This window comes from Sphingopyxis sp. J-6 (assembly GCF_046603995.1).
Lineage (GTDB): Bacteria > Pseudomonadota > Alphaproteobacteria > Sphingomonadales > Sphingomonadaceae > Sphingopyxis.
On record NZ_CP145810.1, the window covers coordinates 955,446 to 1,010,127 of the forward strand.

Below are 54,682 nucleotides of genomic sequence, written 5' to 3' on the forward strand. Positions count from 1 at the left end.
GACGGGCAGGCCATGTTCCTCGGCCCAGACCTGCACCGGGCTCTTCTGCAATTTCTTGCCGCGCTGCGCGGGGCGCGGCGGCTGGGTGTAGACCGCGACGATATCGTGCCCCGCCGCGTGGAGCGCGGCGAGCGTCGGCACCGCAAAGGGCGGCGTTCCCATGAAGGCGATGCGCATTGTCATTTCTCGCGCGCCGCTTAAGACCATCCGTCATGGCATCGCAAGAGATTGAAGCGCTCGTCCAGCAACTCGCCCGCCTGCCGGGGCTCGGCCCGCGGTCGGCGCGCCGCGCGGTGCTGCATCTGATGAAGAAGCGTGAAAGCAGCTTCGCACCGCTGCTCGCGGCGCTCCAGACCGTCTCCGAACGGCTCGTCACCTGCGGCATTTGCGGCAATGTCGACACGCAGGACCCGTGCGCAATCTGCGCCGACCCGCGCCGCGATGCGCGCAGCCTGTGCGTCGTCGAGGAGGTGTCCGACCTCTGGGCGCTCGACAAGTCGCGGCTGTTCCCCGGTAAATATCATGTCCTCGGCGGCCGCCTGTCGGCGCTGGAAGGCGTGCGCCCTCAGGACCTCAGCATCGACGCCCTCGTCGCGCGCGTCGCCGCGGGCGGCATCGACGAGGTCGTGCTGGCGATGAACGCGACGCTGGAAGGGCAGACGACGGCGCATTATCTCGCCGAGCGGCTCGAGGGCTATCCGGTCCGGCTGACCCAACTCGCGCATGGCCTGCCGGTGGGCGGGGAGCTCGATTATCTCGACGAAGGGACGCTGGCGCAGGCGCTTCGGGCGCGGAGGCCGGTAGGCTAGAGCAGACTGTAAACAACTGACACTTGACGTGGCCCGGATTGTGGCGCATTAAATAGATGTTCGCAGTGCTGCGAGCGCTGGTCGCGAAAGCGGCCTTTTTTGTTGCCACGACGTGGCATCTCCATGAGCGACAAAGGAACGGCGCAACCGTGCAAGAACTTGCATGGGTGCTGGCCCGCTCTTTGGCATATGTCGTCAGCTCGATTATTGAAGCAATTGCCTCGCGCAACTGCGTGCGCCGGAAGAGCGCACTGCACCTGCGTGTGGGCGATTGGTTCGAGCTGAAATCGACAAAAGCCGAAGAGTTCGACCGCATCCGCTAACCTCGGATAATCGCATCCTGTTTACGCGATTCCGAGAGAGATGACGCGTGCCCAAAAAGTTGGCTCATCTGCGACGCTAACTCCACCCCTTGACCCCGCGCGCCCGCGATCATACCTCGCACCCATGGCCATCCTACCCATCATAGAGACCCCCGATCCGCGGCTGCGCGTCATTTCGAAGCCTGTCGAGACGTTCGACGCCGAATTGAAGACGCTGGTCGCCGACATGTTCGAGACGATGTACGACGCCCCCGGTATCGGGCTCGCCGCGATCCAGGTCGCGGTGCCGAAGCGTATCCTCGTTATCGACCTGCAGGAACTCGATCCCGAGGATGAAGAGGGCAAGCGGATCATCCGCACCCCGCGCGTCTTCATCAATCCCGTCTTTTCGGACGAGAGCGAGGAGCATAGCGTCTATTCGGAAGGCTGCCTGTCGGTGCCCGAGCAATATGCCGATGTGACGCGTCCGGCCGAGGTCACCGTCGACTGGCAGGACGAGGACGGAAAGCCGCACCGCGAACGCATGACCGGCCTGATGGCGACGTGCATCCAGCACGAGCACGATCATCTGGAGGGCATCCTCTTCATCGATCATCTGTCGCGGCTGAAGCGCGATATGATGCTGAAGAAATTGGCGAAGATGCGGAAAGCGGCCTGAGGTTACGCGCACCCCGGCGAAAGCCGGGGCCCAAGGCCTTTACATTCGACGTTTGATCAAATCGTCATGGACCACGGATTTCGCCGGGGCTCACGAGAGGCGGATTACCCCGCCTTCGCCACCCCGACCATCGCCGGGCGCAGCAGGCGGTCCTTCATCATATAACCCGCCTGCATTTCCTGCACGATCGTGCCGGGTGCCTTGTCGCTCGGGATTTCGAGCATCGCCTGATGCTGGTTGGGGTCGAGCGGCAGGCCGACCGCGGCGATGCGCGTGATGCCGTTGCGTTCGAAGACGCTCAGCAATTCGCGCTCGGTCGCTTCGAGGCCGGTGATCAGCGGCTTGATCGCCTCGTCGGCGCGCTGCTCTTCGCTGAGCGCGGCGAGCGCGCGGCCGAGGTTGTCGGCGACCGAGAGGATGTCACGCGCGAACTTGGTCGACGCATAGGCGTGCGCGTCGGCGATTTCCTTGTCCTTGCGGCGCGTGACATTCTGCGTCTCGGCGCGAGCATAGAGCAGGTCCTGCTGCAGCGCGGCGACCTGTTCGGCGAGCTTCGCCACCTCGTCGTTTTCGCCCGCGACGGCCTCGGTCGCATCGGCTTCGGCCGCGACATTTTCGGGGGTCAGCGCGTCGTCCTGGACGGGCGTGTCGTTTTCGTTGTTCGTCATAAACCTATCGTATCAGTCTGGAGAGCGATTGGGCGGTGAAATCCACCATGGGAACGATGCGCGCATAGTTCAAGCGTGTCGGGCCGATTACCCCCACCACGCCGACCACGCGCCCGTCGCTGCCGCGATAGGGCGCGGCGATAACCGACGATCCCGACAGCGAGAAGAGCTTATTCTCCGACCCGATGAAAATACGCGTCGCGCTGCCCTCGCGCGCGCTGTCGAGCAGCCCGGCGATATCCTGCTTGGTTTCGAGTTCGTCGAGCAACTGCCGCACCCGGTCGAGGTCGCCGAGCGCGCTTTCGTCGAGCAAATTGGCCTGCCCGCGCACGATCAGCACTGGCCGGTCGGCGCCGTCGGAGGACCAGATGGCGAGGCCGCGCGACACAAGGTCCTGCGCCGCGCGGTCGATCGCGATGCGTTCGGCCTCGATCTCGTGCCGCACGCGCGCCATCGCTTCGGCGAGCGTCAGCCCCGACAGGGTCGCGCTGATGTAATTTCCGGCCTCGGTCAGCGCCGACTGGCTCAGCCCCGGCGGGACATCGATGACGCGATTCTCGACCGCGCCGTCGCCCGCGACGAGGACGACGAGCGACTGGGTCGCCGACAGCGGCACGAACGCCACCTGTTTCAGCACCCGCTCATGCTTGGGGACGAGGACAAGACCGGCGCACGCCGACAGCCCCGACAATGCCGACGTCGCCTGCGCCAGCGCGCTTTCGATCGGGCCCGCATCGGACAGGCTCGCCTCGATCTGCGCGCGGTCCTCGGCGCTCGGTTCGGCGACCTGCATCATGCCATCGACGAACAGCCGCAGCCCTTGTTCGGTCGGCAGGCGCCCGGCGCTGGTGTGCGGGCTGGCGAGCAGGCCATATTCCTCGAGATCCTGCATGACGTTGCGGATCGACGCGGGCGACAGGTTCAAGGTCGCGAGCTTCGACAGCGTGCGCGATCCGACCGGCTGGCCGGTCTCGAGATAAGCGTCGACGACCAGCCGGAACACGTCGCGCGCGCGCGTGGTGAGTTCGGTGATCGGCGGGGTGGTCATGGCATGGATTTAGGGACGGGGAGGGCCGGGGGCAAGCTATGCTCTGGCCAACCGCCCTCCGCGCCGCTAAGCGCGCCCCCACACAGGACAGGAGAAACCCCATGCGCCCTTCCGGCCGCGCCCCCGACCAGATGCGTTCCATCGGCATCGAAACCGCCTTCACCATCCATGCCGAGGGCAGCGTGCTCGTCAGCTTCGGCAACACCAAGGTGCTGGTCACCGCGAGCGTCGACGAAAAGGTGCCGCCCTTCCTGCGCGGCAAGGGTTCGGGCTGGGTCACCGCCGAATATGGGATGCTGCCTCGCGCGACGCACACGCGCGGCAGCCGCGAGGCGGCGAAGGGCAAGCAGTCGGGGCGGACGCAGGAAATCCAGCGGCTTATCGGCCGCAGCTTGCGCGCCGTCGTCGACATGAAGAAGCTCGGCGAGCGTCAGATCGTTATCGATTGCGACGTTTTGCAGGCCGATGGCGGCACGCGCACGGCGTCGATTTCGGGGGCGTGGGTCGCGCTGCGCCTTGCGGTCGACAAGCTGCTCACCGACAAGGTGATCGCCGACGATCCGATCGAGGACAAGGTCGGTGCGATTTCGTGCGGCATCTACAAGGGTACGCCGGTGCTCGACCTCGATTATGACGAGGATTCGGTTGCCGAAGCCGACGGCAATTTCGTCCTGACCGGCAGCGGCCGCATCGTCGAGGTGCAGGCGAGCGCCGAAGGCGCGACCTATGACGAGGAAGGCCTGCTACGCCTGCTCCGCCTCGCGCGCATCGGCTGCGGCGAGATTTTTGCGGCGCAGGACCGGGCGGTCGGGCGCTGACCTTCCTTTCGTCACCCCGGACTTGATCCGGGGTCCATCGACGGTGAGGTTATGGATGCCGGATCAAGTCCGGCATGACGAAGATTTGGAGACGCTTGTGACCCACCGCAAACTCGAACCCGGCAAGCTCGTCATCGCCAGCCATAACGCCGGCAAGGTGCGCGAGATCCGGGCGCTGCTCGAACCCTTCGGGATCGATCCGGTGTCGGCGGGCGATCTCGGGCTCCCCGAGCCCGAGGAGACGGGCAAGACCTTCCGCGAGAATGCCCTGCTGAAGGCGCATGCCAGTGCGTCGGCGGCCGGCCTGCCGGCGCTCGCCGACGATAGCGGGCTGGAAGTCGCGGCGCTGGGCGGGCGCCCCGGCGTCTACACCGCCGACTGGGCCGAGCGCCAATGGTTCGAAGGCAGTCCGGGCCGCGCCTGGTATATGGCGATGGGCAAGGTCGAGGGGCTGCTCGCCGAGCAGGGGCCCGATGTCGACCGCAGCGCGGCTTTCATCTGCACCCTCGCGCTCGCCTGGCCCGACGGCCATGCCGAGGTTTTCGAGGGCCGGGCCGCAGGCCATCTCGCCTGGCCGCCGCGCGGCAAGCTGGGCTTCGGTTACGATCCGGTGTTCGTTCCGGTCGGCAAGTCCTTGACCTATGCCGAAATCGATCCGGCCGAAAAGCACGCGATCAGCCACCGGGCCGACGCCTTTGCCAAGCTCGTCGAAGGCGTTTTCTGAATCGCGCATAATTTACCCGGGTAATATTGACGGACGTTTTATCCGGGTATAATATCCCGGGATGACTCAGGATCATCTCAGCGTCACCGCCTTCCTTGGCGACATGCGTCTGGCAACGGGACCGCGCGACGCCGTCACCCGGACGATCGAGGAACGCTATCCGGGCGACATCGGGGCGATCCTCGTCTTCGACGACATAAGCGGCAAGCTGACCGATCTCGATTATTGGGACGCCGCCGCATCGACGCCCGCGCCGTCGGCGGGACGCCCGCGGCTTGGCGTCAAGGCGCGCGAAGTGACGTTGCTGCCGCGCCACTGGGACTGGCTGGCGGCGCAGCCGGGTGGCGCGTCCGCGGCGCTGCGCCGGCTGGTCGAGGCGGCGAGCAAGGGCGCCCCCGATGCGAAGCAGCGGCGCGATGCGGCCTATAATTTCATGAGCCACCTCTGCGGCGACCGCATCGGCTACGAGGAAGCGTTGCGCGCGCTCTATCGCGACGACGAAGAGGCTTTCGCCGGGCAGATCGCCGGCTGGCCCGACGATATCCGCGGCCATATCGCACGCCTGCTCGGCAAAGGCTGACATCGGCGGCGAAGCGCCTATATCGGCCGGCATGGCCGAACCGCTCGCCCTTTATGTCCACTGGCCGTTTTGCGTGTCGAAATGCCCCTATTGCGACTTCAACAGCCATGTCCGCGAGACGGTCGATCAGGCGGTCTGGCGCGACGCGCTGCTTGCCGACCTGCGGCACGAGGCGGCGCTGTTGCCGGGGCGTTCGGTCGGGTCGATCTTCTTCGGCGGCGGCACGCCCAGCCTGATGCCGCCCGCCACGGTCGCGGCGGTGATCGCGGCGGCGGATCGCGCGTGGGGGCTCGCGGACGATGTCGAGATCACGCTGGAGGCCAATCCCAATTCGGTCGAGGTCGCCAACTTCGCCGATCTTGCCGCGGCGGGGGTCAATCGCGTTTCGATCGGCGTCCAGAGCTTCGATTCGGAAGTGCTTGAATTTCTTGGCCGCGCGCACAGCGGCAATGAAGCCCGGCGCGCGATTGCCGCGGCGCAGGCGCAGTTTGCGCGAGTCAGCTTTGACCTGATTTACGCGCGGCCGGGTCAATCGCTTGCCGCATGGGAAGCCGAACTGCAGGATGCACTCGCCTTCGGTACCGGCCATCTGTCGCTCTATCAGCTCACCATCGAACCGGGCACGCGTTTTGCGACCCTCGCCGCGAAAGGCGCGCTCGTCATCCCCGACGGGGATGCTGCCGCCGACCTGTTCGACGCGACGCAGGCGATGACGCGCGCCGCCGGCCTGCCGCGCTACGAAGTGTCGAACCATGCGCGTCCGGGCGAGGAGAGCCGCCACAATCTCGCCTATTGGCGCTACGCCGATTATGCGGGCATCGGGCCGGGCGCGCACGGGCGCCGGCTGGGGCAGGCAACCGAGCGGCACAAGAAGCCCGAGAATTTCATCGCGGCGATCGAGCGGAACGGCGACGGCCTGAAAGTCGAGAGCGACCTGCCTGCGCACGAGCGCGCCACAGAGGCGTTGCTGATGGGGCTGCGCCTCACCGAGGGTGTCGATCTCGCCCGGATCGAAGCACGAAGCGGTTTGCCGCGCACCGCATTCGTCGATGCGGAGGCGACGGCGCGGCTCATGAAACAAGGGTTGATGCGGCAGGCGGGCGACCGCCTGTCGGTGACCGACGACGGGATATTGCTCCTCGACTCGATCCTTTCCGAGGTGGTCAAAACCCATTAGCTTGTTCCCGGCGTCGCTCGATGCGAACGGGAATGAGGATATGGTTTGCCGCAGCATTTGATCCGCGACTGGGATGCCCATCTGGCGCATGAAAAACGCCGGTCGGAGCATACGCGCCGCGCCTATATCGCGACGGCCGAGCGGTTCTGCGCCTTTCTTGCCGTGCATCGCGGCGGCGCGGTCGATGCGCACACGCTGGCATCGCTGACCGCGAACGATTTGCGCGCCTATCTCGCGGAACGCCGGGCCGCGGGGCTCGGCAACAGTTCGGCGGCGCGCGAATTGTCGGCGCTGCGCGGCTTCCTGCGCTTTACCGGCGGTTCGCAGGCAGCGGTGCCGCAATTGCGCGGCCCGCGGGTCAAGAAAGGCCTGCCGCGCCCGGTCGCGCCCGCCGAAGCGCTCCAACTCGCGCAGGACGTCGAGGATAACGCTCGGCAAGGCTGGACCGGCGCGCGCGATTTTGCGCTGCTGCTGCTGCTTTACGGCGCGGGGCTGCGGATCGGCGAAGCGCTGGGATTGACCGGCGCGGTGCTGCCATTGGGCGACACGCTGCGCGTCACCGGCAAGCGGAACAAGACGCGCATCGTGCCGATCCTGCCCGCCGTGGCGGGCGCGGTGGCGCGTTATGTCGCGGCCTGCCCGTGGCCGATCGGCAAGGATGAGGCGCTGTTTCTCGGCGCGCGCGGCGGGCCGCTCCAGCCCGGCGTGGTGCGAGCCAGCGTCCGCGCCGCGCGCCGCGCGCTCGGGCTGCCCGAACGCACCACGCCGCATGCACTGCGCCACAGCTTCGCGACGCATCTGCTGGCGGGGGGAGCGGACCTCAGGAGCCTACAGGAATTGCTCGGCCATGCGAGCCTTGCCTCGACGCAGGTCTATACTGCGGTCGACGCGGCGCATCTGCTCGACATCTACCGCAGCGCACATCCGCGCGCCTAGCTGTCGTCATCCCGGAACGCCGGGATCGCGACGGTGCTGGAGAACTCCACCAGTCTTTCTAAAGCTGAGACCGGAAATTTCTGCCGCTTGTTTAAGCGCTACATTCAAATGATACAGAACGCATCCTGATCTTCAGGAGCCACGATGCGCCTGTTCCTCACGTCAGTCTCGGTCGCCGCTCGATGCTCGCTGGGGCAGCCACTCGCGTCACGCATACAGGAGAGTAAGGCATGAACCGGAGAGAGGCTCTCTTTTCTTCCTTGGGCATTGCGACGACAATGTCGGTTTCCACCGCGTTCGCCGGTCAGCCGTCCGGTCGCTCCGCCACTTTGACAGATGCAAGGCGGCTCCAGGATTCTACGCTCTTGGTCGATCAGCTGGACGGGTCCGCGATGACCGACGAGTATCTGGACATGCTGGAATCGGCGGGGGTCGATATCTGGCAAGGTCATGGCATGTCCAGCTTCAGCAACGCGACGACGATGCTGAACTTCTTCGACAAACATTCAAAGCGCCTGGTTCTGGTAAAGAGCGTGCGCGATATCCGGCAAGCGCATAATGACGGCAAGATCGGTTACCTCGTCGGTTGGCAATCAGCCACCTACCTGACCAATGAAACCGATTCGTGGGGCCTTCCCCCGATCGAGAATTTACGAACCTTTTGGGAGCTGGGTCTTCGGATCTGCGGCCTGATTTACAACAATACCACAGTGTTCGGCGGCGGCTCGCTCGATCCTACGCTCGGACTCAGCCGTAGCGGCCGGCGGCTGGTGGAACAGATTCACAAGCAGCGGATCGTGCTCGACGTCGGCGGACACACCGGAGATCAGACATCCTATGACGCGATCGCCATGTCGAAAGGCGTGCCGATCATCTGTTCGCATACCAATTTGCGCGCGATCACCGACAACCCGCGCAACATGCCCGACAAGATGATCGAACAGATCGCCGCCAGCGGGGGCGTCGTCGGCCTGACCGCCGTCAACGATTTTCACGCACGAAGCCGAAAGGACGAGAAAACGCGACTCACGCCCCAGGTCGGCCTGGAAAAGCATCTCGATCAATATGATTATCTGAAGCGCCTGGTCGGTGTCGATCACATCGGCCTGGGAGGCGATTTCATGTATGGCCGGACGGATTTGACCCAAACCAACCCGCTGCTCTGGCCACCCGACGCCTATAGCGCCGTGCCGCCGGCGGAAATGTTCATGGTCAAGGGCTATGAGAAAATCACCGAGTTGCCGAACGTGACCCAAGGGCTGATGCAACGCGGCTGGACAGACGACGAGATCCGCAAGGTGCTGGGTGGCAACTGGATGCGGGTTTATGAGCAGGTGTGGGGCGCCTGACAGTCTGATCGGCGACCAGATGTCCGCTTCTCGCGATTTGCGATCAAAAGCCGAAGAACTGAAATCAGCCAAAAATTGCCGTCATTATCGTCCCTGAGTTCGCCGGAACGACGGAAGAGGTTAGTCGGTTTTCGGTTTCCACGTGATGATCCGCCAGATATAGATCAGCACCAGCGATCCGATCGCGATCAGCGCCACCGGGCCGATAAACGCGTCGAGATTGGCGAACTGCTTGCCGAACCAGTTGCCCGCCCCGGCGAGCGCGCTGATCCAGATCGTCGATCCGGCGGCGGTCCACAGCAGGAACTTGGCCTGATTCATCTTCACCATGCCGGCGGGCAGTGACACCATCGTGCGCGCGACGGGCATGAAGCGCGCGAAAAAGACGATCGCGGGGCCATATTTCAGGAAAAAGGCGTGCAGTCGCTCGACCTCGTCCCAGTCGAGCGTCAGCCAGCGGCCATGGCGGTCGATGAACGGCTTCAATCGCTCGTAACCGATCCAGCGCCCGATCCCGTACCAGACCCAGTTGCCGGCGGTCGTGCCCGCGACCGCGACCGCGACGAGGGCCCAGAAATCGAAGCACCCCTGCGCAACGGCGATGCCGCCGAGCCCCATGATCACTTCCGACGGGATCGGCGGAAAGACGTTTTCGATGAACATGAGGATGAAAATCCCCACATATCCCCAGCCCTGGATCAGATCGAGAATGAAACCGGTCATGGCTTGCTTAACGCGCCGGACGCGTCAGCCGATCCGTCGCAGGATCGCGTCCCAGATCATTCCCGCCGTATCGCTGTTGTTGAAGCGGTCGATCGCGACGATTCCCGTGGGCGAGGTGACGTTGATTTCGGTCAGCCATTCGCCGCCGATCACGTCGATGCCGACGAACACCAGTCCGCGTTCCTTGAGGCGCGGTCCCAGCACGTCGCAGATTTCCTGCTCGCGCGGGGTCAGTTCGGCGGCCTCGGCATAGCCGCCGACCGCGAGGTTCGACCGGAACTCGCCTTCGCCGGGCTTGCGGTTGATCGCGCCCGCGACCTCGCCATCGACGAGGACGATGCGCTTGTCGCCCTTGGCGACGCTCGGCAGGAATTGCTGGACCATGAAGGGTTCGGGCCACACCTGTCCGAACAATTCGACGAGCGCACCGAGATTGCTGCCGTCGGCGTCGATGCGGAACACCGCCTTGCCGCCGTTGCCGTGCAGCGGCTTGACGACGACAGCGCCGTGGCGCGCCTGAAAGTCCTTCACCGCGTCGAGATCGCGCGTGACCATCGTCGGCGGCATATATTCGGGGAAGTCGAGCACGAAGACTTTTTCGGGCGCGTTGCGCACCGATACCGGGTCGTTGACGACCAGCGTCTCGCCCGCGATGCGTTCGAGCAGCCAGGTGCCGGTGAGATAGCCGAGGTCGAAGGGCGGATCCTGCCGCATCAGCACGACGTCGATATCGCGGCCAAGGTCGAGCGTGACCGGGTCGCCGAAGCGGTAGTGATCGCCAGCTTCGCGCTTTGCCTCGACGATGCGGTGCGCCCTGGTGGTCAGCCTTCCGGCCTCCCAGGTCAGGCCGCGGACGTCATAGTGATAGAGTTCGTACCCGCGCTCGAGCGCTTTCAGGATCAGGTGGAAACTGCTGTCGCCATCGATGTTGATGCCGGCCATCGGGTCCATTTGCACGGCTGCGCGCAGGGTCATCTTTTTCTCCTTGGGCGCCGTCAGGGCTGCCAGACGTGGACCAGATGGCGAGGCAATCGCTTCGGTGCAAGCAGCATCACGTCGATCCGTATGTCATCATCGGGTCGGGCGAGGCGATGGCGGAGGATTTCGGCGGCCGCCGCGACGCGGCGCAGGCGATATTGGTCGATCGCGAAATCGAGGTCTTCGGCGCGGTCGCGCCACTTCACCTCGATGAAGGCAAGGATGCGGCCGCGCCGTGCGACAAGGTCGACCTCGCCCACCGGAACGCGCAGCCGTTCGCCGACGATGCGCCAGCCATGCAGCCGCAGCCACCATGCGGCGCGGCGTTCGGCCTTGCGGCCGCGCGCTTCGGCGGCGGCGCGGTTCAAGCCTGCTCCCGAAGCGCCAGCGCGCGGGCATAAACGTCATGCCGGTCGAGCCCGAAGCGTTTCGCGACCGCCTTTGCCGCTTGCGCGACGGGCCTGTCGGCCATTGCTTCGACGAGCGCGGCGTCGAGCGTCGCTTCGTCGGCTTCCTCGGCCGGCTGTTCGCCCGGCGGGCCGACGACGACGACGATCTCGCCCTTCGGCGGCGCTTCGGCATAGCGCGCGGCGAGCTCGGTCAGCGTCCCGGTGACGCATTGCTCATAGAGCTTGCTGATCTCGCGCGCGACGGCCGCCTCGCGGTTACCGAGTACTTCGGCCATTGCAGCAAGCGACGCGGCGAGGCGCGGTCCGCTTTCGTAGAAGACCAGCGTAGCGCGAAGCGCGGCAAATTCGGCGAGCGTGTCGGCGCGCGCCTTCGCCTTGTTCGGCAGGAAGCCCGCGAACAGGAAACGGTCGCTCGGCAGGCCCGACAGGGTGATTGCGGCGATCGCGGCGCAGGGGCCGGGCAGGGTGGTGACATGCCGCCCCGCCGCGCGCGCGTCGCGAACGAGCTTGTAGCCCGGGTCCGAAATCAGCGGGGTGCCGGCGTCCGACACCAAAATGACAACTTCATGCCCCATCCGCGCAACCAGCGCGGCGCGGGTGCGTTCGTCGCTATGATCATGATAGGGGGTCATCGGCACACGCAAACCCAGATGGGCGAGAAGCTTCGCGGTCACGCGCGTATCCTCGGCCGCGATTACGTCGGCGGCGGCGAGGGTGGCCGCCGCCCGCGCGCCGATGTCGCCGAGGTTGCCGATGGGCGTCGCAACGATATAGAGTCCGGGCAAGGGAGAATCTGAGATGGTCGAATCCGGCATGACGCCGAAAATGGCAGAAACTGCCACCAAGCGCCAAGATAATGCATCGCCGCGGCGGCAAATGCTCCGCACGATGGCGACGCTGGCAATGGCAGGGGTGCTGGCGGCTTGTCAGGTCGTGCCCAAGTCCAATGGTCCGGCGACCCCGCCGCCGCCCGACCGCCCGGCGGACGATATCGGTCCCGGCCTGCCGACCGACACCGATCGCCACCGCGTCGCGCTGCTGGTCCCCGAAACCGGCCCCAATGCCGATGTCGGCACCGCGATCGCCAATGCAACGACGATGGCGTTGCTCGATTCGCGCACCGAAAAGGTCCGCATCACCACCTATGATACCGCGCTCGGCGCTGCGGCGGCGGCGCGGCAGGCGGTCGCCGACGGCAACAAGCTGATCCTCGGCCCGCTGCTTAGCGAGGACGTCGCCGCGGTCGCGCCGATCGCGCGCGCCGCGAAGGTTCCGGTATTGAGCTTCTCGAACGACAGCAGCGTTGCGGGCAATGGTGTCTTCATCATGGGCTTCGTCCCCGGCCAGTCGGTCGAACGCGTCGTCGCCTATGCGCGCGGCAAGGGGCATGTGCGCTTCGGGGCGCTGGTGCCCAAGAATGTCTACGGTGACCGTTCGGCCGCCGCCTTCCGCACCGCGGTGACCGAAGCCGGCGGCACGCTCGTCGCGGTCGAAAGCTATGACCGCAGCGCGACCGCGCTCTCGGGCGCGGCGCGGCGGCTGGCCAGCGGCGGCGCGATGGATGCGGTGCTGATCGCCGACAGCGGCGGTACCGCGATCCGCGCCGTGCCGCTGATCAAGAGCAGCGGCAACAAGCAGATCCTCGGCACCGAGCTCTGGAACACCGAGGCGTCGCTCGGCAGCAATGCCGCGATGCGCGGGGCGTGGTTCGCCAGCGTGTCGGACGGGCTCTATGGCCAGCTCGCGGGCAAATATCGCACCCGTTTCGGCAAGGCGCCGTACCGGCTCGCCAGCCTCGGCTATGACTCGGTGCTGCTGACCGTCCGCATAGCGCGCGACTGGAAACCGGGGACCAGCTTCCCGGCAAGCCGGTTGCTTGCCGCGGACGGGTTCGGCGGCATTGACGGCATTTTCCGCTTCAACAACCGCGGCATAGCGCTTCGCGCGCTCGAGGTCAGCGAAGTGGGGGCCGGCGGTTTCCGCGTCGTCGACCCTGCGCCGACCAAATGGTGAAGCGCGGTTCGATGCTGCGGGGCGTGGCATAGCCGCCACAGTGCGGTAAAAAAGCGGCGGGCGCCCCTGCGGCGCAGCCTTTACGACGGCCGCGCGTTCACTATATGGACAGTGCGCGCGCCTCGTGCCGATTCCGCGCGCCCCGACAACGACCAGGAGATACAGCTATACCACCGCCCATGACTCGCCGCCCGATGGACCGAATGCCGCCCAAGAATGGCCCGCGATACAATGAATTCATCGCTTCCCCCAAGGTCCGCGTGATCGACGAGGAAGGCGAAAATCTGGGCGTCATGCTGACCGCCGAAGCGATCGAACAGGCGGCCTCCGTCGGTCTGGACCTTGTCGAAGTGTCCCCGAATGCCGATCCGCCGGTGTGCAAGTTCCTCGACGTGGGCAAGTTCAAATACGAAGCCCAGAAGAAGGCGAACCTCGCGCGCAAGAGCCAGAAGACGCAGGAAATCAAAGAGATCAAGATGCGTCCGAATATCGACGATCATGATTTCGACGTGAAGATGCGCAAGGTGTTCGACTTCCTCGAGGAAGGCGACAAGGTCAAGATGACGATGCGCTTCCGCGGCCGCGAGATGAGCCACACCCAGCTCGGCCTCAACGTGCTCCAGCGCGTCGCCGAGATGACGGCGGAAGTCGCGAAGGTCGAGGCGCATCCGCGCACCGAAGGCCGCCAGATGCTGATGGTGCTGGCGCCGAAATAAGCTTCGCCGGCTCAGCCGATCCGGAGATTCAGGGCGGTCGTTCCGATGGAGCGGCCGCCCGCTTCATATCGGCGCTCGGCCATGCGAACGCTGCCGTCGGCGGCGATCAGCACGAGAGTCGAAGCGCGGGTGCCATAGACGTCGCCGCGCAGGAACAGCGCGGGATCGTCTTCCGCAGTCAGCGTATCGAGCAGGCCTTCGGGATCGCCGTCCTCACGGGTGACCTCTTCTAGTGCCAGCCGCAGCCGCTCGGCGCGCGGGCAGGGCTCGTCGACCGGTTCGTTGGCGAGCGCGTGCACGCCGGCTTCCAGCGGCATGATCAGCGGCACCGGCCGGTTGGTCAGCAACCGCGTCGCGCCGCCCGCGATGGTGAACAGGTTGAAGGCGTTGAAGCGCGGCAGGTCTTCGGCCGCCGGGTCGGCAAAACGTCCGTTGCCGCGCAACAGGTCGGTCACCAGCGCGCCGCGCGATTCCTTTGCGGGATCGGGCATCGCGCCGCGGACATTGGTCACCACGACGACGCGCCCGCTCGGCCGATGTACCCCCAGCCAGGTGCCGCCCGCCTGCAGGTCGCGCCCGGCGACGATCCCGCTGCCGTCGTCCCACTCGTGGAGCGGCGCGGCGGGGCGCGCGTGAAATTCGTCGCGGTTCCCGATCAGGATCAGCGGCCAGTCGCGATGGACTTGCCGGGCGAGAGCAACGACGCACATAGCGCGCCTATCGCGCGGCGCGGCGCGCTTGCCAAGGGCCTTGACAATTTGCTTGGTTGAATGTTCAATCAACTCATCGGAACGAAGGAGGTGGCGATGGCCGACGAATTCGAAAAGATGGGCGAGAATCTCCGTGCCAAGACGGGCAAGGGGCTCGACGAATGGGTGGCAACCGCGCGCGCTGCCGGGATCGCCGGGCATATGGCGCTGGTGAATCACCTGAAATCGCAGCACGGGCTGGGGCATGGCTATGCGAATATGATCGTCCATGCGGCGAACGCATCGGCGGCGGTGTCGCAGGACGGCGACGATCTGGTCGAAGCCGCTTTCGCGGGGCCGCGCGCGCATTGGCGGCCGCTGTACGACCGGCTTGTCGCACTGGTCCAAGGCTTCGGCGGCGATGCCGAACTCGCGCCCAAGAAGGGCTATGTCAGCCTGCGCCGCAAGAAGCAGTTCGCATTGCTCCAGCCGTCGACGAAGGATCGCTTCGATATCGGCCTCGCGCTCAAGGGGGAAGAACCTGCGGGTAAGCTTGAGCTTGCCGGGAGCTGGAATGCGATGGTGTCGCACCGCGTCAGGATTGCGGCGGACGAGGAGGCGGGCGACGATGTCGCGGACTGGCTGCGCGCCGCCTATGACCGGGCCGGTTGAAGGGCAGGCCGATGAACGCCGTCGATACCCGTCACCGCATCCTGATGACCGCGATGGAGCTGTTCTGGGAGAAGGGCTATGGCTCGACCTCGATCGCCGACATATTGTCGCGCAGCCAGGTCCATTCGGGCAGCCTCTATCATTTCTTCCCCGGCAAGCAGGACGTGCTCGTCGGGGTGCTCGAAATGTATCGCGACGGGATCGATGAAATGCTGCTCGCGCCGAACTGGGAGGGGGTCGACGATCCGATCGACCGGATTTTCGCGCTGCTCGCCGGTTACCGCACCCATTTGATTGTCACCGACTGTACCTATGGCTGCCCGATCGGCAGCCTCGCGCTCGAGATTCACGAGCCCGACCCGGTGGTGCGGGAGCTGATGGCGGTAAATTTTACGGGCTGGTCCAAGGCGATCGCAGGATGTTTCCAAGCTGCCGCCGATCGCCTGCCGCGCGACGCCGACTGTGCGGCGCTCGGTGAGTTCGTGCTGACGGTGATGGAAGGCGCGGTGATGCAGGCGCGCACCTATCGCGACATCGGCTATTTCGACCGCAATATCGCTGTATTGCGCGACTACATCACCACATTGCTGGCAGCGGCAAAGCGTGATAGCTTCGCCTGATCTTTCTGGAGGGGGAGATGAATATGACTACAGTCGGAAAAACGCCGGTGCACCTGTGGATCGTCGGGGGCGTGTCGCTGCTCTGGAATGCTTTCGGGGCGTTCGATTACACGATGACCAAGATGGCCAACGTCGATTATCTGGCGGGCTTCACGCCCGAACAGCAGGCGTGGTTCGCCAGCTTCCCGGTCTGGGCGAATATCGGCTGGGCGCTCGGCGTCTGGGGCTCGGTGCTCGGTTCGATCCTGCTGCTGGCGCGGAGCCGCCATGCCGTCGCGGCGTTCGCGGTGTCGCTGGTCGGTCTCGCGATAAGCTGCGTCTACCAGTTCGGCATGCACTATGCTGACTTGACGCGCATGTTCGGCAGCTTCCCGGCGGTGTTCACGCTGGTGATCTGGGCGATCCTGATAGCGCTTTTCGTCTATGCGCGGCGACAGGCGGCGGCGGGTGTGTTGCGCTGATATTGTGATGTCGGCTTTGAGGTCGAGAGCTGCCGTTCGCTCTTTGGTGTACCCCGGCGAAAGCCGGGGCCCAGGGCGTTAGAAGGCCAAGGTTGCGCAATGGCGCTCTGGGCCCCGGCTTTCGCCGGGGTACACAGCATTGATGGCAACTATCGGCCGAAACCGGACGATGGTGGAGCTAGTCAGCGCCCGCGAATGAAGGCGCGGATATCGGCCGACAATTTATGGCGGTCCTCGTCGCGGATATACATCATGTGGCCCGCGCCATAATATTGATACTCGACGCGATCCTGCGGGATGCCGGTGCGTGACAGCGCATATTCGGCGGCGAAGAAGGGCGTCGCGAAATCATAATAGCCCTGGCCGACGAAGACACGCAGCCCGCTGTTTTCGCGCAGCGCCTGCCCGATATAGGGCGCGACGTTGAGATAGGCATTGCTGTCGCGGCCGCCGATGCGCCAGTCCCACTGGCCGCCGATACGGCCGATCGACTGATATTCGCGGTCGGTCTTGAACCCCAAAGTATCGCGGCTCCAGCTATTGATCGCGGCGGTATAGCTCGCGTCGATGCCATAGAAGCTGGGATCGTTGTCGGGCCCCTCGCCGGCATTGTCATAATCCTTGCCGGTGTAGCGGCTGTCGAGGCGGCCGACGGTCAGCCCGCGGTCGCGCAGCAATTCCTTGTAGAAGCGGTTCGGGGTGACGCGCAGGTCGGCGCTTTCGAGATAGGTTTCGGAAAGCCCGGTAAAGCGCGCGAGGTCGCGGCGGATCGCGGCGCGTTCCTCGCCCTGCAATTTCTGGCCCTTGAGCAGTGCCGAGGCATAGGGGCCGATCGCCCATTGCCGCGCTTCCTCGACGAAGGCCTCGACCGACGCGCCGCCGCCGGCCTTGCCGTGGAATTGCGCGGTCGCGGCCATCGAGGGCAGGTTGGTGATATAGCTGAGTTCGTTGCCCGGCGTGTCGGCGCCCGCTGCGAAGTCGAGCACGGTCGAAATCAGGATGATGCCATTGAGCGCGACGTCATTGTACGTCTCGTTCATCAACTGGTTCGCGACCGCCGCCGAGCGCGTCGTGCCATAGCTTTCGCCGCCGAGGAACTTCGGGCTGTTCCAGCGGCCATTGTCGTTCAGCCAGCGGCGGATCACTTCGGCGACTGCCTTTGCGTCCTGCGTGACGCCGTAATAATCCTCGGGGTTCGCCTTGCCGATCAGGTGCGAAAAGCCCGTACCCGGCGGGTCGATGAAGACGACATCGGTGACGTCGAGCAGGGCGTCGGGATTGTCGACGATCGGATAGGGCGGGGCGCCGTCGTCGCGCGCGTCGCTGGGGATCGCGACGCGCTTCGGCCCGAACGCCCCCATCATCAGCCAGACGGTTCCCGACCCCGGACCGCCGTTGAACAGGAAGGTCACCGGGCGGCTCGGGTCGCGCGGCTCCTTGACATAGGCGGTGGTAACGATCGCCGCCTCGGCGACGCCATCCTTGTTCTTGAGGATCGTCTCGCCGATCGTCGCGGCATAGTTGACGCGCTGGCCGCCGAAGGTGCCGCTGAGCTTCGTCGTATGCACCTGCGGCTCGTAATCGGCCGCGGGTTTCTCCGCTTTCGCCTTGTCGTCCGGCTTGTCCTGCGCGTGCACGACGGCAGGGGCGGCGGCGGCAAGCGCCAGGGCGATCAGCGACAGACCCGATTTCATGGATATTTCTCCCCGTTGAGGGCGCGGACCCTAAGCAGGCTAAGGGAAAGCGGCAAGGCCGCTCGTCGGCGTAGGGTAAGCGTTTGTCGAAGCATAAATGATCGTCACCCCGGACTTGATCCGGGGTCCCGCTCAGCACCGTCGTCGAGCGGGACCCCGGATCAAGTCCGGGGTGACGAAGATAGGTAATGGAGGCTCAACGCCCCCACTTGGTCTTACTCTGCTTCCCGAAGCGGCCTTTGCGCGTTCCCGGCTTGCCTTCGTTCGAGCGGCCGACGCGCGGGGCGACCTGTTCGTCGGCGGGCAGGCCGAGCTCGTCGGCCTCTAGCCGGCGGATCTCGTCGCGCAGGCGCCCGGCCTCCTCGAACTCGAGGTCGGCGGCGGCGTCGCGCATCTTCTTTTCGAGGTCCTGGATATAGGCGCGAAGGTTGTGGCCGACCATATGCGCCGGCTTGTCGTCGCCGAGGTCGATCGTCACCTGATCCTTCGACGCGACATGCGCGATGATGTCGCCGATGTTGCGCTTGATCGTCGTCGGGGTGATGCCGTGTTCGGCGTTATACGCCTCCTGCTTTTCGCGCCGGCGGTCGGTCTCGCGCATCGCGCGTTCCATGCTGCCGGTGATGCGGTCGGCGTAGAGGATGACGCGCCCGTCGACGTTACGCGCGGCGCGGCCGATCGTCTGGACGAGGCTGGTCTCGCTGCGCAGGAAACCCTCCTTGTCGGCGTCGAGGATCGCGACGAGCCCGCATTCGGGAATATCGAGCCCTTCGCGCAGCAGGTTGATCCCGACGAGCACGTCGAACACGCCGAGCCTGAGGTCGCGGATAATCTCGATGCGTTCGAGCGTCTCGACGTCCGAATGCATATAGCGGACCTTGAGCCCCGCTTCGTGGAGGAATTCGGTCAGATCTTCGGCCATGCGCTTGGTCAGCGTCGTGACGAGGGTGCGATAGCCCGCTGCCGCGGTCGCCTTTGCCTCCATGATCAGGTCGTCGACCTGTTCCTCGACCGGCTTGATGAACACCGGCGGATCGATCAGCCCGGTCGGACGGATCACCTGTTCGGCGAAGACGCCCTGCGTGCGGTCCATCTCCCATGTCCCCGGCGTCGCCGAGACGCTGACCGTCTGCGGGCGCATGACGTCCCATTCGGCGAAGCGCAGCGGCCGGTTGTCGATGCACGACGGCAGGCGGAAGCCATATTCGGCGAGGGTGATCTTGCGGCGATGATCGCCCTTCGACATCGCGCCGATCTGAGGGATCGTCTGGTGGCTTTCATCGACGAAGAGCAGGGCATTGTCGGGCAGATATTCGAACAGCGTCGGCGGCGGCTCGCCGGGGAGGCGGCCGGTCAGGAAGCGGCTGTAATTCTCGATCCCCGCGCAGCTTCCCGTCGCGGCGATCATCTCGAGGTCGAAATTGGTGCGCTGTTCGAGCCGCTGTGCCTCGAGCAACCGGCCTTCGGCCTCAAGCTCCTTGAGGCGTTCGGCGAGTTCGTGGCGGATCGCCTCGGTCGCCTGCTTCAGCGTCGGACCCGGGGTGACATAATGGCTGTTCGCATAGATGCGGACATAGTTGAGGCTGGCGATCTTCTTGCCGGTCAGCGGGTCGAACTCGGTGATCTCCTCGATCTCGTCGCCGAAGAAGCTGACACGCCACGCCATATCCTCATAGTGCGAGGGGAAGATTTCGAGGCTGTCGCCGCGCACGCGGAAATTGCCGCGCGCGAAGGCCTGATCGTTGCGCTTGTACTGGAGCGCGACGAGCTTGCGGATGATCTCGCGATTGTCGGCGACCTGGCCCTTTTTGAGGTCGAAGATCATCGCGGAGTAAGTTTCTACCGAGCCGATACCGTAGAGGCAGGAGACCGAGGCGACGATGATCACGTCGTCGCGTTCGAGCAAGGCGCGCGTCGCCGAATGGCGCATGCGGTCGATCGCCTCGTTTACGCTGCTTTCCTTCTCGATATAGGTGTCCGACCGCGGCACATAGGCCTCGGGCTGGTAATAGTCGTAATAGCTGACGAAATATTCGACCGCATTGTTCGGGAAGAAGCTCTTGAACTCGCCATAGAGCTGCGCCGCGAGGATCTTGTTCGGCGCGAGGATCAGCGCCGGGCGCTGCAGTTCCTCGATGACCTTCGCCATGGTGAAGGTCTTGCCCGATCCGGTGACGCCGAGCAGCACCTGATCGCGCTCACCGTCGAGCGCGGTCGACACCAGTTCGCGGATTGCGGTCGGCTGGTCGCCCGCCGGCTCATAGTCGCTGACCAGCTCGAATCTTTTGCCGCCTTCGACCTTGTCGGGGCGGGCAGGGCGGTGCGGGACATAGTCCGCGGCCGTATCGATTTCATCGAGCGATGTACGAATCTGAATTGCCATCGCTGCCAATATGGTATCGATGGTGCGGGTCCACAATCGCAATCCATCACAAGAAAGCGCGGCAAGCGAGTCACAGGAGACAGGGTATGAAACAGATTATGACGATCGCGGCCCTCGGTGTCGCATTGGCGGTGTCGGGCTGCGGCAAGAGCGAAAATGCCGGGGGCACGGTGAAACGCGAAGCGGGCAACTGGAAGACCGATATCAAGCTGGTGAAGTTCGAAGTTCCCGGCATGCCCGAGGAAATGAAGGCGGGCATGAAGCAGATGATGGAAGGTGCCAGCGGCATGGACCAGTGCTTCACGCAGGAACAGGTCGACAAGGAAGATATCGCGGCCGAACTCGCCAAGGGGCCGGGTAACGGCGGCGAATGCACCTGGTCGAAGAAGGAAGTCGGCGGCGGCAAGATCGACGTCGCGGGCACCTGCAAGGCCAATGGCCAGACCGTCGACATGGCGATGAACGGCACGATCGAAGCGAAGAAGAACGACGTGACGATCACCACCAAGGGCAAGGTCCCGACCGGCGGCGACATGGAAATGGTGCTGCAGATGACGAGCGTCCACACCGGCCCGTGCAAGCCGGCCGGCGCCTCGGCGACCTGATCCGGTCTTTGCGATTACAAGCGAGGGCGTCGGCGAAGGCCGGCGCCCTTTGTCTTTTTGGCGCCGGGATTCACGCAACCATTTGGCGTCGAACGGGTTTTTGCCTTGCCTAACAGGAGGAGGAACCCATGAAAAAGTTCGTTACGGTTGCAGTGCTCGGTGCGTCGCTGGCGGTCGCCGGCTGCGGAAAGTCGGACAGTTCGGCCGATGCCGGCGCGGAAAAGGCCGGCGGCACCAGCACCGCATCGTCGTCCGCTCCGGTCAAGCGCGAAGCCGGCAACTGGAAGACCGACATCAAGCTGGTCAAATTCGACATGCCGGGCGTGCCCGACAATATGAAGGACCAGATGGCGAAGCAGTTCGCATCGGCCAGCGGTACCGAACAGTGCGTGACGCAGGAACAGGTCGATCAGGAAAATCCCGCCGACGCCCTGTCGAAGGGCTTCGGCGAAGGCTGCACCTGGTCGAAGAAGGAGATCGGCGGCAGCACGGTCGACGTCGCCGGCACCTGCACCTCGAACGGCCAGAAGGTCGAACTCGCGATGAACGGCACGATGGCGGCCAAAAAGACCGACGTGCTCGTCACATCGAAGGGGCCCGCTCCGGCCGGCGGCCAGATGGAAATGCAGATGCAGGTCACCAGCACCAACGTCGGCCCCTGCAAAGCCTGACCCGTCCACCATACGGTCAATACCCAAACAGGAGAGCGCGCGGCCGACGGCCGCGCGCTCTTTTTTATTGAGATATAGGCGGAGCGGCGGGGCTGGCGGCGGCCGAAAGCCGCCTTCTCTTTCATCGTCACCCCGGACTTGATCCGGGGTCCCGCTTGACCTCATGAACTGCCGATGCCTCAAAAAAAGCGGGATCCCGGATCAAGTCCGGGATGTCGAAGGTGGATTGAGCAACGTCCCCTCCCCACCCATAACTGACATCAGCGCAGTCGCGCGCCACTGCCTTGCTCGACATGCAAAGGCCCTGCCAGCGACCCGACCGAAAAACGAGATCGATAGCAAGCAAAGTAAGCTTTGTGCTTTTCGTATCGACATAGCGTGATACAAGCTGCCTGTAAGAAAGGTCGCAGGGTCAGTTGTCGGAGACGGACAGAGGCGGACTCGCCGGGTGAAAGCAGGTGGGGCTGCGTCCCACCCGGCGAAGTCTCAGTGCATGAAGCCGGTAGATATTCCGAACGGTGCCAGGGACCAGCTCGCACCTTTCGACCCACCGGCTTCAATCCGTCTAACTGAGAACATGTCTCAGACCAGACCGCGGCTCTGTGGGGGGATGCCGCGACGATTGGAAATTCGCAGAAACCGGTAACAGATTGCAGTTACATGGGGTCACGTAGCGGGGTGTAGCAAGATGATAAGGAGGCATTAACCTTGTTTGGCGGTTTTCCGGGGAGTTTGACGCGATTGTTATTTTTCGCCGGGAATAAAAGGCCGTCTGTTACCGTTACAAGCGAGTAACAATGGCTGGCCGCGACTTGGGAATGCCGTATCACCCGCCCCGTCAGCGGGGGTTTGAGGACTAGCATGGATCACGCGAAAGCGACGGATACACAGACGGCGGCCGAAACCGACCGGATCATCGAGCAGGAATGCGAGCGGCTGCTCGAATCGCCGATGTTCGTTCGCTCGCCGGTGCTGTCGCGCCTGCTTCAATTCCTCGTCGAGCATCGTCTTCGCGGCGGCCGCAGCGCGCCCAAGGCCTATGCGATCGCGACCGAGGCGCTGGGCCGCAGCGCCGATTTCGACCCAGCGGTCGACAGCTATCCGCGCGTGATGGTCGGGCGCCTTCGCAGCCTGCTCGACCGTTATTATGCCGACACGCCGTGGGTTCATCGCCTCCGCGTTCCGCAGGGCAGCTACGAAGTGGTCATCCAGCATCGCAATGCGCCGCCGGGCCGTTCGCCGGTGGAGCCGGACGATGCCGCATCGGCGCCTGCTGCCGATATGCCGGAAGCCGACCGGCTGCGCTCGCCGCCGCCGCCCGGCTCCCACGTTGCACCCCGCCGGCCCCGCTGGGGTCTGGCCTTTGTTTTTGTGGCGCTCGCGCTGTTGGCGAGTTGGTGGTTCACGGCGGGCCAGGGCAAGCTGCTCGCGGCCACGCCCGCGCCGATGCCGCTGCTCGACGTGAGTGCGCCGATCGCCGGGGATAGCGGCCCCTCGAGGGCGCTGGCCCGCGCGCTCGACGGCAAGCTGCGCGACGGGCTGCGGCGCTTCGATCTGGTCGACCTGCGCAGCGCCGGCGTCCCGGGCACCGCCGCAGCCGGCCGCATCGACTACCGCCTCGACACTTCGCTCGTGCGCACGCTCGAGGGCAATGTCGACGTGACGCTCGTGCTCAACCGCGTTGCCGATCAGCGGACGATCTGGTCGGAACAACTCCGGCTGACCGCCGACGAGGTGCCCGAGTTTACCGCGATCGAGCCCGCCATCGCGCAGGTCGCGGGCGATTTCGGGATTATCGTGCGCGACCAGGTCCAACGGCAGCCCGACAATTTCAACCCCGGCTTTCCCTGCCTCGCGCAGTTCAACCGCATGCGCCAGATGCGCAACCGGGCCAGCGTGCGGCAGATCGACGCCTGCCTGCGCGCCGGGCTCAAGGTCAGTCCGAACGATCCGGTGACGCTGACCGCGCTGTCGCTGCTCCGTTTCGGAGACTGGCAGCCGCGGCGGACGACGAAGGAAGGGCAGGAGGCTTTCGCCGAGGCGCGGCTGCTCGCCGAGCAATCCTATCAAAATGGTCCGAACAGCTCGGCCGGGCTGTTCGCAATGGCCCGCGCCAGCTTTTATGCGGGCAATTGCCCGGCGGGCAACGCGATGGGCGACGCCGCGATCAAGCTCAACCCCTATGACCCCGACTTGTCGGGTTTCCTCGGCCTGTTCAAGACGACCTGCGGGCAGATGGACGAGGGCGAAGCGCTGCTGCGGCGTTCGCTCGCGCTCGATTCGTCCTATCCCGGCGTGCCCGCGGTGACGCTGGCCTTCCTGCTCTCGCAACGCGGCAATCAGGACGAAGCCTTGTCGATTCTCGACCAGATGCCGTCGCCGAGCAATATGGAGCCGCAATATCTGATGGTGCGCTCGGTCGTGCTCGCGCGCTCGGGCAACCTCCCCGAGGCGCGCCGGCAGTGGCAGCGCCTGCTTGCCTACACCGGGCAGCCGGCGGGCGCCCCGCCCGAGCGGGTGCTGCAACAATTCGTCATCACCCCGGTGGTGATCGCGCGAGCCTCGACGGCGCTGCGTGAGGCGGGCGTCGTTCCCGCGACGAAGACCCTGCCATGATGCGGGTGCGACGAAGCGAAGAAAGCGGCTGCCGCCAACCATCCGGCGCCAGCCCTCTTGCCAGCCCCGCTGCTGCGCACTAGGGCAAACCCCAACATTCACGGCTTAGTCAGAAAAGGAATAGCGCATGAGCGATTCGGCCGAAAAGGTTAAGAAGATCGTCGTCGAACATCTGGGCGTCGAAGCCGACAAGGTCACCGAAGAAGCGAGCTTCATCGACGATCTGGGCGCCGACAGCCTCGACATCGTTGAACTGGTGATGGCGTTCGAAGAAGAATTCGGCGTCGAAATCCCCGACGATGCGGCGGAAAAGATCGCCACCGTCAAGGATGCGATCGACTATATCGAAGCGAACAAGGGCTAAAGCCCATAGGGTCAGAACCCACCAAAGCCATGACCGAGGTTTGAAGCGATTTTGTTCAGGGCGAGGAGGCAAGGCGCAGGTATATTGGGATATTCCAAGGCTTGTCGACGCGGCCATGGACAAAATCGATCAAATCCCGAAGGGACATCGAAATGGCTTCGATCTCGGGGGAAAATTCCCTTGAAAACAGAACCACTGTTCCCGGCGGGAATTTTCCCCCGATATCTTCGCCATTTCGATGCCTCGATCATGGCTTTGGTGGGTTCTGACCCTTTGTCCGGCCTGGCCGGATGCGGCGGCAAGCCGCCCACGCATTTCCGGCTTCCCGGTCACGAGCGCATGCGCGCAGCGGCCGGGAAGCTTTTTTTATGCGCGCGGCTCCTCTAGAAGCGCGCCGGGTCAAGTGATGCGGGTTTCCCGTGGGGACGGGGACCGACGAAAGGAATGACTATGCGCCGGGTTGTGGTGACGGGTTTGGGTTTGGTGACGCCGCTGGGCGGCGACGTCGAAACCAGCTGGAAAAATCTGATCGCGGGCAAATCGGGCGCCGGTCCGATCACCCATTTCGATGCGTCGGACCAGAAGTGCACGATCGCGTGCGAGGTCAAGGGACCCGACCATGAATATGGTTTCGACCCCGGCAAGCGGGTCGACCACAAGGTCCAGCGTCAGGTCGATCCCTTCATCATCTTCGGCATCGACGCCGCGGGGCAGGCGCTCGAAGACGCCGGCCTCACCGAAATGACCGAGGAGCAGAAGGTGCGTGCCGGCTGTTCGATCGGTTCGGGCATCGGCGGCTTGCCGGGAATCGAGAGCGAAAGCCTGCTGCTCGCCGAAAAAGGTCCCGGCCGCGTTTCGCCGCACTTCGTCCACGGCCGCCTGATCAACCTGATCTCGGGGCAGGTCAGCATCAAATATGGCCTCAAGGGCCCGAATCACGCCGTCGTCACCGCCTGTTCGACCGGCGCGCATTCGATCGGCGACGCGGCGCGCATGATCCGCGACGACGATGCCGACGTCATGCTTGCGGGCGGCGCCGAGGCGACGATTTGTCCGATCGGCATCGCCGGCTTCGCGCAGGCCCGCGCGCTCAACATGAGCTACAACGACCGCCCCGAGCAGGCCAGCCGCCCCTATGACAAGGACCGCGACGGCTTCGTGATGGGCGAGGGCGCGGGCGTCGTCGTGCTCGAGGAATATGAGCATGCAAAGGCGCGCGGCGCCAAGATTTACGCCGAGGTCGTCGGTTACGGCCTGTCGGGCGACGCCTATCACGTCACCGCCCCCGATCCCGAAATGGACGGCGCCTTCCGTTCGATGAGCGCGGCGCTCAAGAAGGCGGGCATGACCCCCGCCGACATCGACTATATCAACGCGCACGGCACCTCGACGATGGCCGACACGATCGAACTGGGCGCGGTGAAGCGCCTGTTCGGCGACGCGATGTCGAACGTGTCGATGAGTTCGACCAAGTCGGCGATCGGCCACCTGCTCGGCGGCGCGGGCGCGGTCGAAACGATCTTCTGCATCCTCGCGATCCGCGACCAGATCGTGCCGCCGACGCTCAACCTCGACAATCCCGACGAGGGTACCGAAGGCGCCGACCTCGTTCCCAAGGTCGCGAAGAAGCGCAAGGTCAAGGCTGCGCTCAACAACAGTTTCGGCTTCGGCGGCACCAACGCCAGCCTGATCGTCAAGGCGGTCGAGGACTAAGCCAAAAAACAACTTCGTCATTCCCCCGAAAGCGGGAACCCAGCGAGCCAGCGTTGCGGGCCGGGTTCCCGCTTTCGCGGGAATGACGACGGTGGCTTTGATCGCGAAACGCTCTTTCCTACATTGCGCGACCATGCTCTATCACCCTGTCGCCAGCCTCGGCTAAGGCGACAAGGGAGACAGTTTCGATGCGCGCATGCGTATCCTTTGTCTCCTTAAGAGCGAATAGGGAGAAACTGGTGCATCCGTTCCGCTGGCTGACGATGGCGATCTTTGCATTGTTGCTCGCCGCCTGCTCGGGCGGCGCGCCGCATGATGCCGAGGTTGTCGTCCCGCCGGGTGCGAGCATCGCGAAGGCGGGGCAGATCCTCGAGGAAAAGGGCCTCGTCTCGGCCTCCGACTTCCGCAATCAGGCGCGCTTCTTCGGCTCGGACGACCCGATCAAACCCGGCGAATACAGGATCGAGAAGGGAATGGACGCGGGCGACATCCTCGCACTTTTCCAGTCGGGCAAGACGATCCAGCGCCTCGTCATGATCCCGCAGGGCATGCCTTCGATCATGGTGTGGGAACGGCTGATGGCCGAAAAGCGGCTCAAGGGCGAAATCCCGGTGCCCGCCGAGGGCAGCATCCTTCCCGACAGCTATGCCTTCACCACCGGCGAAAGCCGCGCCGCGGTCGTCAAACGGATGCAGGGTGCGATGGACAAGGCCTTCGCCGAACTCTGGGCAAAGCGTTCGCCGCGCACCGCGGTCAAGGACCGGAACGAGGCGATGGCGCTCGCGTCGATCGTCGAAAAGGAAACCTCGGTCCCCGCCGAGCGCCGCACCGTCGCGGGCGTCTATACCAACCGTCTCGCGGTCGGCATGAAGCTGCAGGCCGATCCGACGATCATCTATCCTGTCACTAAGGGCAAACCGCTTGGCCGCCGCATCCTGCGCTCCGAGATTCTGGCGGTGAACGATTATAACACCTATTCGATGATCGGCCTGCCCAAGGGACCGATTGCCAATCCCGGCAAGGCGTCGATCGCCGCGGTGCTCGATCCCGAGGCGAACGACTATCTCTTCTTCGTCGCCAAGGGCGACGGCAGCCATATTTTCGCGCGGACGCTGTCGGAGCATAATGCGAACGTCCAGAAATGGTATGCGCTGCGCCGCGAGCGCGGGGAGATGGAATAGCGGTTCCACCTATCGTCATCCCGGCCCTTCGACTGCCTTGGCAGGCGCTCAGGATAAATTTCAGCCTTTGGCTGAAGGCCGGGATCCCGACATCGTGGAGCAACGCTACGATGAGATCCCGGCCTTCGCCGGGATGACAAAAGACGGGGGATCGTTTGACCGCAAAGCTCTTCATCCACGGCGTGCCCGACAGCCCCGCCATCTGGCGTCCGCTGCTCGCCGCGCTCGATCTTGGCGACGCGCCCATCGCGGTTCCGGCGCTGCCGGGCTTTACCGGGCCGCTCCCCGCTGGTTTCCCGGCGACAAAGGAAGCCTATGCCGACTGGGCGGTCGGGCAGGCCGAGGCACTGTTCGCGGAGCACGGTCCGATCGATATCGTCGGACACGACTGGGGGGCGCTGATCGCACAGCGTGTCGCGATGCTGCGACCCGACCTGATCCGCAGTTGGGCGGTCTCGAACGCGGTGATCGACCCCGATTATCGCGGTCACCGGCTGGCCCGCATCTGGAACACCCCGATCCTCGGCGAACTGTTCATGGCGCTGAGCAAGCCGGCAAAACTCGCCGAGGGCCTCGCCGCGCAGGGCATGCCCGCCGACATCGCGGCAGAAGAGGCCGCGCAATGGGCCAGCAAGGACAAGCGGCGTGCGATCCTGAAGCTTTATCGCTCGGCAAAAGGGCTGAGCTTCGAGCATGACTGGGCGCGCGACGTCGGCCGGCTCCCGGCAAACGGTGCGCTGATCTGGGGGGAGGGCGATCCCTATGTCGAACTGTCGGTGGCGCAGCGCTTTTCGTCGAATACCGGCACGTCGCTGACCGTGATCGAAGGGGCGGGGCATTGGGCGATTGCCGAACGGCCGCGCGAGGTGGCGGCCGCGCTCTCGGCATTCTGGAGCGGGCTTTGATCGGTGCAATCGATCACTATGACTGGCACACTCGATTTGACCCCGGTGTCAATCCCTGCTTGAGCGACCCCGCGCGGACTTTCCGTAGAGGCGCGCAATAGCCGGCCCGGACATCCCCCCTCCCGTCCCGGCCGCTGGCGCCGTACCCATCATCGTGACTGCGACGATGGGTGCGGCGGACCAGCATTTTTTCGACGCGATGCGTACCGCCCATTTTCCCCCGGAGCGCAACCATCTTGCGGCGCACATCACGCTTTTCCACCAACTGCCGCCGTCGTGTCTCGACGAACTGACGCGGCTGATCCGCGCCATCGCCGCCGACACGCCGCCTCCGGCCGCGTCGCTGCGCGAAGTCTATTCGCTGGGCGGCGGTGTGGCCTTCCGTATCGACAGTGCCGGCCTGCTGGCGATCCGCGACCGCATCGCCGACCACTTCTTTGGCGCGCTCACCGCGCAAGACCGGGGAACGCCGCGCTTCCATATCACCGTCCAGAACAAGGTGACGGCCAGCGAGGCCAAGGCGCTGCTCGCCCGCCTTGCCGAAGATTTCCGTCCCCGGCCGCTGGCGATCGCCGGACTCGCCGCGCACCATTATCGCGGCGGCCCGTGGGAGACCGCCTTCGCGGCTAATTTCCGCGGACCGCGTACATGATATTGACCGCCGCAATCGCGATGCCTATAGGCGCGGCTCGCCCGATGCGGCGACCCTTCGGGGCGGAGTAGCTCAGCCGGTTAGAGCAGCGGAATCATAATCCGCGTGTCGGGGGTTCGAGTCCCTCCTCCGCTACCATCTTAAGCGGGAAATCTGTTCTCTCGACGTTCGCGGGTGCGCCTGTGGCGAGGGCGACTACGTTTTCGAGGCGGCCGACAAGTTCGATGTCGACGCCGCGGGGAGTCGATGCGGGCGTTACGATGACATGGTCGATCAGCGCGCGCAGGGTGCGCTGTGCGGACGCGTGCTCGCGTTCGTGGTTTTTCAGGAGGTCGGACAGGTTGTCGATCGCTTTGCGATACGCCTTTGCGATTGCTGGCGCGAGGATGATCATATTCTCGGCGTCGCGCTCGCGGCGGTCGCCGTCGATCGCGGCGCGCTCCGCTCGCGCGTTGCGCAGGGCGTCAACCAGTTCGGGAATGTCGCCGCCGCCGGCGACGGCCGTCACCAGATTGGCGATTTGCTTGTCGAGATCCGCGAGGCGCGAGGTCTGGCGACGGTCGAGGTCGGCTGCTTCGCGCGCCAACTGCTTTCGCATGCGCATGTAGGCGGCAACCGCCGCGTCGACCATATCGGCGCTGAGCAAATCCTTGCGCAAGCCAGCGATGACGCGGCGCTCGAGCTTGGCGTTATCGACCTTTCGCTTCGTTGCGCAGGTTCCCTTGGTCCGCGCCGTCGCGCACCCCCACATCGACGAATCGCGGATGACCATCGAACCGCCGCAGACGCCGCAGCGGACTATGCCCGACAGCAGCTTGCGCGGCCGTTTCAGGCGGACGATCGGCAGCCCCTTCGTGCCCGCTTTCCGCGCCTGGACGCGGTCCCAGCTTTCGCGGTCGACGATCGCGAGATCGGGAACAGGCTGGCGCTGCCACTGATCGAACGGGTTGAGGCGGGTCACGCGCCGGCGGGTGTCAGGATCCCGCGACATCGTCGTGCGATTGTAGATCATGACGCCGGCGTAGATCTCGTTGCAGAGGATGCCGTTACCGCGCTTCGCATCGCCATTGATCGCGCTGACCGACCATTCCCCGCCTGCCGGCGACGGCACGCCCTCCGCGTTGACGCGGCGGGCGATCGTGAGCGGGGAATCGTCGGCAAGATATTCGTCATATATGCGGCGGACGACGACCGCCTGATCGGGATCGATTTCCCGCAATCCGCGGATCGGTTCGCCTTTCGCGTCCAATTCATGGACCTTGCGGTAGCCATAGACGATGTTGCCAGCGGCGCGCCCTTCGGCGACGCGACCGCTGAGACCGCGCCGGATCTTGTCGGCGTTGTTCTTGCGAAACATCGACGCTTGCGCGCCGACCATGCCGATATGAAGTTCGCCGACGTCACCCTCCGACAGGGTGAAGATGCGGGCTCCCGCGTGACGGACATGGTCGAACAACCAAGCCATGTCGCCTTGGTGGCGGGAAAGGCGGTCGAGCGCTTCGGCGAGGACCTGATCGGTTTGGCCGGTCTTTACATGCTCGAGCAGCTGGTTGAGGCCGGGGCGATCGCGCACGGCGCCCGAAATTGCCGGGTCTGTGAAGATGCCCGATATCGTCCAGCCTTCACGCTCCGCGCGCTCCATGCAAATCCGCACCTGATCCTCGATCGAGCGAAGATCCTGCAGGGTGGTGCTGAAACGGGCGTAGATCGCGGTGCGCACGAATCGGGGCTCCTTTGCTGGCAGCCGCATGGTCGCGCCTCGCCATCGCTTCCGCAATAGCGACCGCAAGATCGCGCACGTGGTCGAGGCGTGCGCGATATGTCAGGTGGCGGAGCGATTTGCAAAGGCTGCGGAGCGGCGACGGACGGCGGCCAAGCGATCGTGAGCTGCTTTCCAGCGGTCGCGGGCGATTGCGTTTTTGGCATCGATCAGCGTCAGGCCATGGGCCATGGCATATTCGAAGATCTCGCGATGCTCGCGCCATTGTTGGGCAGGGGTAGGCCGCGGCTTTTTCACCGGGGCTGTCCTGATAGCGTGGCTTCGGGGAGCGGGATCGGGGGATGGGATGCGGCGAAGATCGCGTAGGCGGCGCCGCAGCGGCTGTTTCCGCATTCGGCAGTGGTGTTGCGGACCCAGAAATTCGTGCCGCCGCATTCGTGGCAGTGCATTCCGGCGTAATAGAGCGGGGTCGCGGGGCGGGCGGCAGGCATGTCGGGAACGGCCATCGGCATTCTCCTTTCAGGCAAAGTTGGCCGGCGCCCGGCAGGCGTCGGGGTTTTCGAAAATCCAGCAGTGGGAGCCGATGCCGTCGGGCCCGTTGACGTTCTTGTCGGCGACATATTTGCGGCGCTGCGAGCCGCGGAGCAGCTTCTTGACCTCATCCATCCGCAGGGGTGCGAGATTGAGATTGCGGACGCGCTGGTCGAACTGGTTAAGATTGATCGCGATCAGGGCCGGTTTTCGATGCCGGTTGATGCTGTCTTCGGGCTTCGTGCCCGCCCTTGCCTCGGTTGCGAGGATATAGTCGAACTTGTCCCAGAATTCGGCGACCAGCGGATGGTCGCCGCCGGCGGACAATTGGCGATCAAGAGCGAGGCCGTCGATGAAACGGATGGTGCGGCCGATGGCTTCGTCGCCCGCCTGATCGTCGATGGGCAGGATGGCGGCGGTCGCCTCGAGCGCGGCGGCAAGCTGGCTGTGGTTCTTGATGCAACGGGTGTTGAGCAGCCCGTCGACGCGGCCCTTCATATTGTCGCGGTGAAACCGATATTGTTTGAAATAGGTTTCGAGCCAGCGCTTTTCGTTGCGGACGATGTGGACGATGGTCCCCGAGACGTCCTCGACCTGCAGGCCCTCGATGCGCTCGGCGGCGGCGGGGCTGGCAGCGGTCCAGTGTTCCTTGTCGAAGCTGAACGACATCAGGCGTTCGAGGACGGCCGTGATGCTGTCGATCCGCTCATTCTGCATGAGATAGATCGCGCCAAGGAAAGGCGGTTCGACAGTTTCGGTGCCGCCGGTGCGGGCGCCAGTGCCGCGCGGGGAGCGGCCGTTATAGAGGGTCAGCAATTCGGTCCAATCGAACTGGCGCCGGTTGCCGCCGCGATCGTCGCGATTGCCCTCGATCAGACCGACCGGCAGATTCGACACCTTGACCATGCTGCGGCCGAGAAAGGCTATGGTGCCCTTGTTGGGATCGAAGCCTTCGTATCCCGAGCGGCCGAGCAGCTTCCAAAGGAAGGTGATCAGCGTCGTCTTGCCCGATCCGGCGTCGCCGGTGAGCTCGAGGAAGCCGAGGCTTTCCTGTCCCTTGCGGATCTGGACCGCGAACAGCGACATGATGAAGAAGGTGAGGGCCGTCAGGCCGCGTTCGCCCCAGCCAATCCAGAGATCCTTGATCCACCCATAATCCTGCCGGTCGGCGACATAGGTGATCGACAGGATGCGTTCGGTGGTGCGCAGCTTCACCGCGTCCCTACCGAATTCGAAGAATTTTTCGCTGTTTATGTGGATCAGGCGGCCGTCGCGCACGGCGATCTCGCCGAATACCCATGCTTTGTGGGCGTCGGAATAGCCGGTGAAAGGCAAGGGTTCGACGATGCGGATGCGCTGGGTCTGTTGCAGCATCAGCGAGTCCAACTGGTCGCTGGATCCGCGCCACGTCCCGGCAAAGGCCATCAGCCGCTTTTTGAACTCGCCGCTGGCGGCGCAGGCATTGCTGCTGAAACGCGCCTTTACGGTCGGCCGCGCCTCCGGGAAATCGACCTGCAGGAAATAGTTGGTTTCATCGAGCGTTTCGTCGCGCTCCATGTAGAGGATGCGGAACGCGCAATTGGCGATCGGTTCGACCTCGAGCCGTTGGGTCCGGTCGCCGCCTTCGTCCTGATCATAGGTGACCTTTGCCGCGAACATGCGGTTGTCGAAGCGGTAGGTGAAATTCGACAGCAGCCGGTGGCTGTGGATCAGCTTTGCCTTTTCGCGCGGGCTTTCGGCGATGGTGACAGCGCCGTTCCAAAGATATTCGTCGATCAGCGCGTCCGAATAAGGGGCGCGGTCGGCGTCGCCATTCCATCCCTGATGCTTGAGCAGCAGGTCATTCCAGTCCAGCTTGGTCCCTTCGCCATCGGGGCGAACCTGCGCCGCGGTTGCGTCCGGCCAGCCTTCGTTGCGCGCCCTCTTCACGAATTTGCGGGTGTAGCTGACGCCCGCGGCGCCGACGTCGAAGGCGAAGACGAGGCGCGGGCGGGTCTTGCGCTTTTGCGCGTTGATAGCGTTGATCAACTGCGCCAGCGCATGTTCGGGCCAGTTGTTGACGCTCATCAGGCTGACGGCCGTGATGCCGACCTGGTTCAATGCCCAAGCGTCGAAAATCCCTTCGGCGAGCCAGATTTCCTCTTCCCCGGCAAGGATCTCCCACGTCAGGAGCGGCGGCATCCACCAATGGCCACGCCAGTTGCTGTCATATTTGAAATTCGCCTTGCGCGGGAAACGCCCGGGACGGTCGATCAGCCGTTCCCACCAGCTATTGTTGGGCAAGGGAAAGCGCGCGGTGGCGGACACAGCGCCGGTTTCGCGATCGCGATATAATTCCTGCGAATAGGCGCCGCGCATCCCGTGCAGGTCGAGGCCGCGTTCGTGCACCAGATAGGCGTCGACAGTAGCGGTTGGATCGGCGTCGGTTTGCGGCGACCGTTTGGACCAGTCCTCGAACAGTTCGGGGAGGATATCGCGGACCTTTTCCTCCCACCCGCATTTTTCGATACGGCCGCATTTGACCATGCGCGGCTGGTCGGCCGAGCAATAGGCCTCCTTCTTTCCGCAACTGGGGCAGGTGCCGCCCTGAAGCCATTGCCCACGCACAGATTTGAACTGGAAGCGCGCTTTGAGGCTGGTCAGGACTTGGTCGGAAAAGGACATCGGGGACCTGTCGAAAGGGTGCAGTCAGGGGGCCGGCGAAATGCCGGAAAGCAGGGCTGAGCGGGGTAGAAGGGTCAGGCCGCGGCTTGGTCGGGCGGCTCGTTGTCGAACATGTCGATGGTGCGGGTGTCGTAGCCCGGCGGCGGCGGGAAATAGGTTTTGCGCGTGATGCTGTCGGGCGCCATCGGGATGTCGATTTGCGGGTTCGGAATGGCGCTGGGCGACAGGCCATAGACGATCGCGATCTGCGCCTTCCATGTGAAGCCGCAGTCGGTGTTGAGGCAGAGGTAGAACAGGTCCTTGCTGGTCGGCGTCACCATTTCGGATGTGCGGATATAGCTGGGGGCGCCGCAATGGGGGCAGGGGATCAGCGAATGGCGCCGCGTCAGATTGGGATCGTCGCCCGTGACGACGTTGCGCTTTTTACGGTTGCGGATAACGGGCGCGTTCACTGGCGGGCCTCCCGCTGGATCATGCGGACCTCCGCCCGCATGGCGAGCGCGGCCGCGATAACCTGATTGGTCGCCTGTTCGATCCGCGCCGCCTCGTCCTGATCGATATTGCCGTCGGCATGGGCGGCGAGGACGGTTTCGGCGAGTTTGCCCGACCGTTTCGACTGTTCGGCGAACAGCATCAACAGGTCGCGCCCGGTGGCGGCGATTGTCGGGGTTGGGACCAGTTCGAAACCGGCGCGGCGGGCGAGCAGGGCGGTGACATGCGGGTGTCCCTCATGACCCAGAGTTTCGGATTCGAGCGTCGCGACTTCGTCGATGCGCAGCCACTTGTCGCGGCGCTTATGGCAACAGGCGCTGACATGCTGTTGCGGCCGCTGGATACGCTCACCCGCCGCGACCTGCCCGCCATAGGTGCTGACAAGCTGGCCACAGGCGGTCTTGAGTTCCTGATGCTCGACGGGGAGGGTGATATAGCGATCGTCGCTCATGCCGCTTTCCCGACCGGCGCAGTATGATCGTGCAACTTACTGCCTTCCGCGCAGCCGACGATGGTGGCAGCAAGGGCAAGGCAGCAGCGGCGGGCAGGGGTGCCGACGCAGCGAGCACAGGGGCGTGAATTTGCAAAAAGCGAACAGGCCGCGGAACCGGAAAGGGGCAGTGGTTCCGCAGCCTGTTCGCAGTCCGACGCCGCCCATGGACGAATGGCGGTCGGCCGGATCGGCAGGCGGGGCTGTCCGCTGCCAATGGAAAAACGGTGATGAAGCCCCCCGGCCATCGTCAGGCGAACCTTCGCCCGGGGGCGGCAAAATCGACGCCGTAAAAGCGATCTTCGACCTGTTGGTCGATCATCGGTTCACGCGGGTAGATATCGGGACGCAGGTCATGCCGCGAGACGCCGTAGAGGCGTTCGGCGTCGAGAACGTGTTCGGGTGGCATCTGTTTGGTCTGGTTAAGCCAGCGCCAAACTGTCGACTGAGCAAGCTTCAAATCACGAGCCAGCTTCGGCTGGCTTCCGGCGAGTTCAAGGCATCTCTTGAGGGCCTCAAAGCGAGAGAGCGGTTCAACCATGAGAATGCTCTATCGGAAAACCGATAGGATGGTCAAGTGGAAAACCGATATACGAATTTATCGGAAATTCGATAGGGTATTGCGATGGTAAATATCGCACGCTTGAACGAATGTTTGCAGGCTATTGGGATTTCGCAGAGCGAGCTTGCTCGTCGCGTAGGTGTGGCGCAGGGGACGATCGCTGGGCTATTTACAGGGCGGCAGCGAGGATCGAAATACATCTACCGAATTGCTGCTGAACTCGGAACTTCGCCGCAATATTTGATGGGAGAAGATCTTAAGGTCGTGGCTTCGCCTCGGCGGGGGTTCCAAGGACCTCCTCCGAGCATCGGCGACGAAAATGCCGAATTGTCCGAAATTGATCTCCTTGAAGGCGTGGCTGGATTCAAGGGCGTTGGTGCAAGGAAGCGGACATTTTCTCGTGCGCTACTGCGGAACTTCACTGATGCCCCTGCAGAAAGTTTGGTTGTCGCCTATAGCATCGGCGACGACATGCGGCCGACAATCGACGTTGGAGACGCGATGCTGATTGACCGTTCGCAGAACACGCTGAATGCGCAGAACAAGATTTGGGTAGCTGCGTTCGGCAAGATGACCATGATCAAGCGCCTCAATCCTCGGCCGAATGCTAAGATCCAAATCCTGTCGGACAATCCCGTCGTGCCAGCCGACACGGCCGAAGCCGCCGACCTAAAAATACTGGGCCGCGTCGTGGCGGTGTTTCGTAAGACGTAGGGAGGAGGAGGCGTGGCTAGGATCATCACAGGCCCCCGGCGCAATCTGCGAACGAATTTGCGCAAGCGACCCGATAGTTCGAAGAGTGCAGGCCCGGAACCGCGGCCCGATTTCGAGGACCCGTTGTGGACCGGGAGTATTCCCTTGGTCAGGCAGTCTACGCCGCCGCCATTCGTACTGATTTTCTTGCTGGTCACCTTGGCCTTTGCTGCATGGACGCCATCGCCGATGGTGGCGTTCGCTTGCGGCTTTGTCACAACGGCTGCCGGCTATTCCGCGCTGATCATCTTCCTCGCGCGCCGGCAGGCGAACCGCTCGGGACCTGAATTTTCGGCACTGGCGGTTGCGTCGCCGAACCCTGTCGAGTCTGGTGGTCGCCGCGATGAAGCAGAAGTATCCCAAGCGACCTTCGTCGAAGCGAGCCACGGCGAAGGTGCTTACCGTCTGATTGAGCCCGATTCGGCGACGAAGATCGAGCGCAAAGCTGGGGCAACTTTTATTCGGAAAAGAAACTTGAGGCCATCGGTGGGGGACGAGTGATGAGCGACCAAGGGGGCATCATCGAGAAGCTCATCGAGTCGATGCAATCGCCCTATGATTGGGCAGTCGCGGGATTAAGCGGTGTCGCTGCAGCGGGCGTCGAAGGATATTTCAACCTCCTGCATCCCGTATTCTTTACAGAACCCACTGTGGGCATTTGCGCCGCGATACTTGCGCTTTCGTTCAAAAGAGCGGGGACGCAGGTGCGCAGCGATCGCAGGCTGTCAAAAGACATGGAGAGTGTGCGCCGGTATCTCGGAAATCTGATCGACGAAGTCAGCGACCCGAAATTGCAAGAGTCGCTGTCGCTTGATTTGCGGTTGGCGCGATCGGATCCTGCTCAGTTGCAGGCGGTCCGTAGCCGGGTCGAACAAGTCATTGCCGCGCGAATGTCAGCGCCATCCGACGTGGCTGTAAAAGGGAAGAGGACCACCGGCGCGAGGCAGAGGTAGCGTACTACCAAATCCGCAGAAGAAACCCGACTACGCGCATCATCCCGAACAACATGATCGCTGCGACAAAGATGAGCTCCCCATAGAATAGCGCCTTGCGCCGCCGGCTGGGCGGTGGATCGGGGTCGAGCGGGTCGGGCCAAGGCCTCGGCATTGGGAAACCCCTTGTTTGGACCGCGTTTTCGTGGTCGTGGCGGCAGCTTAACCGGCTCAGCGAGGAGCAGGGAAAGGCATCGGGGCAGGCCGCTACCAGAGCTTCCTTTTGCCGGTTATCTTGTCGATCGCTCGCTGCCCTTCCTTGCCTCCCTTCTTCAGCGTCGCCTTGCCTTTTTCTGCCGCTCGTTTCGCAGCATCGGCAATTTCATCTTTCGCCGCGAGGACGGCGCCGCCGGCGGGCCCCAGAACCAGATATTTGCCCGCATTTTCCTTCGCATATTCCTCGACGCCGCGGCCCGCGTCTTTTGCCTCGTCGTAGACCTGCAGTTCCATAAGGATCTGCTTTGTCGCGTAGCGGCCCTGAACCCAGTCCGGGGCGAGGATGACCAGCGGATCGCCCTTCAGGGCGCCTTCGACCATCGACGGGCAGGAAACCTTGTTGGCATAGGCCGAGATCGCTCCCGCACTGGCCAGGTCGGCTCCGCTTCCTTCGGCCACCGCGCCCGCGATGACGGTGCATGCCTTGACATAGTCTTCCGGGTCCGACGACACTTCGAAACTGGATGCCGAGCCGGGCTCGTTCAGCGCCACGATGGTCGCCTTGCCGTCTTGCGGAGCAAGGCATTCGAGCGAACGGATGACGGCCGCGCGTTGCTCTGCATTTTCCTCGAGCGTGAGCGTGCGGGTCTTTTTCGCCGCCTGATATTTTGCATTTGTTTCGGCTGCGGCGTCGCAGGTGATGCTTGGATCGCCAGACAGCGAAACCGGCATATGTTTCGGCTTGGGAGCTTGTTCGGTGTCGGCCACTTCAGCAGCCGGTTCTGTTGGCGTGTCGGGCGTTTTCTGGTCCGAGCTGCCGCATGAAGACAAAATCAGCGATGCTGCCACAATGGCGGCGCCATATTTCCTTTTTGCCATGTTGATTCCCCTTCGATCATATGGCCGAAGCTAACATGGATTATGGGCGATCGTGAGTCCTTGCCGCGATTTCGGACTATTCACCAAAGATCGTCATCGAGCGCGCTATCGAACTGAAATATTTTCTATGTCTCCATTGTTCTTTTCGACGTTGCCAGATTGGCTACATTGCCCTCCGTTGAGGATCAGCGTGCAATAGGCACCCCCTTCGTGGGGTGATCGGCGTGCAAAAAGGACCCCTTCATCCCGGGGATTTAGTCGGCCGACTGGTTTTGATCAGTTGGCGAGAACGGGATGTTGATCGTGGAGACAGTGGTTCGGATTCGGCGTGAGCATGCAGCGGGTAAGGCGATCAAGGCGATCGCTCGTGACCTTCGTTTGTCGCGGAAGGTCGTCCGCAAAGCGATCCGGTCGCCGGAGGCGGCGTTCAACTATCAGCGCAAAGTCCAGCCTTTACCGCGGATTGGCCCCTATCAGGAACGGCTCGATGTGCTTCTCGAGGAGAACGAGGCGCGAGGTCGCCGCGACCGGCTGCGGATGACGCGTATCCATGATCTGCTTGCGCGTGAAGGGTTCGAAGGTTCCTATGACGCGGTGCGCCGCTATGCGGCGCGCTGGCGTGCTGCGCGTCGGAAGGATGCCGGCGAAGGTGCACCGGCGTTCATCCCGATGACCTTCCAGCCCGGCGAGGCCTACCAGTTCGACTGGAGCCATGAGGATGTGGAGATCGCCGGCAAGCCGATGCGGATAAAGGTTGCGCACGCTCGTCTCTGCGCATCGCGCACGCCTTATGTCCGGGCCTATCCGCGTGAGAGCCAGGAGATGCTGTTCGATGCCCATGCTCGGGCGTTCGCTTTCTTCGGCGGCGTGCCCCGGCGCGGTATCTACGATAATATGAAGACGGCGGTGACGAGCGTGTTCACCGGCAAGGAGCGCGTGTTCAACCGCCGCTTCCTGATCATGACCGATCATTACATGGTCGAGCCGACGGCCTGCTCACCAGCAGCGGGATGGGAGAAGGGCCAGGTTGAGCAGCAAGTCCAGACGATCCGGGGCCGCTTCTTCCAGCCGCGGCTTCGGTTCGCCAGCCTGGCCGAGCTCAACGGGTGGCTGGAGGCGGAGTGCCGACGCTGGGCCGAGCATCACGCCCACCCCGAGCGCAGCGACATCACCGTCGCCGAGGCGCTGGAGATGGAACGACCGGCCCTGCAGCCGATCCTGGCACCGTTCGACGGCTTCCATGAGAGCGAGCATGCCGTCACCGGCACCTGCCTCATCAGCTTCGATCGGAACCGCTACTCGGTCATGTCGACGGCCGCGCGCCGGACCGTGCAGGTGCGTGCCTATGCCGATCGTATCGTCATCCGTTGCGGCGAAGAGATCGTCGGGGAGCATGAGCGCCACTTCGGTCGGAACCGCACCATCTACGATCCTTGGCATTATCTGCCGGTCCTCGCGCACAAGCCCGGCGCGCTCCGTAACGGGGCGCCGTTCCAGGACTGGGATCTGCCGCCCGCGTTGCATCGATTACGGCGAAGGCTCGGCACCGGGGACGAGGCGGATCGCAGGTTCGTGCGGGTCCTCTCGGCGGTGCTCACCGATGGCCTGGAGCCGGTAGAGGCTGCCGTGCGCGAAGCGTTGGCGAACGGAACGGCCAGCGACGAGCTGATCCTCAACATCCTCTCCCGGCGCCGCGAGCCGGCGACACCCCACAGCATCGTCACTTCGGAAGACCGGATGCTGCAGCATCCTCCGCTCGCCGACTGTGCCCGCTATGATCTGCTGCGAGGCTATGATGCAGCGGCATGATATGATCGACACGATGCGCGGCCTCGGACTCAAGGGCATGGCGGCGGCGTTCGACGAGGCGGTCACCACCGGCCTCCAGCGCAAGCGCACCACCATGGAGATACTGACCGACCTGCTCCGTGCTGAGGCGACCCACCGGGATGCAGCCTCCATCCGCTATCGGATGACGGCTGCGAGGCTGCCCGTGGTGAAGGACCTGGAGCGGTTCAGCTTCGAGGGCACACCGATCAATGAGGAGATGATCCGCTCCCTTCACGATGGCTCCTTCCTCCCGCCTCGCCGCAATATCGTGCTGGTCGGCGGCACGGGGACAGGCAAGACCCACCTCGCCATCGCGATCACCGCCAATGTCGTGCGAAGGGGCGCTCGCGCCCGCTACTTCAACACCGTCGATCTGGTGACACGCCTCGAAGAGGAGACCCGGATCGGCAAAGGCGGGACCCTGGCGGCGCAGCTGTCGCGGCTCGACCTGATCGTGCTCGACGAGCTCGGTTATCTGCCGTTCGCCCGCTCGGGAGGGCAGTTGCTGTTCCACCTCATCAGCAAGCTTTATGAGCGGACCAGCGTCATCATCACCACGAACCTCGCCTTCGGCGAATGGCCGACCGTGTTCGGCGATCCCAAGATGACCACGGCGCTGCTCGACCGCGTCACCCACCACTGCGATATCGTCGAGACGGGCAACGACAGCTGGCGCTTCAAAAACCGCAGCTGACAGCCACCTTCGGCGCCTTCAAAAATCTATCTTGCGCTGCGCGCGCCTCCGGTCGGGCTACGCCCGCCCTCCGCCGCACGCAGCGCAAGGCCATCTTCAACAAACCAGCATCATATTATCCGAAAAGGGGGTCCCTCTTCGACGCCGATCGGGGGTCCCTTTTGAACGCCGTTTGACAGTCACGCGGAGACAAATGGGTTGGCGAAATAGATCGCTTCCGGTCATTGTGGTCCTGGAAAATCACAAGGCCTATAGAAGGTCGGCGAACGCCCGAAGTCGCGCTGATGATTTCCAGTTGCAGGCGATCCGCCCCATGCTGGATCGCGTAAATCCACATGATCGGAGCGCATGGCGGGATCGCCGTCAAGCGACCGCCGATACCTTCTTGAAGTGCTTCTGGATCATCGGATGACCCTCAGGATCGTACACATGTGAGACCATCCTCGATCCGTCTTCGCTCAGGCGGCGAAGCATGGTGTAGTTCATGACACCGTTCATATCGAGGCTCAGGCGATAGTGCGATCGCTCGTCGATATAGATCTGCTTCACCAGCCCGACCGCCAGCCCGGGTTTGAAGCCGTTGATCTCGATCCAGGTATTCTGACCTTCGGGCGTCGAGAGATCGCCCTCTACCCGATCAAGAACGTAAGGAACCCAATCCGCCTGATCGTAGGCGCACTGATAACCCATATAGGCAAAGATGCCCGGCTGACTCTCATTCTTGTGCGTGTAGGCCATCACATTGCCGAAGTGCTGCATCGAGATTGTCTGGCTCAGCCAAGGTTCCGGCACCCATTGGTCGGTCTCGTAGGACCAGATCTTGGATCTTTCGGTGTCCATTTCCCAAATGCCGTCAAAGCCCTTGGCGTCCAAGACCCTGTTCATAACCCTCCTTCTCCCTGCAACCGGGTTTTATCATACATCTATGCCCTACATTACAGGAAAGAGTCGCTCGGCGTCAAGGAGTGTATCCAATATTGTCGTACAAAAATGTTTTAAATCTTGACCTTTCGACTTGAGGTGATAGTGCGGCGGCTCGCGGCAGGGGCGCTTATCGGGCGCGGGTGTATGCGGTCGGGAGGCTCATTCCATGTTCAATGACGTTGTAATCGTGTCGGCGGTTCGCACCGCGATCGGAGACTTCGGCGGAAGTCTGAAAGACATATCGCCCTCCGAACTCGGCCGGCTGGTGATCCAGGAGGCGGTGCTTCGCGCGGGCCTGCTACCCGCCGATATCCATCACGTCGTTATGGGACAGGTCATCCAGAGCGACCCGAAGGACATATTTCTGGCGCGCATCGCGGCGGTCAAGGCGGGCATTCCGACAAGCGCTCCGGCCCTGACGCTGAACCGGCTCTGCGGGTCGGGGGTGCAGGCGATCGTCTCCGCAGCCCAGATGATTCGTCTGGGCGAATGCCAGGCCGCAGTGGCGGGCGGAGCGGAGAGCATGAGCCGCGCGCCCCATATCGTGCCGGCCATGCGCTGGGGAAAGCGGATGGGTGACGCGCCGATGCTCGACGCGATGCTGGAGGCGCTGCACGATCCATTCGGCCACGGTCATATGGGCGTCACTGCCGAAAATGTTGCACAACGTCACGCCATCAGCCGGAGGATGCAGGACGAAGCGGCGGTGGAGAGTCATCGCCGCGCCGCGCGAGCCATTGCGGAGGGCCGGTTCGAGGAACAGATACTTCCGGTCGAGATACGCACACGCAAGGGGACCAGCCTGTTCCGCACCGATGAGCATGTGCGCGGCGACACCGATCTTGACCGCATGAGCCAGTTGAAGCCTGCCTTTTTGAAGAAGAATGGAACCGTCACCGCCGGCAATGCTTCGGGCCTGAACGACGGTGCGGCCGCCTTGGTGCTGATGAGCGGCCAGGAGGCTGCACGGAAATCGGCCCAGCCGATAGCGCGCATTCTGGGCTGGGGACATGCCGGCGTCGATCCGGAAGTGATGGGACTTGGCCCGGTGAAAGCGGTGCCGCTCGCGCTAAAGAGCGCCGGGCTGGCACTTTCCGATATCGATGTGATCGAAAGCAACGAGGCTTTCGCAGCGCAGGCTTGCGCGGTTGCCAGCGAGCTGGGCCTCGATCCCGAGCGGACCAATCCCAATGGGAGCGGCATCTCGCTGGGCCATCCGGTGGGCGCCACCGGAGCGATCATAACGGTCAAGGCGATCTACGAACTGAAGCGTATCGGCGGGCGCTATGGGCTTGTGACCATGTGCATCGGCGGTGGTCAGGGCATTGCCATGGTGATCGAGCGGATCTGACTGCCACAAAGATTGCCGTCATAGGGGCGGCGCGACGGTTTTCGAACAAGGAACAGGGCCGATGGATATTAATCCGAGCGAGAAAAGCGTGGAGTTGGGCGAACGCCTGAAGGATTTCATGGCGACGCATGTCTATCCCAATGAGCGCCAATATTATCTGGAGGCGGAGCGGCGCGGACCCTGGGCTGTCTATCCCATGGTGGAAAAGCTGAAACCGCTGGCTCGCGATGCCGGGTTGTGGAACCTGTTCCTGCCGGCGCACGAGTGCGAGAAAGGGTTGAGCAATGTCGACTATGCGCCGCTTTGCGAAATCATGGGACGATCGCTTTTCGCGCCCGAAATCTTCAACTGTTCGGCGCCCGATACCGGGAATATGGAAACCATCCTCCGTTATGGCACGCAGGAGCAGAAGGACCGCTGGTTGCAGCCGCTGCTGGCGGGCGATATCCGTTCCTCTTTTGCCATGACCGAGCCTGAGGTGGCTTCGTCCGACGCCACCAATATCGGCACCTCGATCATGCGCGATGGCGATGATTATGTCATAAACGGGCGCAAATGGTACACCACGGGCGCGACCGATCCGCGCTGCAAAATCCTTATCGTCATGGGCAAATCCGATCCCGAAGGGGAGGATGCCTATCGCCGTCAGTCGATGATCCTGGTGCCGAAGGACACGCCGGGCGTTCGGGTCGTGCGCGCGCTGCCGGTGCTTGGCTTTTACGGTGTGCCGGACAAGGCGGCGGAAGTGTTTTTCGACAATGTCCGCGTGCCGGCCGCCAATATATTGCTGGGAGAGGGGCGCGGCTTCGAGATTGCGCAGGGCCGGTTGGGGCCGGGGCGTATCCATCATTGCATGCGGCTCATCGGTCTGTGCGAACGGGTGTTGGAGCGCATGTGCCGGCGGGCGGAGCAGCGCTTTCCGTTCGGCCGCGCGCTTTCCGAGCAGACGGTGACGTTGGAACGTATCGCCGAGGCGCGCATCAGGATCGAACAGGCGCGTCTGTTGACGATGAAGGCCGCTTGGATGATGGACACCGTCGGAAACAAGGCGGCGCGCCAGGAGATCGCCATGATCAAGGTCGTCGCGCCCGCAATGGCGCAGCAGATTGTGGACTGGGCCATCCAGATATTCGGCGGTGGCGGCACGAATAATGATCATTATCTGGCGGCTGCGCTCGCCAACGCACGTCTGCTGCGCTTGGCCGACGGTCCGGACGAGGTGCACCGCAATCAGATTGCGAGGCTGGAAGTAGCGCGATACCGTGGCACCAATCCGTTACGCAGCGGCGGTAATGCGGACGTATTGTCACGGGAAGAAGCGGAAATGATGGCGCGCGAGGGCGGTTGGCCCAAGCCCGCAGGCTGGGATCTGGGCTGACGTATAATGGCGGCGCCGTGAGGGGATTCCATCAGTGCGCCGCCCGCGAACACTCGCCGAAGTTATGCGAATCTCAGGGTTGGGACGTTCTACGCCAGATCCGCTGGGCCCAGCCGCGCAGATCTTCGAGCAATTCCGCATCTTCCGGTGCGCCCATGAAGCCGCCATGGGGCATGGCTTCCATCACTATCAGCTCGCTCGGCACGCCCGCGCGGCGGATGGTGTTGTGGAAACGGACCGCGTTGGAAAGGAACAGGTCGCGGGTTCCGGTCGAGATTATCGTCGGCGGAAAGCCCTTCGAAAAATCCGCAAAGAGCGGCGACAGGGTCGGGTCGCGCAGGTCATGGCCGTTTGCATAAAGGACGTTGATGGGCATCAGGCTGTCGCGGAGTACCACATCCACACCGCGATTGGTCTGGAAGCTGTCGCCTGATTCAGTGAGGTCGATTTCCGGGGTCTGGAGGATCAGACCGGCGGGGAAGGGCGCCCCGATCTCGCGCAGGCGCAGCATCAGCGCCGCGGCCAGATTGCCGCCGGCCGAGGCCCCCTGGACTATGATGCGCTCGGCAGGGTGTAGCTCAAGCAGCGCGAGAAAGGCCGCGACACAGTCGTCGAGCGGCGTTGGATAGGGAAAATCCGGCGGCATGCGGTAATCGGGCGCGAAGACCTCCACCTCATATTCCGTCGCCGCCTTCATCGCAAACCGCCGCACGAGATCGCCCCCGCCCAAGATCAATCCTCCGCCATGCAGATCGAACAGGATGTCGGGGGCTCCGTTGGCGGTATTGCGCGGCACTGCGCGGTAGGACGGGACGCCGCCCAGGTCGATCGGTTCGGCCTGGCTGGCGGCGTCGTGCGCCGCGGTGAATATCATCGCGCTCATGCCCTCGTCGCTGGCCTTTATCATCGCTTTCCAGGAAGCGAGGTCGTCGCTGGCCGGATATGCAGCCGTGTCGCCGCGCGCAAAGGCCGCCAACATTTCGCGGGCCTGACCGCTCACCGACAGGGGCAGCGGAATCAGGCGTTCCGGCACATGCAAGGGTTCGAAATCCATCTGGTCGCTATCCATTTTATTCCTAGCTGGCCGGTCTCAAGGTTTAGCGAAGTAGCGTGGCGGGCCGATCGCCGGCAAATCGGCCCGCCCGATCCATCCTGCCGCGGACAGTCAACGCAAATCAGGCCAGAGCGGCAAAAGCTTCATCGGGGGCTCTGGCGAAGCGTTCCCGGGAACGGCGCATGTGCCGCCGCATCGCGCTCTCGGCGGTCTTGGGCTCGCCCGCGAGCACGGCTTTGGTGATCGCGGCATATTCGTCGAGTTGCGCCTGCCGGTCCTGTGCAGTGAGATAGGGTATGATCTGGAGGCGCAGCAACTGGATCTGAGTTGTCGGCAAGAGGCGCGTCAGTTGCATATTGCCCGCTATGGCCAGGAGTGTGTCGTAGAAGTGGTGGCGCTGCCCGATGAAGAGGGCATTTTCGCGATGCCGATCGCCTTGGCCGTCGAGGACTTCATATGCCTCCTGCATGAGCTTGGCATTCTGATCTCCGTTCGCGGCTTCCGCTGCCAGACGGGCCATCAGGCATGTCAGCACTTCAAGCACATCCAGCATTTCATTGGCATCGAGGCGGCTATAGGCGCGGATATAAGCGCCGCGATGTCGTGTCAGCGTGACCACTCCCTCCGCCGCCAATCGCTTGAGCGCCTCGCGCACCGGTCCGCGACTGACGCCCACAGTTTCAGTAAGGTTCGCTTCGATCAGCTTTTGGCCGGGTACATATCGCGCTGACCCTATCCCGCGAATGATTGCATCGACGACGCGGTCGGAAGAACTGGCCGTGTCGTCGTCCATTTCCGGGAGATCGGCTTTCTGAAGATACATTGGCCATCCTGAGGCTGGGAGTTTCGTTGGCGGTCGCGTTTTGGCTAATTTCATTTTACGAAATTGTACAACATATTTGTTGTTAGCACAATCAATCTCTCTGGCAAGTGTTACGTTGGGGCCGGAGATCAATCTTGACCTGAGGGCGGTTTCCCGCGTATTGTTATACAATAATGTCCTATTGTGAACGAATCGGGAAGGCGCGGACGCGATGAATCGGTGGCGGCTTGACGGGAAGGTGGCGCTGGTGACGGGCGCCTCGGGCGGGATCGGCGCCTATTTTGCGCGGGTGATGGCGTTCGCCGGGGCCGAGGTCGTGATCGGCGCGCGCCGCGCGGATTCGATGAAAGCCGTGGCTGACGATATCCGTGCCGCAGGTGGGCAGTGCGAGACGGTCGCGTTGGATGTTGCCGACCCCGCGAGCATCGCCGCGATCGAGCCCATTCTCGACCGTGTCGACGTCCTCGTCAACAATGCCGGTATTGTCCGCAATGGTGCGGCGCTGGACCAGAGCGAAGCCGACTGGGACGCGGTGATCGACACCAACCTCAAGGGCATGTTTCTGATGTCCCAGGCCGTGGCACGGGCGCTACGCGCACGTGGCGCGGGCGGATCGATCATCAATATCGCCTCGATTCTGGGCTTGCGGCAGGCGGGGGCGGTGTTGCCCTATGCCGTATCCAAGTCCGGCGCGATCCAGCTGACCAAGTCGCTCGCGCTGGAACTTGCGCGCTTCGGCATCCGCGTCAATGCGCTGGCTCCCGGCTATCTCGCGACCGAGCTTAACGGCGAGTTCTGGGAAAGCGATGCCGGCCGGGCGATGATGAGACGCATTCCCCAGCGGCGTCTCGGCCAGCTTGAAGATCTCGACGGGCCGCTGCTGCTGCTCGCTTCCGACCTGTCCGCCTACATGACCGGATCGGTGATCGAGGTCGATGGCGGCCATCTCGTCAGCTCACTCTGAGGACATCATGGTACAGAAAATCCATCCAGATGCGCCATCCGCGCTTGCCGGTTTGCTGTTCGACGGCATGACCATAGCGGCGGGCGGCTTCGGTCTATGCGGCATTCCTGAAACACTGATCCAGGCCTTGGTCGACAGCGGCACCACCGGCATTACCGCCGTGTCGAACAATGCCGGGGTCGATGATTTCGGCCTCGGCAAGCTGCTGCGCACACGCCAGATCGCCAAGATGGTCAGCTCCTATGTCGGGGAGAATAAGGAGTTCGAACGGCAATATCTGGCGGGTGAGCTGGCGATTGAATTCTGTCCGCAGGGCACGCTGGCCGAACGGATGCGCGCGGGCGGAGCGGGCATCCCTGGCTTCTACACACGCACCGGCGTTGGCACGCTGATCGCCGAGGGCAAGGAGACCAAGGTCTTCGACGGCAAGACCTTCGTGCTCGAACGCGGCATCGTCACCGATCTGGCGATCGTCAAGGCGTGGAAGGGCGACCCCTATGGTAATCTCGTCTTCCGCAAATCGGCACGGAACTTCAATCCGATGGCCGCGACCTGCGGCCGGGTGACGGTCGCCGAAGTGGAAGAGCTCGTCGGGCCGGGCGAGTTGGAGCCCGACCAGATCCATACGCCTGGGGTCTTCGTGCAGCGGCTCATCCTCGCGACGCATAACGAGAAACGCATCGAACAACGCACCATCCGCACGGAGGCCCGATAATGCCCTGGACGAGGGACGAAATGGCGGCGCTGGCCGCTGCGGAGTTGCACGACGGCTTCTACGTCAATCTGGGCATCGGCATACCCACGCTGGTTGCCAACCACATCGCGCCCGGCATTGACGTGACCTTGCAGTCGGAGAACGGGATGCTCGGTCTCGGGCCGTTCCCGACAGAGGCGGGGGTGGACGCCGACATCATCAACGCCGGGAAGCAAACGATCACCGAACTCGACCGGACCAGCTATGTCTCCTCGGCGGACAGCTTCGGCATGATCCGCGGGGGGCATATCCAGCTGTCGGTGCTCGGCGCGATGGAAGTTGCCGAAAATGGCGATCTCGCCAACTGGATGGTGCCCGGCAAGATGGTGAAGGGCCCAGGCGGAGCAATGGATCTGGTCGCGGGCGTGCGACGGATCATCGTGCTGATGGATCATGTCGACAAGCAGGGCACGGCGAAATTCCGCAGGAACTGCACACTGCCGCTGACGGGGGCCAATGTCGTCGACATGATCATCACCAATCTGGCCATTTTCGAACGTCCCGACCGGCAATCGGCCTTTCTGTTGCGCCGCCTGGCGCCTGGGGTCACCGTGGAGGAGGTACGGAACCTGACCGAAGCGAAATATGGCGAGGCTCCGGCATGAACGGCATCGGGATGGCCCGGGCGATGGAGAACGCCGATCGTGTCGAGGCGTTCGTCCGCGACATCGTCATCCCTTATGAACGCGACCCGCGGCGCGACAGCCATGGACCAAGCGATGCGCTTGTTCAGGAGATGCGTGCCAAAGCGCGCGAGGCGGGCGTTCTCACGCCCCATATCCTGGCCGATGGCAGTCATTTGTCGCAGCGGGAAACGGCGAAGGTGCTGATCCGTTCCGGCCTGTCGCCGCTCGGGCCGCTTGCCTGCAACACGATGGCGCCCGACGAGGGCAATATGTATCTGCTCGGCAAGGTCGGCTCTCCCGAACTCAAGGCCCGCTTTCTGGAGCCGCTGGTTAGCGGCGCGGCGCGTTCGGCCTTCTTCATGACCGAACCGGCGGAGGATGGCGGCGCCGGTTCCGATCCTTCGATGATGAAGACGGTCTGCCATCGCGACGCCGATCATTGGGTCATCAATGGCCGCAAGGCGTTCATCACCGGCGCGCAGGGCGCGCGGGTGGGCATCATCATGGCGAAGTCGGATGACGGCGCCTGCATGTTCCTCGTCGACCTGCCCGATCGGGCGATCCGCATCGAGCGCGTGCTGGACACGATCGACAGTTCGATGCCCGGCGGCCACTCGATCCTCGCGATCGACAATCTGAGGATTCCCGCTGACCAGATGCTGGGCAAGAGCGGCGAGGGCTTCACCTATGCACAGGTTCGGCTGTCGCCGGCGCGGCTGTCGCACTGCATGCGCTGGCTGGGCGCCGCGATGCGCGCGCACGAGATCGCGACTGCCTATGCCTGCAAACGGCAGGCCTTCGGCAAGCTGCTGGTCGACCATGAGGGCGTCGGCTTCATGCTGGCCGAGAATCTCATCGACCTGAGGCAGTCCGAACTGATGATCGACTGGTGTGCCGACATACTCGACGGCGGGTCGCTGGGCACTGCCGAAAGCTCGATGGCGAAGGTGTCGGTGTCCGAGGCGCTGATGCGCGTTGCCGACCGCTGCGTGCAGATCATGGGAGGCACGGGGGTCAGCGGCGACACCATCGTCGAACAGGTGTTTCGCGAAATCCGCGCCTTCCGCATCTATGACGGTCCGACCGAAGTGCACAAATGGTCGCTCGCCAAGAAAGTGAAGCGCGATTTCCTGAAGGGCTATGCGGCATGAGCGGCGCGGCGGACCCGAATGTCGGGACGACGCCGGTCCGCCCCGGCTATGGCTTCGACGAAGCGGCGCTGGCGCAGTGGATGGAGGCCAATGTCGCCGGCTTTTCCGGCGCCATGGCAGTCGAGCAGTTCAGGGGCGGTCAGTCTAACCCGACATACAAGCTGGTCACGCCCGACAAATCTTATGTTCTGCGTCGCAAGCCGCCGGGCCAGTTGCTGAAGGGCGCACATGCTGTGGAGCGCGAGGCGAGGGTGCTGACCGGCCTTGCCAGGGCGGAGTTTCCTGTGGCTGCCGTCCATGGCCTGTGCACCGACGACAGCGTCATCGGCACCTGGTTTTACGTCATGGACATGGTCGAGGGGCGCATCTTCTGGGATGCAACCATACCCGGCGTTTCCGATGTCGAGCGTGCGGCGATCTTCGATGCCATGAACGCCACGATGGCCCAGTTGCACAGCGTGGACTATGAAGCGACCGGCCTTGGCGACTATGGCCGACCCGGCAATTATTTCGAGCGGCAGATCGGCCGCTGGTCGAAGCAATATGTGGAAGACGCCGACGCCGGCCGCGATCCCTATATGGATCGCCTGATCGAGTGGCTGCCTGCCAACATCCCCGCCGACGACGATGCGACGGCTATCACGCATGGCGATTTCCGCCTCGACAATATGATCTTCGCGCCCGATGCGCCCCAGGTGCTGGCGGTGCTCGACTGGGAATTGTCCACGCTGGGGCATCCCGGCGCCGATTTCGCCTATCATGCCATGATGTATCGGATGCCGCCGAATATCGTCGCCGGGCTAAGGGGGGCGGATGTCGCGGCGCTCGGCATTCCGAGCGAGGCGGACTATGTCGCGGCCTATTGCGCGCGGGTCGGTCGCAAGGCGATGCCCGCGTATGATTTTTACGTCGCGTTCAACTTCTTCCGCCTCGCCGCCATCTTTCACGGCATCAAGGGGCGGGTGATCCGCGGCACCGCCTCATCGGCACAGGCGAAGGAACGGGTAAAGATATTGCCTGAACTGACCGCGTTGGCCTGGGAACAGGCACAGAAGGCGGGCGCATAATGGCAGCAGCTTTCAGGGCGATGACACGGCTTTCGGGGATTTCGGAGGCCCAATGCGCGGCCGACATCGGCATATGTGTTTCTCACCTGTTCCAGATGCGGCCGACCGGTGTTCTTGTAGTGGGAGCGCTCGAGACGGCAGCCGATGATGGATCGCGCCGGTCGGGCTTGTTTGAATTGGGATGGTAATCTGCCGTCGAGGAGATTCGCAATGAACAGCATGAGAGAAAACCCCGGGCATCTCGAGAAAACGGAGCGGGCCTCGTACCTTAGCAATAAGGTCGACGTGGACAGCCATGAAATGGTGCCATTCCATTTCTGGGGCGAGGAGTTCGGGGATGTCGGAGACTTCCTCGGCAAGCTCGACATGAAGGCGTCCGGCGAGTTGCGCGCGGGCAATTCGATGCTCAGGCCCGACATCTCCGGCGATGTCGCGCCGATTAATCATGATACGGTGTGGAACATCAAAGGCCCCGGAGCGCCCAGTGCGATCGACCTGAGCAGGCGTCCTGCCGTCATGGAGGCGATGGGTATCGAGCGGCAGCTGGTGTTTCCGACCTTCGGGCTGATCGGCCTGATCCTCTATTATCTGCCCAATCCGCACGAATATCTGATCTACGATCCCGAAGGCGTGGACCACAAGCGCCTCGGCAAGGAGGCATGCGACGCGCACAACCGATGGGCGGCGCGCATCACGAAGGTCACGCAGTCGAAGACCCGGCCCGTCGGGATGGTTCTGCCCGATTCCATTCCCGAGCTCATGAAGCAGACGGAGGAATTGCTGGCGGCGGGCATCCGGGGCATCATGCTGCCGGCCGGGTCGCCGCCCGCGGGCACGTCGCCCGCCGACCCGGCTCTGGACCCGTTCTGGGACCTGCTTGAGAAGAGCGACGTCCCGCTCACCCTCCATCTGGGCACCGAATTCGCCTTCATGAGCTCGCTCAAATGGCCAAGCAATGTGCCGGCCTTCTATCCGTCGCGCGTCTCCTCGGCGGAATTCCAGGTGACGCCGTATCACACGTCTACGCTCCATTTTTGCATGGAGAACTATCTGGTCTGCATGGTCCTCGGCGGCGTATTCGAACGCTTTCCCCGGCTGCGCGTTGGTATCATCGAATGCGCCGCCCACTGGGTCGGCCCGCTCGCGGAACGGATGGACAATCTCGCCAGCCAGTTCGTCAAGCGGCTGTCGGATCTGTCCATGCCGCCGTCCGGCTATCTCGCGCGCAACGTTCGTGCGACGCCCTTCTACTTCGAACCGGTGGACTATTATATCGATCGCTACCCTGATCTGGCGTCGGTCTACGCCTATGCGACCGATTATCCCCATGTCGAAGGCGGGATGGAGTCCGACAAGATATTCCTGGAGAAGCTGGCGGGCAGGGACGAAGCGGTGAAGGAAGGCTTTTTCCGAACGAACGGCCTGTTCCTGCTCCCAGACTGATCGGGACCGACACGCTGCGATGCGTTCATCGCTTACCACCGGCCGGGAGCATGCAATAGCGATGAACCATTGTCCTGGCCGACCGGCATTCTTCTACCGGTTGGCAACGCCGGGGGCGCCATGGTCCGCTGCGGCCGGCGCTCGGCCGTTCCCGCGATTTCGACTCTGGGCTGGCTGCTTCATGAGCCTGTCCACGTCGTTGGGTGAACGGGCGCTGCGGTGATTCCGGCCTTTGAAACAAATGGCAAACATGGGCAGCTTCCCGTGGATTTCATCGCCACCATCCCCAATTGTACGTAGACAGAAGGATCGATCCGGAGATGGAGAGAATCGCCGCACAATAGCTGTGAGGCGCATGCAACCCGCCTGAATTGTCTGATGAGCATGTGGAACCATATTGTTCACCAATCTCGCGCGAAATGCTTGCCTGACGTGGAAAATTGCGCGAAGCCTGTCGAGGAAGAGTGTGGGCTGATTAACATTGGTGGAAAGCGCGATGCCGGTCAAAGGTGCAAAAAGAGAAACGGAAACCGCGGGCAAGGTTCACGACGTGACGCCTGCCGATCCCAATGGTGAGGGGGTGAGCTCGCCCGATCGACTCATCGACGCAATCCATCGGGGCATTTTGGTCGGTCGCTATGTTCCGGGTCAAAAGTTGATCGAAGCGGATCTGACGCAAAGTCTGGGCATCAGCCGCGGCCCGGTTCGGGAGGCGCTGAAGCGTCTGAGTGCCGAAGGCGTCGTCGAGTTGAGCCGTCATCGCGGCGCCTATATTCGCTCGCTCACTCGGCGGGAGGCGCTCGATACCCTTGAAATTCTCGAAGTGCTGACGGCGCTTATCGCTCGGCTTGCCGCCAATGCCATTGTGAGCGAACAGAATGCGGATCTGGTACGCGATGCCTTCGGATGGCTCGAACGATTCAAGGATCCGGCGCTTGAGAATCTCGCCTTCACCGAGCAGCGCAGCCATTTCTATGACACGCTCATTCGGATTGGCGGCAATTCACAACTTCAGTCGGTCATGCCGATGATGCGCGTTCATTTGTTGCGGTTGCAGGTGGAATCCTATTTCAGTCCCGAAGACCGCCGCGACCGGGTTGACGAATATGCGGCGATCACCGACGCTGTCCTGGCGGGCGACGCCGCACGTGCCCAGCGCGCGATGTATGAGCATATGATGAAGATGCGCCAGCGTATCGAACGCTTGCCGGAAGAGGCTTTTGTCCGGCGCGTGTGACGGCGCGGTTCGAGGCGACACCGGACGATTCTGACCCGCAGAGAAGATGGACGGCGCACATCTGGCAGCAGCGCGATTCCATCGCTGTCGATAGCCGGCCAGGACAGGCGTGTTCGGCATTCAGAAACTGGAACCGCCCTTCCGGGCGACCCCGCGACGATGCGATCGCGGGGCGAAGAGTCGGGTCATCGGCAATAATTGTCATTCCTTTCTGTAGGACATTATGCTAACTGGCTCGGGCAGGGCTACATCCGGAAGGGTGGGCTGGGTGCGCAGATGAGAGGATTCGGACATGGATGAGACGATGCGGGCTGCGGTGCTCGAGGGCCCCGGCAAGATCGCGGTTAAGGACGTCCCGATGCCCGAGATTGGTGAGGATGATGTGCTCATCCGCGTGGTAAACTGCGGCATCTGCGGATCGGACATCCACAGCTTCAAGACGGGCATGTATGTCGAGCCCGGCCAGGTAATGGGCCATGAATTCATGGGCCATATCTCCCAGGTTGGCAGCCAGGTAGAGGGGATCGCCGTCGGCGACCGCGTGACCGGCTTTTCCGCGAGCGTTTGCGGCGAGTGCGACGCTTGCAAGCGCGAACAGTTCATATTGTGCTCGAAGCTGTTCACCGGATCGACCGGATACGGCCTTCCCGGCGCCTTCGCCGAATATGTGAAGATCGAGAATGCGCAGCTCGGCGCCAACGTCCACAAATTGCCCGATGCGATCGATAACGTTTCCGCCGCGATGATCGAGCCGGTTTCGGTCGGCGTCGCCGCCGCGGCCGAGGCGAATGTCCGGCCCGGCGACCGGGTCGTCGTGCTTGGCGTCGGAATGATCGGCAATGCCTGTCTGCAAGCCGCGAAAGCTGCCGGGGCGAGTGAGGTGATCGCGGTGGACGTCAGCCCCACGCGCCTCGAAATCGCCAGGCAAAGCGGCGCCGACGATGTCTTCGACGCGCGCGACGGCGATGCCACCGAATGGGTGAAGCAGAAG

The 54,682-nt window shown here is 63.5% G+C and carries 58 protein-coding genes and 1 tRNA gene (2 of these 59 only partly in view); 38 read left to right on the forward strand and 21 right to left on the reverse strand.

Annotated elements, in window-relative coordinates:
- Positions 1 to 177 carry the 5' end (the start) of a methionyl-tRNA formyltransferase gene (fmt, locus tag V6U71_RS04690; RefSeq protein WP_411342309.1) on the reverse strand. 744 nt of this gene lie to the left of the window's left edge, so 177 of the gene's 921 nt are visible here — the first part of the coding sequence; its start codon is at positions 175 to 177; the stop codon falls past the left edge of the window.
- Between the two features lie 35 nt (positions 178 to 212).
- Between fmt and recR the strand changes: the two genes are divergently transcribed.
- The 3 genes from recR (at position 213) to def (ending at position 1,790) form a co-directional block, all read left to right on the forward strand.
- Entirely contained in the window at positions 213 to 809 is a 597-nt protein-coding gene (gene recR, locus V6U71_RS04695) for a recombination mediator RecR (RefSeq protein WP_192648677.1), read from the forward strand.
- A 56-nt stretch (positions 810 to 865) separates the two neighbouring features.
- A complete protein-coding gene (locus V6U71_RS04700; protein ID WP_411341159.1) occupies positions 866 to 1,132 on the forward strand; it encodes a hypothetical protein in 267 nt (88 codons plus the stop codon).
- A gap of 124 nt (positions 1,133 to 1,256) precedes the next feature.
- Positions 1,257 to 1,790: a peptide deformylase gene (gene def, locus V6U71_RS04705; RefSeq protein ID WP_411341160.1), complete on the forward strand. Its 534-nt coding sequence runs from the start codon at positions 1,257 to 1,259 to the stop codon at positions 1,788 to 1,790.
- A 104-nt stretch (positions 1,791 to 1,894) separates the two neighbouring features.
- On the opposite strand, the gene grpE is transcribed toward def, so the two are convergent.
- Positions 1,895 to 2,458: a nucleotide exchange factor GrpE gene (grpE, locus tag V6U71_RS04710; protein ID WP_054588582.1), complete on the reverse strand. Its 564-nt coding sequence runs from the start codon at positions 2,456 to 2,458 to the stop codon at positions 1,895 to 1,897.
- A gap of 4 nt (positions 2,459 to 2,462) precedes the next feature.
- Positions 2,463 to 3,506 (reverse strand): heat-inducible transcriptional repressor HrcA, encoded by a 1,044-nt coding sequence (gene hrcA, locus V6U71_RS04715; protein WP_411341161.1) that lies wholly within the window; start codon positions 3,504 to 3,506, stop codon positions 2,463 to 2,465.
- A 101-nt stretch (positions 3,507 to 3,607) separates the two neighbouring features.
- Between hrcA and rph the strand changes: the two genes are divergently transcribed.
- The 6 genes from rph (at position 3,608) to V6U71_RS04745 (ending at position 9,090) form a co-directional block, all read left to right on the forward strand.
- Positions 3,608 to 4,324, forward strand: coding sequence for a ribonuclease PH (rph, locus tag V6U71_RS04720; RefSeq protein ID WP_411341162.1), 717 nt, complete (start codon positions 3,608 to 3,610; stop codon positions 4,322 to 4,324).
- A 55-nt stretch (positions 4,325 to 4,379) separates the two neighbouring features.
- Positions 4,380 to 5,048, forward strand: coding sequence for an RdgB/HAM1 family non-canonical purine NTP pyrophosphatase (gene rdgB / locus V6U71_RS04725; RefSeq protein ID WP_411341163.1), 669 nt, complete (start codon positions 4,380 to 4,382; stop codon positions 5,046 to 5,048).
- A 61-nt stretch (positions 5,049 to 5,109) separates the two neighbouring features.
- Entirely contained in the window at positions 5,110 to 5,628 is a 519-nt protein-coding gene (locus tag V6U71_RS04730) for a DUF2239 family protein (protein WP_411341164.1), read from the forward strand.
- A 31-nt stretch (positions 5,629 to 5,659) separates the two neighbouring features.
- Complete coding sequence (gene hemW / locus V6U71_RS04735) at positions 5,660 to 6,805, forward strand: radical SAM family heme chaperone HemW (protein WP_411341165.1); 1,146 nt, start codon at positions 5,660 to 5,662, stop codon at positions 6,803 to 6,805.
- Positions 6,806 to 6,850: 45 nt separating this feature from the next.
- Positions 6,851 to 7,741 (forward strand): tyrosine recombinase XerC, encoded by an 891-nt coding sequence (locus V6U71_RS04740; RefSeq protein WP_411341166.1) that lies wholly within the window; start codon positions 6,851 to 6,853, stop codon positions 7,739 to 7,741.
- A gap of 230 nt (positions 7,742 to 7,971) precedes the next feature.
- Positions 7,972 to 9,090: a dipeptidase gene (locus V6U71_RS04745; protein ID WP_411341167.1), complete on the forward strand. Its 1,119-nt coding sequence runs from the start codon at positions 7,972 to 7,974 to the stop codon at positions 9,088 to 9,090.
- 120 nt (positions 9,091 to 9,210) lie between these two features.
- On the opposite strand, the gene V6U71_RS04750 is transcribed toward V6U71_RS04745, so the two are convergent.
- Genes V6U71_RS04750 through rsmI form a run of 4 tightly spaced genes read right to left on the reverse strand, consistent with a single transcriptional unit; the run spans position 9,211 to position 12,016 of the window.
- Positions 9,211 to 9,813 carry a DedA family protein gene (locus V6U71_RS04750; RefSeq protein ID WP_411341168.1) on the reverse strand — a complete coding sequence of 201 codons (603 nt, stop codon included), beginning with the start codon at positions 9,811 to 9,813 and terminating at the stop codon, positions 9,211 to 9,213.
- Positions 9,814 to 9,837: 24 nt separating this feature from the next.
- Positions 9,838 to 10,788 (reverse strand): glutathione synthase, encoded by a 951-nt coding sequence (gene gshB, locus V6U71_RS04755; protein WP_411341169.1) that lies wholly within the window; start codon positions 10,786 to 10,788, stop codon positions 9,838 to 9,840.
- A 20-nt stretch (positions 10,789 to 10,808) separates the two neighbouring features.
- Complete coding sequence (locus V6U71_RS04760) at positions 10,809 to 11,159, reverse strand: YraN family protein (protein ID WP_411341170.1); 351 nt, start codon at positions 11,157 to 11,159, stop codon at positions 10,809 to 10,811.
- The gene (gene rsmI / locus V6U71_RS04765) at positions 11,156 to 12,016 is read right to left on the reverse strand and encodes a 16S rRNA (cytidine(1402)-2'-O)-methyltransferase (protein ID WP_411341171.1); all 861 of its coding nucleotides are present in this window, start codon (positions 12,014 to 12,016) and stop codon (positions 11,156 to 11,158) included. Before rsmI ends, V6U71_RS04760 begins: the two co-directional genes overlap by 4 nt.
- 61 nt (positions 12,017 to 12,077) lie before the next feature.
- On the opposite strand from rsmI, the gene V6U71_RS04770 reads away from it, so the two are divergent.
- Positions 12,078 to 13,214: a penicillin-binding protein activator gene (locus V6U71_RS04770; RefSeq protein WP_411341172.1), complete on the forward strand. Its 1,137-nt coding sequence runs from the start codon at positions 12,078 to 12,080 to the stop codon at positions 13,212 to 13,214.
- Positions 13,215 to 13,393: 179 nt separating this feature from the next.
- On the forward strand, positions 13,394 to 13,930 hold the full coding sequence (infC, locus tag V6U71_RS04775; RefSeq protein ID WP_054588572.1) for a translation initiation factor IF-3: 537 nt from the start codon (positions 13,394 to 13,396) through the stop codon (positions 13,928 to 13,930).
- 11 nt (positions 13,931 to 13,941) lie between these two features.
- Here the strand turns inward: infC and V6U71_RS04780 are convergent, their stop codons facing one another.
- Positions 13,942 to 14,640 carry an NRDE family protein gene (locus V6U71_RS04780; RefSeq protein ID WP_411341173.1) on the reverse strand — a complete coding sequence of 233 codons (699 nt, stop codon included), beginning with the start codon at positions 14,638 to 14,640 and terminating at the stop codon, positions 13,942 to 13,944.
- Between the two features lie 96 nt (positions 14,641 to 14,736).
- Here V6U71_RS04780 and V6U71_RS04785 point away from each other — a divergent pair, with 96 nt between their 5' ends.
- The 3 genes from V6U71_RS04785 to V6U71_RS04795 are packed head-to-tail and all read left to right on the forward strand — an operon-like array spanning position 14,737 to position 16,372.
- Positions 14,737 to 15,291, forward strand: coding sequence for a DUF4287 domain-containing protein (locus tag V6U71_RS04785; RefSeq protein ID WP_411341174.1), 555 nt, complete (start codon positions 14,737 to 14,739; stop codon positions 15,289 to 15,291).
- Between the two features lie 11 nt (positions 15,292 to 15,302).
- Entirely contained in the window at positions 15,303 to 15,911 is a 609-nt protein-coding gene (locus V6U71_RS04790) for a TetR/AcrR family transcriptional regulator (protein WP_411341175.1), read from the forward strand.
- Between the two features lie 23 nt (positions 15,912 to 15,934).
- A complete protein-coding gene (locus V6U71_RS04795; protein ID WP_411341176.1) occupies positions 15,935 to 16,372 on the forward strand; it encodes a hypothetical protein in 438 nt (145 codons plus the stop codon).
- 182 nt (positions 16,373 to 16,554) lie between these two features.
- On the opposite strand, the gene V6U71_RS04800 is transcribed toward V6U71_RS04795, so the two are convergent.
- Complete coding sequence (locus tag V6U71_RS04800; protein WP_411341177.1) at positions 16,555 to 18,066, reverse strand: S10 family peptidase; 1,512 nt, start codon at positions 18,064 to 18,066, stop codon at positions 16,555 to 16,557.
- Between the two features lie 196 nt (positions 18,067 to 18,262).
- Positions 18,263 to 20,449, reverse strand: a complete 2,187-nt coding sequence (gene uvrB, locus V6U71_RS04805; RefSeq protein WP_411341178.1) for an excinuclease ABC subunit UvrB — start codon at positions 20,447 to 20,449, stop codon at positions 18,263 to 18,265.
- An 86-nt stretch (positions 20,450 to 20,535) separates the two neighbouring features.
- On the opposite strand from uvrB, the gene V6U71_RS04810 reads away from it, so the two are divergent.
- From V6U71_RS04810 to V6U71_RS04850, 9 genes are all read left to right on the forward strand, one after another.
- Positions 20,536 to 21,054 (forward strand): DUF3617 domain-containing protein, encoded by a 519-nt coding sequence (locus V6U71_RS04810; RefSeq protein ID WP_411341179.1) that lies wholly within the window; start codon positions 20,536 to 20,538, stop codon positions 21,052 to 21,054.
- Between the two features lie 128 nt (positions 21,055 to 21,182).
- Positions 21,183 to 21,725, forward strand: a complete 543-nt coding sequence (locus tag V6U71_RS04815) for a DUF3617 domain-containing protein (RefSeq protein ID WP_411341180.1) — start codon at positions 21,183 to 21,185, stop codon at positions 21,723 to 21,725.
- 861 nt (positions 21,726 to 22,586) lie between these two features.
- Positions 22,587 to 24,341, forward strand: a complete 1,755-nt coding sequence (locus V6U71_RS04820) for a tetratricopeptide repeat protein (protein ID WP_411341181.1) — start codon at positions 22,587 to 22,589, stop codon at positions 24,339 to 24,341.
- A 127-nt stretch (positions 24,342 to 24,468) separates the two neighbouring features.
- Positions 24,469 to 24,705, forward strand: coding sequence for an acyl carrier protein (locus V6U71_RS04825; RefSeq protein ID WP_003039428.1), 237 nt, complete (start codon positions 24,469 to 24,471; stop codon positions 24,703 to 24,705).
- Between the two features lie 450 nt (positions 24,706 to 25,155).
- Positions 25,156 to 26,418 carry a beta-ketoacyl-ACP synthase II gene (fabF, locus tag V6U71_RS04830; protein ID WP_411341182.1) on the forward strand — a complete coding sequence of 421 codons (1,263 nt, stop codon included), beginning with the start codon at positions 25,156 to 25,158 and terminating at the stop codon, positions 26,416 to 26,418.
- A gap of 263 nt (positions 26,419 to 26,681) precedes the next feature.
- Positions 26,682 to 27,599, forward strand: a complete 918-nt coding sequence (gene mltG / locus V6U71_RS04835; RefSeq protein ID WP_411342310.1) for an endolytic transglycosylase MltG — start codon at positions 26,682 to 26,684, stop codon at positions 27,597 to 27,599.
- 155 nt (positions 27,600 to 27,754) lie between these two features.
- Entirely contained in the window at positions 27,755 to 28,504 is a 750-nt protein-coding gene (locus V6U71_RS04840; protein ID WP_411341183.1) for an alpha/beta fold hydrolase, read from the forward strand.
- A gap of 166 nt (positions 28,505 to 28,670) precedes the next feature.
- Positions 28,671 to 29,156: a 2'-5' RNA ligase family protein gene (locus tag V6U71_RS04845; protein WP_411342311.1), complete on the forward strand. Its 486-nt coding sequence runs from the start codon at positions 28,671 to 28,673 to the stop codon at positions 29,154 to 29,156.
- A 61-nt stretch (positions 29,157 to 29,217) separates the two neighbouring features.
- A tRNA-Met gene (locus V6U71_RS04850) sits at positions 29,218 to 29,294 on the forward strand.
- Here V6U71_RS04850 and V6U71_RS04855 read toward each other — a convergent pair.
- The 7 genes from V6U71_RS04855 to V6U71_RS04885 all read right to left on the reverse strand — a co-directional run bounded on the left by V6U71_RS04855 (position 29,251) and on the right by V6U71_RS04885 (position 35,594).
- A complete protein-coding gene (locus tag V6U71_RS04855; RefSeq protein ID WP_411342312.1) occupies positions 29,251 to 30,906 on the reverse strand; it encodes a recombinase family protein in 1,656 nt (551 codons plus the stop codon). The two genes, V6U71_RS04850 and V6U71_RS04855, sit on opposite strands and share 44 nt — an antisense overlap.
- A gap of 72 nt (positions 30,907 to 30,978) precedes the next feature.
- A complete protein-coding gene (locus V6U71_RS04860) occupies positions 30,979 to 31,173 on the reverse strand; it encodes a hypothetical protein (RefSeq protein WP_411341184.1) in 195 nt (64 codons plus the stop codon).
- Entirely contained in the window at positions 31,170 to 31,382 is a 213-nt protein-coding gene (locus tag V6U71_RS04865; protein WP_411341185.1) for a hypothetical protein, read from the reverse strand. Before V6U71_RS04865 ends, V6U71_RS04860 begins: the two co-directional genes overlap by 4 nt.
- A 13-nt stretch (positions 31,383 to 31,395) precedes the next feature.
- The gene (locus V6U71_RS04870) at positions 31,396 to 34,071 is read right to left on the reverse strand and encodes a toprim domain-containing protein (RefSeq protein ID WP_411341186.1); all 2,676 of its coding nucleotides are present in this window, start codon (positions 34,069 to 34,071) and stop codon (positions 31,396 to 31,398) included.
- Between the two features lie 74 nt (positions 34,072 to 34,145).
- On the reverse strand, positions 34,146 to 34,523 hold the full coding sequence (locus V6U71_RS04875; RefSeq protein WP_411341187.1) for an ogr/Delta-like zinc finger family protein: 378 nt from the start codon (positions 34,521 to 34,523) through the stop codon (positions 34,146 to 34,148).
- Positions 34,520 to 35,014, reverse strand: coding sequence for a phage regulatory CII family protein (locus V6U71_RS04880; RefSeq protein ID WP_411341188.1), 495 nt, complete (start codon positions 35,012 to 35,014; stop codon positions 34,520 to 34,522). The genes V6U71_RS04875 and V6U71_RS04880 overlap by 4 nt, the downstream gene beginning before the upstream one ends.
- A 289-nt stretch (positions 35,015 to 35,303) precedes the next feature.
- Positions 35,304 to 35,594: a transcriptional regulator gene (locus tag V6U71_RS04885; RefSeq protein WP_411341189.1), complete on the reverse strand. Its 291-nt coding sequence runs from the start codon at positions 35,592 to 35,594 to the stop codon at positions 35,304 to 35,306.
- Positions 35,595 to 35,678: 84 nt separating this feature from the next.
- Between V6U71_RS04885 and V6U71_RS04890 the strand changes: the two genes are divergently transcribed.
- From V6U71_RS04890 to V6U71_RS04900, 3 genes are all read left to right on the forward strand, one after another.
- On the forward strand, positions 35,679 to 36,329 hold the full coding sequence (locus tag V6U71_RS04890) for a LexA family transcriptional regulator (RefSeq protein ID WP_411341190.1): 651 nt from the start codon (positions 35,679 to 35,681) through the stop codon (positions 36,327 to 36,329).
- 144 nt (positions 36,330 to 36,473) lie between these two features.
- Entirely contained in the window at positions 36,474 to 36,869 is a 396-nt protein-coding gene (locus V6U71_RS04895; protein WP_411341191.1) for a hypothetical protein, read from the forward strand.
- A complete protein-coding gene (locus V6U71_RS04900) occupies positions 36,869 to 37,321 on the forward strand; it encodes a hypothetical protein (RefSeq protein WP_411341192.1) in 453 nt (150 codons plus the stop codon). The genes V6U71_RS04895 and V6U71_RS04900 overlap by 1 nt, the downstream gene beginning before the upstream one ends.
- Positions 37,322 to 37,567: 246 nt before the next feature.
- Here V6U71_RS04900 and V6U71_RS04905 read toward each other — a convergent pair whose 3' ends face one another.
- Positions 37,568 to 38,395, reverse strand: coding sequence for a hypothetical protein (locus tag V6U71_RS04905; protein WP_411341193.1), 828 nt, complete (start codon positions 38,393 to 38,395; stop codon positions 37,568 to 37,570).
- Positions 38,396 to 38,689: 294 nt separating this feature from the next.
- Between V6U71_RS04905 and istA the strand changes: the two genes are divergently transcribed.
- Together istA and istB are read left to right on the forward strand one after the other, a co-directional pair.
- Positions 38,690 to 40,204, forward strand: a complete 1,515-nt coding sequence (istA, locus tag V6U71_RS04910; protein WP_068878314.1) for an IS21 family transposase — start codon at positions 38,690 to 38,692, stop codon at positions 40,202 to 40,204.
- A complete protein-coding gene (gene istB, locus V6U71_RS04915) occupies positions 40,191 to 40,919 on the forward strand; it encodes an IS21-like element helper ATPase IstB (RefSeq protein ID WP_031304487.1) in 729 nt (242 codons plus the stop codon). The genes istA and istB overlap by 14 nt, the downstream gene beginning before the upstream one ends.
- A 363-nt stretch (positions 40,920 to 41,282) precedes the next feature.
- Here the strand turns inward: istB and V6U71_RS04920 are convergent, their stop codons facing one another.
- Positions 41,283 to 41,804: a hypothetical protein gene (locus V6U71_RS04920; RefSeq protein ID WP_411341194.1), complete on the reverse strand. Its 522-nt coding sequence runs from the start codon at positions 41,802 to 41,804 to the stop codon at positions 41,283 to 41,285.
- Between the two features lie 205 nt (positions 41,805 to 42,009).
- Between V6U71_RS04920 and bktB the strand changes: the two genes are divergently transcribed.
- Together bktB and V6U71_RS04930 are read left to right on the forward strand one after the other, a co-directional pair.
- A complete protein-coding gene (gene bktB / locus V6U71_RS04925) occupies positions 42,010 to 43,194 on the forward strand; it encodes a beta-ketothiolase BktB (RefSeq protein WP_411341195.1) in 1,185 nt (394 codons plus the stop codon).
- 61 nt (positions 43,195 to 43,255) lie between these two features.
- Entirely contained in the window at positions 43,256 to 44,572 is a 1,317-nt protein-coding gene (locus V6U71_RS04930; protein ID WP_411341196.1) for an acyl-CoA dehydrogenase family protein, read from the forward strand.
- Between the two features lie 73 nt (positions 44,573 to 44,645).
- Here V6U71_RS04930 and V6U71_RS04935 read toward each other — a convergent pair whose 3' ends face one another.
- Together V6U71_RS04935 and V6U71_RS04940 are read right to left on the reverse strand one after the other, a co-directional pair.
- Positions 44,646 to 45,641, reverse strand: a complete 996-nt coding sequence (locus tag V6U71_RS04935) for an alpha/beta hydrolase fold domain-containing protein (RefSeq protein ID WP_411341197.1) — start codon at positions 45,639 to 45,641, stop codon at positions 44,646 to 44,648.
- Between the two features lie 106 nt (positions 45,642 to 45,747).
- Entirely contained in the window at positions 45,748 to 46,419 is a 672-nt protein-coding gene (locus tag V6U71_RS04940) for a GntR family transcriptional regulator (RefSeq protein WP_411341198.1), read from the reverse strand.
- 241 nt (positions 46,420 to 46,660) lie between these two features.
- Here V6U71_RS04940 and V6U71_RS04945 point away from each other — a divergent pair, with 241 nt between their 5' ends.
- The 8 genes from V6U71_RS04945 to V6U71_RS04980 form a co-directional block, all read left to right on the forward strand.
- Positions 46,661 to 47,413, forward strand: a complete 753-nt coding sequence (locus V6U71_RS04945) for an SDR family NAD(P)-dependent oxidoreductase (RefSeq protein WP_411341199.1) — start codon at positions 46,661 to 46,663, stop codon at positions 47,411 to 47,413.
- Between the two features lie 7 nt (positions 47,414 to 47,420).
- A complete protein-coding gene (locus V6U71_RS04950) occupies positions 47,421 to 48,128 on the forward strand; it encodes a CoA transferase subunit A (protein ID WP_411342313.1) in 708 nt (235 codons plus the stop codon).
- On the forward strand, positions 48,128 to 48,772 hold the full coding sequence (locus tag V6U71_RS04955) for a 3-oxoacid CoA-transferase subunit B (protein WP_411341200.1): 645 nt from the start codon (positions 48,128 to 48,130) through the stop codon (positions 48,770 to 48,772). Before V6U71_RS04950 ends, V6U71_RS04955 begins: the two co-directional genes overlap by 1 nt.
- A complete protein-coding gene (locus V6U71_RS04960) occupies positions 48,769 to 49,944 on the forward strand; it encodes an acyl-CoA dehydrogenase family protein (RefSeq protein ID WP_411341201.1) in 1,176 nt (391 codons plus the stop codon). The genes V6U71_RS04955 and V6U71_RS04960 overlap by 4 nt, the downstream gene beginning before the upstream one ends.
- The gene (locus V6U71_RS04965) at positions 49,941 to 51,011 is read left to right on the forward strand and encodes a phosphotransferase (RefSeq protein WP_411341202.1); all 1,071 of its coding nucleotides are present in this window, start codon (positions 49,941 to 49,943) and stop codon (positions 51,009 to 51,011) included. The genes V6U71_RS04960 and V6U71_RS04965 overlap by 4 nt, the downstream gene beginning before the upstream one ends.
- 210 nt (positions 51,012 to 51,221) lie before the next feature.
- Entirely contained in the window at positions 51,222 to 52,454 is a 1,233-nt protein-coding gene (locus V6U71_RS04970) for an amidohydrolase family protein (protein WP_411341203.1), read from the forward strand.
- A 496-nt stretch (positions 52,455 to 52,950) separates the two neighbouring features.
- Positions 52,951 to 53,691 (forward strand): GntR family transcriptional regulator, encoded by a 741-nt coding sequence (locus tag V6U71_RS04975; RefSeq protein WP_411341204.1) that lies wholly within the window; start codon positions 52,951 to 52,953, stop codon positions 53,689 to 53,691.
- A gap of 292 nt (positions 53,692 to 53,983) precedes the next feature.
- A protein-coding gene (locus V6U71_RS04980; RefSeq protein WP_411341205.1) for a zinc-dependent alcohol dehydrogenase crosses the window boundary here: on the forward strand, positions 53,984 to 54,682 show its 5' portion. It continues 390 nt past the right edge of the window; only the first 699 of its 1,089 coding nucleotides appear in the window; its start codon is at positions 53,984 to 53,986; its stop codon lies beyond the right edge, outside the window.

What these genes read in the sequence shown, in the direction of transcription:
- V6U71_RS04960 (WP_411341201.1), top strand. Translation starts at nt 48,769, where the DNA reads ATGAACGGCATCGGGATGGCCCGGGCGATGGAGAACGCCGATCGTGTC.
- V6U71_RS04810 (WP_411341179.1), top strand. Translation starts at nt 20,536, where the DNA reads ATGAAACAGATTATGACGATCGCGGCCCTCGGTGTCGCATTGGCGGTG.
- V6U71_RS04790 (WP_411341175.1), top strand. Translation starts at nt 15,303, where the DNA reads ATGAACGCCGTCGATACCCGTCACCGCATCCTGATGACCGCGATGGAG.
- V6U71_RS04955 (WP_411341200.1), top strand. Translation starts at nt 48,128, where the DNA reads ATGCCCTGGACGAGGGACGAAATGGCGGCGCTGGCCGCTGCGGAGTTG.
- rsmI (WP_411341171.1), bottom strand. Translation starts at nt 12,016, where the DNA reads ATGCCGGATTCGACCATCTCAGATTCTCCCTTGCCCGGACTCTATATC.
- V6U71_RS04815 (WP_411341180.1), top strand. Translation starts at nt 21,183, where the DNA reads ATGAAAAAGTTCGTTACGGTTGCAGTGCTCGGTGCGTCGCTGGCGGTC.
- V6U71_RS04745 (WP_411341167.1), top strand. Translation starts at nt 7,972, where the DNA reads ATGAACCGGAGAGAGGCTCTCTTTTCTTCCTTGGGCATTGCGACGACA.
- mltG (WP_411342310.1), top strand. Translation starts at nt 26,682, where the DNA reads ATGGCGATCTTTGCATTGTTGCTCGCCGCCTGCTCGGGCGGCGCGCCG.
- V6U71_RS04700 (WP_411341159.1), top strand. Translation starts at nt 866, where the DNA reads ATGTTCGCAGTGCTGCGAGCGCTGGTCGCGAAAGCGGCCTTTTTTGTT.
- V6U71_RS04900 (WP_411341192.1), top strand. Translation starts at nt 36,869, where the DNA reads ATGAGCGACCAAGGGGGCATCATCGAGAAGCTCATCGAGTCGATGCAA.
- V6U71_RS04820 (WP_411341181.1), top strand. Translation starts at nt 22,587, where the DNA reads ATGGATCACGCGAAAGCGACGGATACACAGACGGCGGCCGAAACCGAC.
- V6U71_RS04975 (WP_411341204.1), top strand. Translation starts at nt 52,951, where the DNA reads ATGCCGGTCAAAGGTGCAAAAAGAGAAACGGAAACCGCGGGCAAGGTT.
- V6U71_RS04930 (WP_411341196.1), top strand. Translation starts at nt 43,256, where the DNA reads ATGGATATTAATCCGAGCGAGAAAAGCGTGGAGTTGGGCGAACGCCTG.
- V6U71_RS04890 (WP_411341190.1), top strand. Translation starts at nt 35,679, where the DNA reads ATGGTAAATATCGCACGCTTGAACGAATGTTTGCAGGCTATTGGGATT.
- V6U71_RS04825 (WP_003039428.1), top strand. Translation starts at nt 24,469, where the DNA reads ATGAGCGATTCGGCCGAAAAGGTTAAGAAGATCGTCGTCGAACATCTG.
- V6U71_RS04935 (WP_411341197.1), bottom strand. Translation starts at nt 45,641, where the DNA reads ATGGATAGCGACCAGATGGATTTCGAACCCTTGCATGTGCCGGAACGC.
- V6U71_RS04780 (WP_411341173.1), bottom strand. Translation starts at nt 14,640, where the DNA reads ATGTGCGTCGTTGCTCTCGCCCGGCAAGTCCATCGCGACTGGCCGCTG.
- V6U71_RS04905 (WP_411341193.1), bottom strand. Translation starts at nt 38,395, where the DNA reads ATGGCAAAAAGGAAATATGGCGCCGCCATTGTGGCAGCATCGCTGATT.
- grpE (WP_054588582.1), bottom strand. Translation starts at nt 2,458, where the DNA reads ATGACGAACAACGAAAACGACACGCCCGTCCAGGACGACGCGCTGACC.
- V6U71_RS04940 (WP_411341198.1), bottom strand. Translation starts at nt 46,419, where the DNA reads ATGGACGACGACACGGCCAGTTCTTCCGACCGCGTCGTCGATGCAATC.
- V6U71_RS04865 (WP_411341185.1), bottom strand. Translation starts at nt 31,382, where the DNA reads ATGGCCGTTCCCGACATGCCTGCCGCCCGCCCCGCGACCCCGCTCTAT.
- fabF (WP_411341182.1), top strand. Translation starts at nt 25,156, where the DNA reads ATGCGCCGGGTTGTGGTGACGGGTTTGGGTTTGGTGACGCCGCTGGGC.
- V6U71_RS04920 (WP_411341194.1), bottom strand. Translation starts at nt 41,804, where the DNA reads ATGAACAGGGTCTTGGACGCCAAGGGCTTTGACGGCATTTGGGAAATG.
- rph (WP_411341162.1), top strand. Translation starts at nt 3,608, where the DNA reads ATGCGCCCTTCCGGCCGCGCCCCCGACCAGATGCGTTCCATCGGCATC.
- V6U71_RS04730 (WP_411341164.1), top strand. Translation starts at nt 5,110, where the DNA reads ATGACTCAGGATCATCTCAGCGTCACCGCCTTCCTTGGCGACATGCGT.
- V6U71_RS04800 (WP_411341177.1), bottom strand. Translation starts at nt 18,066, where the DNA reads ATGAAATCGGGTCTGTCGCTGATCGCCCTGGCGCTTGCCGCCGCCGCC.
- infC (WP_054588572.1), top strand. Translation starts at nt 13,394, where the DNA reads ATGACTCGCCGCCCGATGGACCGAATGCCGCCCAAGAATGGCCCGCGA.
- V6U71_RS04965 (WP_411341202.1), top strand. Translation starts at nt 49,941, where the DNA reads ATGAGCGGCGCGGCGGACCCGAATGTCGGGACGACGCCGGTCCGCCCC.
- uvrB (WP_411341178.1), bottom strand. Translation starts at nt 20,449, where the DNA reads ATGGCAATTCAGATTCGTACATCGCTCGATGAAATCGATACGGCCGCG.
- V6U71_RS04795 (WP_411341176.1), top strand. Translation starts at nt 15,935, where the DNA reads ATGACTACAGTCGGAAAAACGCCGGTGCACCTGTGGATCGTCGGGGGC.
- V6U71_RS04855 (WP_411342312.1), bottom strand. Translation starts at nt 30,906, where the DNA reads ATGCGGCTGCCAGCAAAGGAGCCCCGATTCGTGCGCACCGCGATCTAC.
- V6U71_RS04870 (WP_411341186.1), bottom strand. Translation starts at nt 34,071, where the DNA reads ATGTCCTTTTCCGACCAAGTCCTGACCAGCCTCAAAGCGCGCTTCCAG.
- rdgB (WP_411341163.1), top strand. Translation starts at nt 4,380, where the DNA reads ATGCCGGATCAAGTCCGGCATGACGAAGATTTGGAGACGCTTGTGACC.
- V6U71_RS04950 (WP_411342313.1), top strand. Translation starts at nt 47,421, where the DNA reads ATGGTACAGAAAATCCATCCAGATGCGCCATCCGCGCTTGCCGGTTTG.
- istB (WP_031304487.1), top strand. Translation starts at nt 40,191, where the DNA reads ATGCAGCGGCATGATATGATCGACACGATGCGCGGCCTCGGACTCAAG.
- bktB (WP_411341195.1), top strand. Translation starts at nt 42,010, where the DNA reads ATGTTCAATGACGTTGTAATCGTGTCGGCGGTTCGCACCGCGATCGGA.
- istA (WP_068878314.1), top strand. Translation starts at nt 38,690, where the DNA reads ATGTTGATCGTGGAGACAGTGGTTCGGATTCGGCGTGAGCATGCAGCG.
- V6U71_RS04945 (WP_411341199.1), top strand. Translation starts at nt 46,661, where the DNA reads ATGAATCGGTGGCGGCTTGACGGGAAGGTGGCGCTGGTGACGGGCGCC.
- V6U71_RS04750 (WP_411341168.1), bottom strand. Translation starts at nt 9,813, where the DNA reads ATGACCGGTTTCATTCTCGATCTGATCCAGGGCTGGGGATATGTGGGG.
- hemW (WP_411341165.1), top strand. Translation starts at nt 5,660, where the DNA reads ATGGCCGAACCGCTCGCCCTTTATGTCCACTGGCCGTTTTGCGTGTCG.
- V6U71_RS04970 (WP_411341203.1), top strand. Translation starts at nt 51,222, where the DNA reads ATGAACAGCATGAGAGAAAACCCCGGGCATCTCGAGAAAACGGAGCGG.
- V6U71_RS04880 (WP_411341188.1), bottom strand. Translation starts at nt 35,014, where the DNA reads ATGAGCGACGATCGCTATATCACCCTCCCCGTCGAGCATCAGGAACTC.
- V6U71_RS04770 (WP_411341172.1), top strand. Translation starts at nt 12,078, where the DNA reads ATGCTCCGCACGATGGCGACGCTGGCAATGGCAGGGGTGCTGGCGGCT.
- recR (WP_192648677.1), top strand. Translation starts at nt 213, where the DNA reads ATGGCATCGCAAGAGATTGAAGCGCTCGTCCAGCAACTCGCCCGCCTG.
- V6U71_RS04845 (WP_411342311.1), top strand. Translation starts at nt 28,671, where the DNA reads ATGGGTGCGGCGGACCAGCATTTTTTCGACGCGATGCGTACCGCCCAT.
- V6U71_RS04885 (WP_411341189.1), bottom strand. Translation starts at nt 35,594, where the DNA reads ATGGTTGAACCGCTCTCTCGCTTTGAGGCCCTCAAGAGATGCCTTGAA.
- hrcA (WP_411341161.1), bottom strand. Translation starts at nt 3,506, where the DNA reads ATGACCACCCCGCCGATCACCGAACTCACCACGCGCGCGCGCGACGTG.
- def (WP_411341160.1), top strand. Translation starts at nt 1,257, where the DNA reads ATGGCCATCCTACCCATCATAGAGACCCCCGATCCGCGGCTGCGCGTC.
- V6U71_RS04785 (WP_411341174.1), top strand. Translation starts at nt 14,737, where the DNA reads ATGGCCGACGAATTCGAAAAGATGGGCGAGAATCTCCGTGCCAAGACG.
- gshB (WP_411341169.1), bottom strand. Translation starts at nt 10,788, where the DNA reads ATGACCCTGCGCGCAGCCGTGCAAATGGACCCGATGGCCGGCATCAAC.